Raw genomic sequence first — 56,461 nt, forward strand, 5'->3', positions numbered from 1 at the left:
TCCAGACCCTGCCCGTGATCGACGTCGCGCCGCTGGTGGCCGGCGACGCGCCGGGCCGCGAGGCCGTAGCCGCGCGCATCGGCGAGGCCTGCCGCGCGCACGGCTTCTTCTACGTGACGGGGCATGGCGTCGACCCCGCGCTGGTGGCGCGGCTCGAGACCCTGAGCCACCGCTTCTTCGACCTGCCCGAGGCGACCAAGATGCAGTGGCGCATGGCGCTCGGCGGGCGCGCCTGGCGCGGCTACTTCCCGCTCGGCGGCGAGCTGACCTCGGGCCGGCCCGACTGGAAGGAAGGGCTCTACCTCGGCACCGAGCTGCCGGCCACGCATCCGCTGGTGCAGGCCAGGACACCGGTGCACGGGCCGAATCTCTTTCCCGACGCGCCGGGCCTCGAGGACTTCCGCGACACCATCCTCGGCTACATGGCGGCCGTGACGCAGCTCGGCCACCGGCTGATGGAAGGCATCGCGCTGAGCCTGGGCCTTGCGGCCGACTATTTCGCGGCGCGCTACACGGGCGATCCGCTGATCCTGTTCCGGCTCTTCGACTATCCCTCGCAGCCGGTGCCCGAGGGCCTGGACGTGCAATGGGGCGTGGGCGAGCACACCGACTACGGCCTGCTGACGATCCTGCACCAGGACAGCGTGGGCGGCCTCGCGGTGCACACGCCCGCGGGCTGGATCGATGCGCCGCCGATCGCGGGCTCCTTCGTCTGCAACATCGGCGACATGCTCGACCGCATGACCGGCGGCCTCTACAAGTCGACGCCGCACCGCGTGAAGCGCAACACCTCTGGCCGCAACCGGCTGTCGTTCCCGCTGTTCTTCGATCCGAACTTCGAGGCGCGCGTGCAGCGCATCGAGGGCCTCGCGGGCGCTGCCGCCGTGGACGACAGCGCCGAGCGCTGGGACCGCGCCAACGTGCACGCCTTCAGCGGCCGCTACGGCGACTACCTGCTGGCGAAGGTGTCGAAGGTGTTCCCGCAGCTGCGCGACGAAGTGCTCTGAGGCGTGCTCGCCGGGAGGTCGAGGAACTCGTCCTCCCAGCGCCCGACGTCCGCGCCGGGGTCGGAGATCGGCACCAGCTTGTCGCTGCGGCAGTAGAAGGTCCAGCCCTCGAACAGCACGTCGTAGTAGATGCCGGGCAGGTAGCGCTCGCTCGGCGCTTCATAGGGCGCCGAGACCACCTCGACGATGCGGCCGACCGCGCGCTCGGTCATCGGCGACGCGAGGCAGCTGTCGAGCACGTGGCACAGGGTGCCGATCCTGATCACGGCCGCACCATCTCGCCGGGAAACCAGCGCGGCAGATGCGCGTTCGCGTCGTGCAGCGACTCGAGCACATGGAAGGCCTGCTCGACGATCGCGGCCGGCGGGTGCTTGAGGTCCGGCACGATCACCACCCGCAGGCCCGCGGCCAGCGCCGCCTTGGCGCCGTTCTCGCTGTCCTCGAAGGCGATGCACTGCGTCGGGTCCACGCCTAGGCGCGAAGCCGCGAGCAGGTAGAGCGCAGGGTCTGGCTTGGCGCGCGGCACCTCGTCGCCGCCCGCGAAGGCCTCGAAGTGATGCAGCACGCCCAGGCTGCCGAGGCAGGCCTGGATCTGCCCGCTGGTCGAGGACGAGGCCACGGCGCAGCGCGTGCCGCGCGCGCGCAGGGCGCCCAGGAACTCGGCCGCGCCGGGCTTGATGGGGAACAGCGGCGTGCCGTCGGAGCGTTCGAGCGCCAGCGCCTGGCGCACATGCTCGAGCGCATGGCGGAAAGCGGCCTGGCCGCCGAGCAGGCCCGAGAGGATGATCTCGGACTCGGCGGTGGCCAGGCCCACCACCTGCAGGTACTGGGCGTGGCTGAGCTCGACGTCGAGCGTGCGGGCGGCCGCCATCCAGGCGGCCATGATGGGCCGCTCGGAATCGATCAGCAGCCCGTCCATGTCGAAGATTGCGGCGGAGAACATCGACGCGATCCTACCCCCGAGCCCCGCCCCGAATGGCGAAGGGGCCGCAAGGGCCCCTTCTCGTGCAACGGATGCGACGGCGCGCGCTCAGTCGCGCACCAGCGCCCGGTTCAAGCCCAGCGCCGCGAGCGTTCCCGCCGCGCCCGACAGCAGGTACACGCTCACGTAGGCCAGCCCGAAGTGGGCCGACAGCCCCAGCGCGACCAGCGGCGCGAAGGCGGCGCCGATCAGCCAGGCCAGGTCGGTGGTCAGCGCGGCGCCGGTGTAGCGGTACTTGGCCTCGAAGTTGCCGGTGACGGCACCGGCCGCCTGGCCGTACGACAGGCCCAGCAGGATGAAGCCCAGCAGGATGAACACGTCCTGCCCGATCTTGCCGCCGTCGAGCAGCGTGGGCGCGAAGCCGCTGAACACGGCGATCAGCGCCGCCAGCCCGCCCAGCGTGAAGCGGCGGCCGATGCGGTCGGCGATCAGGCCCGAGGCCACGATGCCGCCGGCGCCGAGCACGGCGCCGATCATCTGGATCACCAGGAACTCGGTGATGGCCTGGTTCGAGTAGAGCGTGATCCACGACAGCGGGAACACGGTGATCAGGTGGAACAGCGCATAGCTGGCCAGCGCCGCGAAGGCGCCGATCAGCAGGTTCGAGCCCTGCGAGCGGACCAACTCGACCACGCTGGTGGGCTGCAGCTCGCGCTCCTCGAGCAGGCGCGCGTACTCGTCGGCGGCCACCAGGCGCAGGCGCGCGAACAGCGCCACCACGTTGATCGCGAAGGCCACGTAGAAGGTGTAGCGCCAGCCCCAGTCGAGGAAGTCCTCGAGCGTCAGGCTCGAGTAGAGGTACGCGAACAGCGCGCTGGCCACGAAGAAGCCGATCGGCGCGCCGAGCTGGCCCAGCATGGCGTACCAGCCGCGGCGGTTGGCCGGGGCGTTGAGCGCGAGCAGCGAGGGCAGGCCGTCCCACGAGCCGCCGAAGGCCAGGCCCTGGCCGAAGCGGAAGATCGACAGCAGCACGATCGAGGTGAAGCCCAGGCTCGCATAACCCGGCAGGAAGGCAATGCCGGCGGTCGAGGTGCCGAGCACGAACAGCGCCAGCGTGAGCTTGGTCTCGCGGCCGAAACGTCGCTGGATCTCCATCGAGATGACAGTTCCGAACGGCCGTGCGATGAAGGCGAAGGAAAAGACCACGAAGGCCCAGAGGGTTCCCTCGAGCCGCTGCTCGAACGGGAAGAAGACTGCCGGGAACACCAGCACCGAGGCGATGCCGTAGACGAAGAAGTCGAAATATTCCGAGGCGCGGCCGATGACCACGCCGACGGCGATCTCGCCCGGATCGATGCGCGAGTGGTCGTCGTCCGGGGCGGCGGTGTCGGACGTGTGCGGCACGGGCGATGCGCCTTGCGGGCTGATGCTGGACGTCGTCATTGGGTTATGTAATTCGGTTGTCACGAAGCGTGACAAAGGTAGGCCATGAAACAGGTGCCAAGCGTCTCACCGAACGAGGATTCCCGCCATAGGACAAAACGTCCAATAGCCTGCGGGAACCTTTGGTCGTAGATTGTGGGGTCTTTCGCGCGGCCCTGGCCACCCTTCCGCCCTTCCGTCTCTCGGCATGCCCATCCTCCACACCCTTCGCCGATGGCTCCTGCTGTTGCCCCTCGCCTTCCTGGCGGGCTGCAACACGGTGCTCCTGAATCCCTCCGGCGACATCGCCAACCAGCAAGGACGGCTGATCGTCGTCTCGACCGTGCTGATGCTGATCATCATCATCCCGGTGATCGCGCTGACGGTCTTCTTCGCCTGGCGCTACCGCGCCTCGAACAAGGAAGCCATCTACAAGCCGAACTGGGACCACTCGACCCAACTCGAGCTCGCGATCTGGGCCGCGCCGCTCCTGATCATCATCGCGCTGGGCGCGATCACCTGGATCAGCACCCACACGCTCGACCCCTACCGCCCGCTCAGCCGCATCGACGCCCAGCGCCCGATCACGGCCGACGTCAAGCCGCTGACCGTGGAAGTGGTGGCGCTCGACTGGAAGTGGCTGTTCATCTATCCCGAGCAGGGCTTCGCCACGGTGAACGAACTCGCGGCCCCGGTGGACCGCCCGATCACCTTCAAGATCACCGCCTCGTCGGTGATGAACTCCTTCTTCATTCCCGCGCTGGCCGGCCAGATCTACGCCATGCCCGGCATGGAGACCAAGCTGCACGCGGTCATCAACGCGCCCGGCGAGTTCGACGGCTTCTCGGCCAACTACAGCGGCGCCGGCTTCTCGGGCATGCGCTTCAAGTTCCACGGCCTGAGCAACGCCGACTTCGACCAGTGGGTGCAGAAGGTCAAGTCCAGCCCCGAGGGCGAACTCAGCCGCGAGCGCTACCAGAAGCTCGAAGTGCCGAGCGAGCGTGAGCCCGCCAGGCATTTCGCGAGCGTGTCGCCCGACCTCTACGGCGCCATCCTCAACCGCTGCGTCGACCGCAGCAAGATGTGCATGAGCCAGATGATGGCGATCGACGCCGACGGCGGCCTGGGCAAGCCCGGCGCCTACAACGTCGCGACCGCGCAGCCCTGGCAACCCGACGACATCAATTCGCCCAAGCGTGCGTACGGCAAGTACGTCACGGCGATGTGCACCACCGAAGAATGACGATGCTCCAGAACCTCGACCTGACGAAGCTCGTCTTCGGCCGCCTCACGTGGGAGGCGATCCCCTACCACGAACCGATCCTGCTGGTGACCTTCGCCGCCGTCGTGCTCGGCGGTGTCGCGCTGCTCGGCGCGATCACCTACTTCAAGCTGTGGAGCACGCTGTGGCACGACTGGATCACCAGCATCGACCACAAGAAGATCGGCATCATGTACATCGTGCTGGGCCTGGTGATGCTGCTGCGCGGCTTCGCCGACGCGCTGATGATGCGCGCCCAGCAGGCGGTGGCCTTCGGCGACAACGCGGGCTTCCTGCCGCCGCACCACTACGACCAGATCTTCACGGCCCACGGCGTGATCATGATCTTCTTCGTGGCGATGCCGCTGGTCACGGGCCTGATGAACTTCGTGGTGCCGCTGCAGATCGGCGCGCGCGACGTGGCCTTCCCGTTCCTGAACAACTTCAGCTTCTGGATGACCACCTTCGGCGCCGGCCTCGTGATGGCCTCGCTGTTCGTCGGCGAGTTCGCCAAGACCGGCTGGCTGGCCTATCCGCCGCTGTCGGGCATCCTCTTCAGCCCCGACGTGGGGGTCGACTACTACATCTGGTCGTTGCAGATAGCGGGGGTGGGCACATTGCTCTCGGGCGTGAACCTGCTGGCCACCATCGTGAAGATGCGCGCGCCCGGCATGACCATGATGAAGATGCCCGTCTTCACCTGGACCGCGCTGTGCACCAACGTGCTGATCGTGGCCGCCTTCCCGGTGCTGACCGCCGTGCTGGCCCTGCTGTCGCTCGACCGCTACGTCGGCACCAACTTCTTCACGAACGACCTCGGCGGCAACGCCATGATGTACGTGAACCTGATCTGGATCTGGGGCCACCCCGAGGTCTACATCCTGATCCTGCCGGCCTTCGGCATCTTCTCGGAGGTGGTCTCCACCTTCTCGGGCAAGCGCCTGTTCGGCTACGCCTCGATGGTCTACGCCACGGTCGTGATCACGATCCTGTCGTACCTGGTGTGGCTGCACCACTTCTTCACCATGGGCTCGGGCGCCAGCGTGAACTCCTTCTTCGGGATCACGACGATGATCATCTCGATCCCGACCGGGGCGAAGATCTTCAACTGGCTCTTCACCATGTACCGCGGCCGCATCCGCTTCGAGCTGCCGATGATGTGGACCGTGGGCTTCATGATCACCTTCGTGATCGGCGGCATGACCGGCGTGCTGCTGGCCGTTCCCCCGGCCGACTTCGTGCTGCACAACAGCCTGTTCCTGATCGCCCACTTCCACAACGTGATCATCGGCGGCGTGCTGTTCGGCATGCTGGCGGGCATCACCTACTGGTTCCCGAAGGCCTTCGGCTACAAGCTCGACCCGTTCTGGGGCAAGTGCTCGTTCTGGTTCTGGATCGTCGGCTTCTGGTTCGCCTTCATGCCGCTGTACATCCTGGGCCTGATGGGCGTGACGCGCCGCATGAGCCACTTCCAGGACATGTCGCTGCAGATCTGGTTCCAGGTCGCCGCCTTCGGCGCCGTGCTGATCGCGCTGGGCATCGCCTCGTTCCTGATCCAGATCGTGGTGAGCTACATCCGACGCGACTCGCTGCGCGACACCACGGGCGACCCGTGGGACGGCCGCACGCTCGAGTGGTCGACCTCGTCGCCGCCGCCGGCCTACAACTTCGCGTTCACGCCGCGCATCCATGACAACGACGCCTGGTCCGACATGAAGGCACGCGGCTACCAGCGCCCGCTGGAAGGCTTCAGCCCGATCCACATGCCCAAGAACACGGCCGCCGGCTTCGTCATCGCGGCGCTGAGCGCGGTGTTCGGCTTCGCCATGATCTGGCAGATGTGGCTGGTGGCCGGCGTGGGCTTCTTCGTGATGCTCGTGGCCATCATCGTCCACACCTTCAACTACAAGCGCGACTACCACATCCCCGCGGACGAAGTCGTCCGCACCGAAGACGCTCGCACGCGCCTCCTGGCCGCCCATGTCTAACAGTACCGCCCTCCCCTCCAGCGCCGCCGGCACCCACACGGTGGGCAACGCATCGAGCGTGCCGACCTTCGAGCTGTTCAACGTCCGCAACGAGGACCACCATCCGGAGAACGGCACCCTGCTCGGGTTCTGGCTCTACCTGATGAGCGACTGCCTCATCTTCGCCTGCCTGTTCGCGGTGTACGGCGTGCTGGGCCGCAGCTACGCGGCCGGCCCCTCGGGCGCCGACCTGTTCGACCTGCCGCTGGTGGCGATCAACACCTCGCTGCTGCTGCTGTCGTCGATCACCTACGGCTTCGCGATGCTCGAGATGCAGAAGAAGCGCATGGGCGGCACGCTGGCCTGGCTGGCCATCACCGGCCTGCTGGGCGCGGGCTTCATCGGCCTCGAACTCTACGAATTCGCGCACCTGATCCACGAGGGCGCGGGCCCGCAGCGCAGCGCCTTCCTGTCCTCGTTCTTCGCGCTGGTCGGCACCCACGGCCTGCACGTCACCTTCGGCATCGTCTGGCTGGTCGTGCTGCTGTTCCAGCTGCCCAAGCACGGCTTCACCGCGGCCAACCGCCGCCGCCTGATGTGCCTGTCGATGTTCTGGCACTTCCTGGACGTCGTCTGGATCGGCGTCTTCACCTTCGTGTACCTGATGGGATCCATGGCATGAGCGCAGCACCCCACGACACCCATGGCCACGGCCATGACGACCACGGCCACGGCGATCACCACGACGACGGCCCGGTGAGCCACAGCACCTTCAAGGGCTACATGACCGGCTTCGTGCTGGCGGTGATCCTCACGGCCATTCCGTTCTGGCTCGTGATGGGCAAGGTGCTCGACAGCAAGAGCACGACCGCGCTGATCATCCTCGGCTTCGCCGTGGTGCAGATCGTGGTGCACATGGTGTACTTCCTGCACATGGACACCAAGTCCGAGGGCGGCTGGAACATGCTGGCGCTGATCTTCACGCTGGTGCTCGTGGTCATCACGCTGGCCGGTTCGCTGTGGGTCATGTACCACATGAACACCAACATGATGCCGCCGTCGATGCACGACATGAAGAACATGCCTTGAGCGCGCCGGCCACCGACCGCACGCCCACCGGCCGCCAGCGCTCCGCGGCCGGGCTCGTGGTGCTGGCGGTCCTCGGGGCCGTGCTGTTCGCCGCCTTCTTCGCGCTCGGTACCTGGCAGGTCGAGCGCCGGGCCTGGAAGCTGGCCCTGATCGAGCGCGTCGAGCAGCGCGTGCATGCCGTGCCGGTCGCGCCCCCGGCGCGCGCCGACTGGCCGCGCGTCAATGCCGCCGACGACGAATACCGCCACGTGCGGCTCTCGGGCACCTTCCTCCACGAGAAAGAAACGCTGGTGCAGGCCAGCACCACCCTCGGCGCCGGCTTCTGGGTGCTGACGCCGCTGCAGACCGCGCGCGGCGTGGTGATGGTCAACCGCGGATTCGTGCCGCCCGAGGCACGCGAGCGCGCCGCGCGCACCGCACCCGAGCCGATGGGCGAGACCCAGGTGACGGGCCTGCTGCGCATCAGCGAGCCGCGCGGCGGCTTCCTGCGCAGCAACGACCCGGCCAGCGGACGCTGGTATTCGCGCGACGTGGCGGCGATCGCCGCGGCGCACGGCATCGCGGCCGACGCGGTGGCGCCCTACTTCATCGACGCCGAGGCCGAGCCCGGCATCCCGCGCGCGCTCGACGGCGCGCCCGCCTGGCCCGCGCCCGGCCTCACCGTCATCGCCTTCCACAACAGCCACCTGGTGTACGCGCTCACCTGGTACGGGCTGGCGCTGATGGTCGCCGCGGGCGCGGTCTTCGTCTGGCGCGACGAGCGCCGGCGCCGCGGCAGCGACAATGCGCGCCATGCCGACGGACAGCCGCACGCCGCCCCCGCTTCCCATCGCGATGCCGACCGCGGCTGACGCGGTCGCGGTCGCCGGCGCGCTGCAGGCCCCGCGCGCGGGCGTGGCCAGCCTGGACAACGCGACCGGCCACAAGAACATGCAGCAGCTGATCCAGCTGCGCTGGTTCGCCGTGGTGGGGCAGGTGGTGACGATCCTGGTGGTGCACTACGGCTACCGCATCCACCTGCCGCTCAACCAGATGCTGCAGGCGCTGACCTGCCTGGCGCTGTTCAACCTCGCGAGCCTGCTGCGCTGGCGCACCCACCGGCGCGTGACCAACGGCGAGCTGATGCTCGCGCTGCTGGTCGACGTGGCGATCCTGACCTCGCTGCTCTACCTGAGCGGCGGTGCCAGCAACCCCTTCGTCTTCCTCTACCTGCTGCAGGTGATCCTGGGCGCGGTGCTGCTCAAGCCCTGGTCGACCTGGACCGTGGTGGGCGTCACCACCCTGTGCTTCGCGGGGCTGGCGCTGTTCTCGCGCCCGCTCTCGCTGCCGCCCGACCACGACCGCGGCCTGTGGAGCCCCTACATCCAGGGCACGCTGGTGTGCTTCGCGCTCAACGCGGCGCTGCTGGTGGTGTTCATCACGCGCATCAGCGGCAACTTGCGCGAGCGCGACGCCAAGCTCGCGGGCCTGCGCCAGCGCGCCGCCGAGGAGGAGCACATCGTGCGCATGGGCCTGCTCGCCTCGGGCGCGGCGCACGAGCTCGGCACGCCGCTGGCCACGCTGGCCGTGATCCTCGGCGACTGGCGCCGGCTGCCGCACTTCAGCTCCGACCCCGAGCTGCTGCAGGAGGTCAGCGAGATGGAGATCCAGATCCAGCGCTGCAAGTCGATCGTCAGCGGGATCCTGCTGTCGGCCGGCGAGGCGCGCGGCGAGTCGTCGGAGGAGACCACGGTCAGCACCTTCCTCGACGACCTGGTCGAGGAGTGGCGCACCACGCGGCCGGTCGGCACCTTCGTCTACGACAACCGCTTCGGCCGCGACCTGCCGATGGTCTCCGACTCGGCGCTCAAGCAGATGATCTGCAACGTGCTCGACAATGCACTCGAAGCCTCGCCGCACTGGGTGCGGCTCGAGGTGGCGCACGAGGGCGACGACCTGCAGCTGGTCGTCACCGATGCCGGCCCGGGCTTCGCGCCCGCGATGCTGGCGCAGTTCGGCAAGCCCTACCAGTCGAGCAAGGGCCGTCCCGGCGGCGGCCTGGGCCTGTTCCTGGTGGTCAACGTGGCGCGCACCGTGGGCGGCCGCGTGGCCGCGCGCAACCGGCCCGAGGGCGGCGCCGCGGTCACGCTCGCGCTGCCGCTCGCGGCCATCGTGCTGGAAGAAGAGGACGACGAGGAAGAGAACATCGGGATGCATGGCCATGACGGAATCCCCCACTGACACCGGCGCCGAGGCCGAGGCCGAACGCCAGCTGCTGATCGTCGAGGACGACGCGGCCTTCGCGCGCACGCTGGGCCGCTCGTTCGAGCGTCGCGGCTACACCGTGCTGCACGCGAGCAACCTCGAGGACGTGGAAGACCTGCTGCGCCACCATGCGCCGGGCTACGCGGTGGTCGACCTCAAGCTCAACGGCGAGGCCTCGGGCCTGGCCTGCGTGCAGACGCTGCACCGGCACGACGCCAAGACGCTGATCGTGGTGCTGACCGGCTTCGCGAGCATCGCCACCGCGGTCGAGGCGATCAAGCTCGGCGCCTGCCACTACCTGGCCAAGCCCTCGAACACCGACGACATCGAGGCCGCCTTCGGCCGCGCGGTCGGCACCACCGAGGTCGAGCTGACCAACCGCTCGACCTCGATCAAGACCCTCGAATGGGAACGCATCCACGAGACCCTGGCCGAGACCGGCTTCAACATCTCCGAGACCGCGCGCCGGCTCGGCATGCACCGGCGAACGCTCGCGCGCAAGCTCGGCAAGCAGCAGGTCAAGTAGCGGCTCCGGCGGCGCGGCATCGAGGAACCCACGGCAAGCACCGACACTCTTTCTTGGGATGACCATGCACCCGACATCGACGCCCGCCCCTGTCGCCACCCGCCGCGCCGCGCCCGTGGTGCGCGACCAGACCACGCTCGAGGAGATCTTCAACGCGCTGAGCCACGGCCTCGGGCTGCTGCTGGCGATCGCCTCGCTGCCGATCCTGGTCTACAGCGCGGCGCAGAAGGGCACCGCGGCCGGCATCGTCGGCGCCAGCCTGTTCGCCGGCACCGCGATCGTGCTGTACCTGATCTCCACGCTCTACCACGCGCTGCCGATGGGCCGCGCCAAGGCCTGGTTCAACCGCTTCGACCATGCCGCGATCTATCTCTTCATCGCCGGCAGCTACATGCCCTTCGTGCTCGGCGTGCTGCGCGGCCCCTGGGGCTGGACGCTGTTCGGCGCGATCTGGGCCGCGGCGGCGCTGGGCGTGGGCGCCAAGCTGTTCGACCGGCTCAAGCATCCGCTGTGGTCCACCGGCCTCTACGTGGCAATGGGCTGGATGGCGCTGATGGCGGCCGTGCCGCTGGTGGAGCGCATGTCGGGCGCGGGCCTGGGCTGGCTGGTGGCCGGCGGCCTGTTCTACACCGCGGGCGCGGTGGTCTTCCTGTTCGATTCCAAGGTGCGCTTCGCCCACTTCGTCTGGCACCTGTTCGTGCTCGCGGGCAGCACCTGCCACTTCTTCGCCGTGCTCTGGCACGCGCACGGCTGAGCTGGCGCTTCGGCCTCAGTAGTGCGGCGGCAGCTCGTCGCGCAGGTTGCGCGGCGCGCCGCCCTGGCCCGCGGCCTGCACCTGCTCGCGCAGCTGCCCCAGCTGGGCCAGCAGGCCGTCGATCTGCTGCTGCTGGCGGTAGATCGTGAGGTTGAGCTGCTCGAGCAGGTCTTCGGCATAGCTGGCCTTGATCTCGAGCTCATTGAGCCGCTCGGCGACTTCGTGGGGCGAATGTTCCATGGCGCTATTGGACAGGAAGACCGGCCGCGGTTTCGTGACGATCGCGCGGCCGGCCCGCCTTTGCACCGCGCGGCTCAGCGCCGCACTTTTGCCTCGAGCAGGTCGGCCATGCCGATGCGGTGCGCGAACTCGATGCGCACGCGCTCCGACACCTCGAACACCTCGGCCGCGCCGTCGTTCACGAAGTCGATCACCGGCCGCATCGGCCGCTGGCCCGCGGGCAGGCCCACGATGCGCACGATCTCGTCGGCCACCGCCTGCGGATCGGCATGCTCGGGCGTCAGCGCCGAGAGCTTCGCGCCGATCTGGTCCATCAGCCCGTCGTAGCGGCCATAGGCCGCGGCCGTGGCCGCGTCGGCCGGCTTGCCCGCGCTCGGGAAGTGGTCGGTGCCGCGCGTGAACGCGCCCGGCACCACGATCGAGGTCTCGATGCCGAAGCGCGCGATCTCGTAGGCCAGGGTCACGGCGAGCGAATCCATCGCCGCCTTGGCCGCGCCGTAGGGGCCCATGAACGGCGGGAAACCGCCCTTGGTGGTGGTGCTGCTGATCCACAGCATCAGGCCCGATTCCTGCCGCCGCAGGTAGGGCAGCACCGCGCGGTTGACGCGCTGCGCGCCGAGCACGTTGGTGTCGAACACCTTCACGATCTCCTCGGGCGTGAAGGCCTCGGTCGGGCCGACCACCAGGTGGCCGGCGTTCTGCATCACCACGTCGAGCTGGCCCTGCTCGCGCACGATCGTCGCGGCGGCGGCGTCGGCCGAGTCCTGCGACAGCACGTCGAGTTCGAGCGGATGCAGCTCGAGCCCCCTGGCTGCCGCCAGCGCGCGCAGTTCGGCCGCGCGCGGCGCGTTGCGTCCCGCGATGTCGCGCATCGAGGCGTAGACGACGTGGCCCGCCTCGGCGAGCGACCGGGCGCTGAGCTTGCCGATGCCGGTGCCGGCGCCCGTGACGAGGATGATCTGCTTGTTCATGAGGCTTCTCCTTCGATGGATGGAAGGCTCAGGCCAGGCCGCCGTTGGCGCGCAGGATCTGGCCGTTGACCCAGCCCGCGTCGGGACCGGCGAGGAACGAGACCACCGAGGCGATGTCCCCGGGCTGGCCCAGGCGCTGCAGCGGCGGCATCCTGGCGAAGGCCTGGATCTGCTCCTCGGTCTTGCCGTCGAGGAACAGCGAGGTGGCGATCGGGCCCGGCGCAACCGCGTTCACCGTCACGTTGCGGCCGCGCAGTTCCTTCGCGAACACATGCGTGAAGGCTTCGACCGAGGCCTTGGTGGCGTTGTAGATCGCATAGCCGGGCATGTTCAGCGCCAGCGTGGTGCTCGAGAAATTGACGATGCGGCCGCCCTCGGCGAGGCGCTTGGCGGCCTCGCGCAGCGTGTTGAAGGTGCCGCGCACGTTGATGTCGAAGACCTGGTCGTAGAGTGCGTCGTCGTGCTCGGCCAGCGGCACGGTCTTGAGGATGCCGGCGTTGTTGACCAGCACGTCGACACGGCCGAGCTGCTGCTCGACGGTGTCGAACATGCGGCGCACCTCGTCGGCGCTGGCGACGTCGGCGCGCACGGCGATGGCCCGGCCGCCCGCGGCCTGCAACTGGGCGACCAGCGCCTCGGCCAGCGCCGGGCTCGAGGCGTAGTTGACGGCGACGGCGAAACCGTCGGCCGACAGGCGCTGCGCGATGGCGGCGCCGATGCCGCGCGATGCGCCGGTGACGATCGCGACCTTGGGGTTGGAGGACTGGTTCATGGCGTGTTTCCTTGCGGTGGGTGGTTGGTGAGACGAATCTTCGATCGTTCCGCCAAAAAGATAATCACTGCCAAATCGCCATTACTATTCCATTCACTTCAACAATAGACCGACGGCATCGCCATGGACCGCTTCCAGGAAATGCAGGCCTTCGTGCGCATCGCCGAGCGCCGGAGCTTCACCCAGGCCTCGGAAGACCTCCAGATTCCGCGCGCCACCGTCACCAACCTGATCAAGCGCGTCGAGCAGCGCATCGGCACCCGGCTGCTCGAGCGCACCACGCGCACCGTGCGGCTCACGCAGGATGGCGAGGCCTACTACCGCCGCTGCGTGCGCCTGCTGGCCGACGTGGAGGAGGCAGAGGGGCTGTTCCGCAACACGGCGCCCAAGGGGCTGCTGCGCGTCAACCTGCAGGGCACGCTGGCGCGGCATTTCGTGGTGCCGGCGCTGCCGGACTTCCTGGCGCGCCATCCCGAGCTGACGCTGCACATCGGCGAGGACGACCGCCTCATCGACCTGGTGCGCGAGGGCGTCGACTGCGTGCTGCGCGCCGGCACGCTGCAGGACTCCTCGATGGTCGGGCGCCGCATCGCGCTGCTGCCGCAGGTCACGGTGGCGAGCCCCGCTTACCTGGCGCGGCATGGCGAGCCGGCCGATCCCGCGGCGCTGGCCGCGCCCGGCTCGACGCACCGCGCGGTCGACTACCTCTCGAGCGCCACCGGCAAGCCGGTGCCGCTCGAATTCACGGTCGACGGCCGCGTGAACACGCTGCAGCTGCCGGCCACCGTGTCGGTCACCGGCACCGACCTCTACACCGGTTCGGCCGTCGCGGGCCTGGGGCTGGTGCAGGTGCCGCGCTACCGCGTGGCCGCGGAGCTGGCCGACGGGCGGCTCCATGTGGTGCTCGACGGCTTCGCGCCGCCGCCGATGCCGGTGTCGGTGCTCTATTCGCAGCACCGGCAGCTGTCGGCGCGCGTGCGCGTGTTCACGCAATGGCTGCGCGAGGTGTTCGAAGCCGCCGAACTGTGATCGGCATGTGAAGCGCGCGTGCGCGCCCCTTCGACTTTTGCACGCTCGGCACGGATTTGTGGCGCGCCACCGCGCGGGTTGACCGTTGTTTGCAGACCCGGCGCCGCGTGCCCCGCACACTGGCCCGACCGCTTCGCTCACCCAGGAAGTCGTCGATGCCACCACGCACCCTGCGGGTCCGTTCGCCCGCGATCGCTCTCGTTTCCGGTCGCCCCGCGCTGGAGCCCGTGCGCCTCGCGGGGCAGGAAGGCATCAACGGCCTGTTCGACTACGAGCTGCTGCTCGAGACAACAGAAGCGGCGGACCTCGACCTCGATGCCTTCATCGGCCGCGAACTCCACTGCGAGATCGCGCTCGACGATGGCCAGGACGGCATCCGCGAGATCAACGCGCTGATCGCCGAGGCCGCCTGCCTGGGCGAATCGCAACGCCACGCGCGCTACCGGCTCGTGCTGCGCCCCTGGCTGCACCTCGCCACGCTGCGCAGCGACTGCCGCATCTTCCAGGACCTCGACGTGGTGCGGATCCTCGACCTGCTGCTCGAGCCCTATGGCTTTCCGATCGAGAAGCGCCTGTCGCAGCGCTATCCGGTGCGCGACTACCAGACCCAGTTCAACGAGAGCGACTTCGCATTCTTCAGCCGCCTGTGCCAGGAGTGGGGCATCAACTACCACTTCGCGCACGAGCGCGGCGCGCACCGGCTGGTGCTGTGCGACCACATGGGCGCCCACGCGCGCTTCGCGAGCCCGGCCTGCGCCGAGGTCGAATACCACGCACCGGGCTCGAAGCTCGATGCCGAGTACCTGCACAGCTTCGTGCCCGAACATCGCCTGACGAGCGGCCGCTATGCCACCCGCGACCACGACTACCTGCGGCCGCACGCCGACCTCGGCGCCGGCCAGTGCGACCCGCGCCCCACGGGCCAGGCCGACGGCGAGGTCTACCAGTGGCACGACGCCCGCGCCGGCAGCCATGTCGCGCAGCCCGGAGCGGGCGCCGCGCCCGGCAACGATCCCTTCGATGAAGGCCGGCTGCTCGCGCGGCTGCGCATGCAGGCGCTGCGCACGCACGGTGCACGCGCGCGGGCCAGTGGCAACCTGCGCGGCATGGTGCCCGGATGCAGCTTCGGCCTGAGCAAGCATCCGCGCGCGGCCGCGAACACCGAGTACCTCGTGCTCCACACGCGCTTCCTGCTCGAGGACACGGGCCACGAGAGCCAGCGCGATGCGGCGAGCGCGCAACGCTGGCGCGCCGAGGTCGAACTCCTCGCGCACCCGATGAGCGAAACCTTTCGCCCCGTGCCCACGCAGCCCAAGCCGCGCGCCGGCGGTCCGCAGGTGGCCACGGTGGTCGGTCCCGCGGGCGAGAACCTCTGGACCGATGCGCTGGGCCGCATCAAGGTGCAGTTCCCCTGGGACCGGCTCGGCACCCATGACAGCCACAGCAGCTGCTGGCTGCGCGTCTGCTCGCCGTGGGCCGGCAACCAGCTCGGCGCGATCCACGTGCCGCGCATCGGACAGGAGGTGCTCGTCGACTTCATCGGCGACGACCCCGACCTGCCGGTCTGCACCGGGCGCGTTCACAACGCGCTGAACCTGCCGCCCTGGGCCCTGCCCGCGCAGGGCGCGCTGAGCGGCTTGCGCAGCCGCGAGTTGGCACCGCGTGGCGGCAATGCCGCGGCGGGTCGCGGCAACCATCTGCTGATGGACGACAGCGAAGGCGAGATTCAGGCGCAGCTGCGCAGCGACCACGGGCATTCGAGCCTGGGCCTGGGCTTTCTCACGCGCGTGGAAGACAACGCCGGGCGCAAGGAGGCGCGCGGCCAGGGCTTCGAGCTGCGCACCGACGCGCAGGGCGTGTTGCGCGCGCAGGACGGCCTGCTCCTGAGCACCGAGGCGCGGCCCGATGCCGCGAAGCATGCCAAGCACATGGACGAGACGACGCGGCGGCTGGCGCGGGCCGCCGGCCGGGTCGAGGCGCTCGCGCTGGCCGCGCGCCATGCCGGCGCGCAGGACGGCGAGGACGACCAGGCCATCGTCGCGGCCGCGCTGCGGCAGCAGAACGATGCGCTGCGCGGCACGCGCGGCGACTTCCCCGAACTCGACGCGCCGCATCTGGTGCTCGCGAGCCCCGCCGGCATCGCCCTGAGCGCCGACCAGGGGCTGCACGGCCACAGCGGGACGCACATCCAGTTCAGCAGCGGCGGCCATGCTTCGATCGGCACCGGCCGGCGCCTGCTGGCCAGCGTCGCCGAGGGCCTGCGCGTCTTCGCGAAGCGCCATGGCATCCGGGCCTTCGCCTCGGAAGGCGAAGTCCGTTTCGAGGCGCAGAGCGATGCCATCGAAACCACCGCATCGAAGGACATCGAGATCGTCAGCACCGAGGACACGGTCTACATCGTCGCCAAGAAGAAGGTCACGCTCGTGGGCGGCGCGAGCTTCAGCGAATGGAGCGAGGGAGGCCTCCGCCATGGCACGCCCGGCAGCTGGATCGAGCATGCGGCCCTGCATGCGACACCGGGGCCGGACACGCGGCCGACCGCCGAGGCCGCGAGCGTCTGCGAGGCCTGCATGGCACGCGCCCGCGTGCAGCGATCCGGCGTGGTGCCGCGCGAATGACGGCCATGGCATCGATCGAGGCAACGCTGCTGCGGCGGCTGGCGGGCGACCTGCGCCATCTGCTGCACGCGGCGCCCGCGGGCGCCACCGTTCATGCCCTCGTGGAGGCGGCGCTCTGCGTGCCCGAAGGCGCGCTCGCGCGCTGGATCGCGTGCCACGGCCTCGAGGCGCACGCACTGCTCGACGGCACGCCCGAGGCGCGCTTCGCGAACGACGGCCCCTGGCTCGTGGCATTGCCGGCGCGCATGCCCGACATGGCCATCGACGAGCTGGCGCGCATCGCCGCGCTGCCGCAGGCCCTGCTGCTGCTCGGCAGCCCGCTGCCGATGCCGCGGCTCGCCAACCACCTGCGCAGTTGGCTCGATGCCGCCATGGTCGATGCGGAAGGCGGGCGCACCGGTCTGCTGCTGCGCTGCTTCGATGCCTGTACCGGCATGGCGATGGTCGACCTCTGGCCCGCGGCGGAACGCCAGGCCTTCGTGGGTGCCTTCGACGGCTGGTGGGGCTGGAATGCCCGCTTCGCGCTCGAACACCGCGCGGGCGCCGCACGGCCGGTGGCGGCGCCTCGCACCGAGCCGCTGGTGCTGGACGAAGCGCTGCTCGAGCGCATCGACGCCCTCAACCGCGCCGAGCGCCTGCTGCACCTGGTGCTCGACGAGGACGTTGCGGCCGGCGAACTCGATGGCGTTCCGTGCTGGCTGCACCGTGCCATCGCCAGGCGGGCGCTGGCGCGTGCGCAAGCGCTGGGCCTCGCGGGCTGGCAGGACGAACGCATCGCGGTGGCACTGTGCCTGCGCGTACATCCCGCGATCCTCGAGCAGCCCTGGATGTGCGCGCTCGCGGCCGGCGCCCGCACGGGGAATGGCGGTCTCCTGCGCGCCGTTGCCGGCATCGCACCCGAGGTCCTCGACGCCGAGCGCCGGCGTCATGCGGCGCGCGTGCTGGAGGACATGGCGCGCGAGATCGCGGGCTGCGCGACCGGCCATGAGCTCACCGCCACCGTCTCGCCCCACTGAGCGCCCACGAAAGAAACCGCCCATGGACATCGCCAGCAGCCTCGCCAACGCCGGCAACGGCCAGCACGACCGCGGCGTCAGTTGCCATCCCTCCGAGGCCACGGCACGGGTCGCTGCCGTCATCCTCTACCCCAGCCTCGGCTGCCCGCTCGTGCTGGCACCGGGCCAGACCCGCGCGCGCCTCGTGATCGGCGTGAACGCCAGCGACAGCCGCCGCTTCGCCGTCGACGCCACGACCGGACTCGCGCAGGCCGCGCATCCCTACATCGACCGCCACTTGCGCCTGTGCCCCATCGAACGCAAGCCGGACGATACCGACACGACGCAGGGCACGCTGTTCGGCGATGGCCGGACCTACGCGAAGGCACGCGCCGCGCTCACGACGCGCGCCCTCGGCCCCTTTCGCGCGCAGAGCGTCGTGCACTGCAGCGACGGCACGGCCTTCAGCCTCTCGCCCGCGGGCATGCGGCTCTACCATGAGTTCGAGGGCGGCACGCTCTACGAGATCGAGTTCGACCCGCGCGCCGCGCCCTTCGCGCGCATCGACGCCTCGGGCTTCCAGAGCTTCGCCTGGATGGTGGCGCTGACGCCGGCCGAGAAGAAGGCCTGGCCCGATGGCAATGCGCCCTGCGCCGCGCACTACCAGGACCTGCTGGTCCAGCGCTTCCTGCAGGCGCAGCGCGGCACGCGCGGCGGAGCGATCGGCGACCTGCGCGAGTACGACGTCGATGCCATCGGCGCCACGCGCATCGGCGCGCCCGGTGCCGACCGGCCGCGGCTGCAGGCCTGGCACCCCGTGATCCGCGCGAGCACGCCGACGCTGCGGATCGCGCACCTGAGCGACGTGCACGTCAACCTACGCCAGCAGGCGCTGGCCCGTTCGCGCGCGATCCTGCTCGAGGGCGCGGAAGGCGCCGGCCCGCTCGCCGAACCCTTCGCCGCGCGCACCCTGTGCAATGCCTTCCTGCACCTGCGCGGCCTGTTCGAGGCCGTCGCCCCGAGCCGCGAGCCCGACAGCGCCCTGCTGCTGACCGGCGACCTGATCGACTTCAACCGCAACATCGATCCCGCGCGCGCCGGCGCCACGCTGGGCGAGCAATGGCGCGCCTTCAACATCCTCGGCAACGCGCACGACGCCGATCTCTACGCGCGCTGGCAGGACGACATGCAGGTCTACAGCCTCGTGCGGCATGCCTATGCGCGGCTCAGGCTGCCGGTCTTCATGACCACCGGCAACCACGAGGCCTACGAGATGCCCTACGGCATCAGCCCGCGCGTGGGCGGCTGGGGCATGGCGCTCGGCGCGATGGAAAACGCTGGCCGGCATGCCGGCCCTTCGGTCACGGAGCGCACCGACCCCGCCATCGCGCGGCACCGCGCCCGGCTCGAGGAGGCCAGCCGCTTCTCGCCGACCCGCGCCAACGAAGGCATCGCGGCCGACCACAACCTCACGATCTACGAAGCCGCGCTCGCCTATGGCCCGACCTACGGCCAGACCTACACCTCGCTCAACTACGACGCCGCCAACTTCGATCTCTTCGGCGCGCTGTTCAATCCGCTCGGCGACTTCGTCGTCGGGTTCGGTGGCCCGCAGGGCGCGCGAACGGCCGGCCAGCTGCTCGTGGGGCTGGCCTGGGGCGAGCACGAGAACTTCCAGAACCTCGCGGGCGGCACCGGCAGCGTGGGCGTGGACCGCCAGGGCGCCATGATCCTGCCGCGCGCCGCGAGCAGCTTCAGTCCCGGCCAGCAGGCGCTGCTGCGGCATGCGCAGCAGCTCAAGACCGCGAGCGGCGCATCGCTGCTCGTGGCGAGCCACTTCACCATCTTCAGCTACGACCAGGGCGTGCCCTTCTCGGCCGCCGATGCCGGCTTCACGCCGGCCGACACGCCCGATGGCCAGCTCCACAGCCCGGGCGGCCTCACCGCCTTCAACATGGGCACCTGCGAGCGCAGGCTGCGCTGGTACTTCGACCACCTGGTCCTCGGCGATGGCCCGCGGGTCGACTGGCACTTCAGCGGCCACAGCCACCGCGCCGGCGTCTATCAGGCCGCGCGCAGCGCGCGGTCCAGGGGACGCGTCGAGGTCACGAGCGCCCGAGACCCTGGGCTGGAGGGACCGCAGGCGGGCGATGGCCGCGCCACGCGCTTCGTCGTGTCGAGCTGCGGCGGCCCCATCGGCTACCAGAACCTCGACGGCGAACTCGCGGGCTGGACCTTGCGCCCGCCCGCGGGCAGCGTGCTCGACCCGGTACGCCATCGGCTCTCGCAGGTGCGAAGCGCGACGGGGACGGGGCGACCCCGGCTCGCGGTGGCGCTGGACTACCTCCACCTGATGCATCCGAAGGATCCGCCGCTGCGATTCGTCTGGGCGCAGCGCACGGGGCTGCTGACATCGCGGCGGTCGCCGGAGGTCGAGGTGGTGTTGAGCGAGCGGATGGCGGTGCTGGATTGCATCGCGGGGGTCAGGGTGTGGGTGTGCGAGATGGTCGAGAGCCAAGGAAACGCACTCAAGAAGACGCGGCCACGATGGCATCGCCTCGAACCCGCGCTCGTCCATCGTCGGCAAAGAACGCTCGTCTTCAACCCACGCGACCTCGATGCATTGGCCAGCGGAATGGTCTCACTCCACAGCGCCAACGAGACTACAGAAGAACGCGAGACATCGCGTCTCGGGGACCGCCACCAGGTGATCGAACGGGCCCCGCAGGCCTTTTGCGAAGTCGTCCTGAAATCACCGGCGATCACCAAGGGCACGCCCGACTGGAGCACGGACATGAATGTCGACGACCCCTGGCTTTTCCCCCTCGATATCGGTACCGCCCGCCTGGGCACCACCTTCATCGACTTCATGCGCCGCCGCGCGGGAGAGCAAGGCGAAGTGCCCGACTGGGATTGGCTCCATCGCACCTGGGGCAAGTACCCGACGCCGGCCGGCAACCTCTATCCGGACCCCAAGAAAGTCATCCGACTGGATTGACGAGGACCCCATGCAACGCCGCCACCTGTTCACCTCGATCGCAAGCCTGTCGATCGCGCCTTCCATCCCACTGTTGACCAGCTGCCGCCTCATGAAGAAAGACATCAAGGAATTCGGCAAGACCTTCGAGTACCTGAAGGACGATGCCGCGCGTGCCAAGGAGACAGGCAATGCGCCGATGGTCATCGAAGGGGCATCGTTCGACGGCACGCAGTTTCACGGACAGGTGTGGCGCCATCTGAAGTTCGTCGATTGCGATTTCACGGGCGGCTACCAGATCCGCCTCGAAGCGATGGCCAATGTCGAATTTCGCAACTGCCACTTCGCCGGCGTCATCGAATTCGGCGTCATGACCGACGTGCGCTTCCACGGTTGTTATTCCCAGGGAAACTCGAACTGGGGCGGCCAGCGAGGCAGCAGGAACGTGGTGTTCGAAAAATGCCGCTTCATCGGCTCGAGCAGCGACAGGAACCGCCAGGGCGCGATCGGCACCTACGGCGACGCGACCTTTCTGGGCTGCGTGATCAAGTGGTTCGACATCAGTGCCGATACGGGCCTGGTCGCCAGGGACTGCGACTTCGACGGCGTGTCCTATCACCCTGAGAACGCCACCGTCCTCATCGAGAACTGCCGGCTTAGGGGGCTCTTCAACATGGTGCCCGCGGGCCTCGCCTCACTGACGGTACGCGACACGGTCGTCGATCACCTGGACTTCAATCGCGCGGAGGTGAAGGGCGACATCCTGATAGAGCGCGTGCGCGGTGAATCGCTGCTGGCGCGCATCGGTGGCGGGCTGCGCATCACCGTCCGCGACAGCCAGTTCAAGTCCAGCCCGCAAGGGCCTTCCCCGTTCAAGCTGGTGTCGGCCGATACGCTGCACGCAACGATCGACAACGTCCAGTTCCTTGGCGGCGGCAAGCCCGTCGAACTCAGCTTCGGCCTCGTCGGCTCCAAGGCCGAAGGCGTCACCCCTCAAGTCAACCAGACCTTCACCCTCCGCAACAGCCACATCGACCACCTCGACGCCACCTACCTGCGCAGCGCCCATGTGCGCTTCGAAGGCAACGAGTTCGGCCGCCTCGAGCTGCAGCACAGCCGCATCGGCACGCTGGAGCTGCTCGGCAACACCATCGTGCGCACGGTCGACTTCACGAACGTGGAAGCCGACGACGCCAAGGTGCAACCGCTGGGCGCCGGCCAGGCCCGGCTCGAGGGCTCGAACATCCGGCTCGACTGACGCGCGGGCGCCCCTCAGGACGCCGGGCAGTTCAGCGCCGCCTCGGCGCCCTGCGCCTGTTCCTCGCCGCGCAGGAACGCGAACACCACCACCGCCGTCAGCACCGTCACGGCCGCGAGCCCCAGCAGCAGCGTGGCGAAGGCGTCGCCATACACCTGCAGCACGGCGGCGCGGTCCAGGCCCGGCAGCAGCGTGAGCGCCTGCTGCAGGCCGCCGGTCGTGACCTGCTGCGCGGCTTGCGACGCGGCCGACGATCCCGAAGCCAGGGAGCCGACGCCCGGCAGATGCGCCAGCCGCGCCCCCACCAGCGCCGTCAGCGCCGCCCCCACCAGCGCGAGCGCGATGCCCTCGCCCGCCACGCGCACGGTGTTGAAGATGCCCGAGGCCATGCCCGCGCGCTCGCGCGGCACGACGCCGACCGCGAGCCCGTCCATCAGGCCCCAGGGCAGGCCGATGCCGCCGCCGATCAGCAGCAGGGGCAGCAGCAGTTCGCGCGGTGCCGCGCCCGGTGCACAGCGGCCGAGCGCATAGAGGCCCACGGCGCAGACCAGCAGGCCCACGGCCGAGATGGCGCCGGCCGGGAAGCGGTGCGCGAGCCACGCGGCCAGGGTCGGCACGACGAGGATCGGCCCCGACAGCGCGAGCATCAGCCGGCCGGTCTCGGCCACATCGCGCCCCTCGAGGCCGACGAAGCGGATCGGCAGCAGCACCAGCAGCACGACGAAGGCGTAGGCCGGCGCGCTCGCGAGCAGCTGCACGCCGACGAAGCGCGGATAGCGGAACAGCGTCAGGTCGAGCATCGGATGCGCGACGCGGCGCTCGATCGCGACAAAGACGACACCCAGCAGCACGGCGCCGGCCAGCGCGCCCATCACCCAGGGGCTGCCCCAGCCGCTGTCGGGCGCCTGCAGCACGCCCAGGGTCAGCAGGCTCAGCGCGCCCGTGAAGCTCAGGGTGCCGGGCACGTCGAGGCCCACGGCCTGCGGGTTGCGCGACTCGCGCATGCACGCCGCGGCGATCGCCAGCGCCGCGAGGCTCACGAGCGCGGGGCTCCACATCACGGCCTGCCAGCCGAAGCGTTCGCCGAGCCAGCCCGCGAGCAGCGCGCCCGAGGCGAGGCCGGCGCCGAACGAGGTGCCGATCAGGCTGAAGGCGCGCGTGCGCGCCGCACCGTCGAAGACCTGCGCCAGCGCGGCGGTGCCGGCGGCGAAGGCGGCGGCCGCACCGAGCCCCTGCGCGGCGCGCGCGAGGTCGAACCACACGATGCCCGGCGCGCACACCGCGAACAGGCTGCCCAGCAGGATCAGCAGCAGCCCGAGCACGAACACGCGCTTGCGCCCGCAGGCGTCGGCCAGCGCGCCGGCCGCCATCAGCGTGCCGCCGAAGCTCAGCATGAAGGCATTGGTGACCCAGTTGAGCTGCACCGGACTGCCGCCCAGCGCGGCATGGATCGCGGGCAGCGCGACGGCCGGGCCGGTGAAGCTCAGCGGCATGCCGATCGCGGCCAGGCAGACGGCGGCGAGCAGCCAGTACGGGCGTGGCGCCGGGGAAGACGAAGACGGAAAAGAAGAAGACATGGACACCCTTCACGCAGGACCGAAGACAGGCCGGGCGGCGCCGGTCCGGAGGCCCGGCCGACGCCCTCATCGGCGTGAAGAGAAGATAAAAATGATTGAATGCAAAGAGAATGGAGGCACAACTCCACTCACTCCCAACCTGAGGTTGCCAATCGATGGACAGTTTCAGCGGCCTCGAATCCTTCGTGCGGGCGGCCGACCTGCTGAGCTTCGCCAAGGCGGGACGGCTGCTCGGCATCTCCGCCTCGGCGGTCGGCAAGAACGTGGCGCGGCTCGAGCAGCAGCTGGGCCTGCGGCTGTTCAACCGCACCACGCGCCAGGTGCGGCTCACGCAGGAAGGCGCGATGTTCCACGAGCGCTGCCGCCGCATCCTCGACGAGCTCGACGATGCGCGCGCCATGATGCAGGACGCCGTGGCCCAGCCGCGCGGCCGGCTGCGCGTGAGCCTGCCGACCATCGGCTACCGCTTCCTGCTGCCGATGCTGCCGGACTTCCAGGCCCGCTATCCGCAGATCGAGCTCGACCTCGACTTCAACGACCGGCTGGTCGACGTGATCGCCGAGGGCGTGGACGTGGCGATCCGCAGCGGCGAGCTGGTCGATTCGCGGCTGGTGGCGCGCGGGCTCGGGCCGTTCCGCTTCCTGCTGGTGGCCGCGCCGGCCTACCTCGCGCGCCATGGCGTGCCGCAGCAGCCGGCCGACCTCGCCGGCCATGCCTGCCTGCGCTACAAGTTCGTGACCGGCACGCGCATCGAGGACTGGACCCTGCCGGGCCTGCCCGAGCGGCTGCCCTGCACGATGCTGTGCAACAACATGGAGGCCATGCTCGGCGCCGCCATCGCCGGGCTCGGCATCGCCTTCATGCCCGACTTCCTCGCGCGCGATGCGCTGGCGCGCGGCGAGCTGCAGCGCGTGCTCGTGCCCCACGTCACGCACCGCGGCCAGTTCTCGGCGCTGTGGCCGTCGAGCCGGCAGCTGTCGCCGAAGGTGCGGGCCTTCGTGGACTTCGCGGTCGAGCGGATGTTTCCGCCGCCGACCGACGAAGACGTCGGGCGCGACTGACTCAGGCGGCCACGGCGGCCACTGCCGCTTCGGCCACCGCGGCCGGTTCGGCTGGCGCCGCCGGCGGCTCCTGCGCCAGGTCGAACAGCGCGCCGATCCGCGCATTGCCGCCGATCGCCGCCAGCTCGCGGCTGCTCAGCGTGGTGCCCGCGCCGCCCTCGAGCTGCGCGATCCGCACCGAGGCCTTGTCGCCGGCCGGCACCATGAAGGGCGAGTGCGTGGTGTAGACGATCTGCTGCGCGAAGTCCTGCTCGAAGTGCGCGAGCAGGTCGGCCTGCGAGCGCGGATGCAGGTGCAGGCCGGGCTCGTCGAGCAGCAGCACGATGCCGCCATCACCCTGCTCGCCGGCCTCGCCGCGCAAGCCCGCGAAGAAGGCCACGTGGAACGCGAAGAACCACTGGAAGCCACGGCTGCGCTCGTCGAGACCGACCTCGACCTCATAGGCTCCGCCCGGGTCGGACACCAGCGTGTCGAACTCCTCGCCGTCGAGGTTGAAGCGCACCTTGAGCGGCCGGTCCTTCCACAGCCGGCGGATCTCGGCGGTCATCGCCGCGCCCGCGCGGTTCACGAGCTGGTTGCGCGTGGCCTGGTCGCCGCGTTCGTGCAGCGCATGCAGCTCGCGCGGGTCGAGGCCGGCGGCGCGGCACAGGGTGCCGAAGCTGCGCTGCGCGCTCGAGAGGTGGTCGCGCGCCTCGCTCGAGAGGTAGTCGGCGATGTTCTGGCGGCCCTGCAGCGCGGGGTACTCGTCGACGAACACGAAGCGCGGCAGCCGCGCGAGGATCCAGTCCTTGGCGCGCGCGAGCGCGGGCCCGTCGCTGACGATCGACAGCGACAGCTCCTCGAGCTCGGTCACCATCTGCGCGGGCTTGTCGGCCAGCTCGGCACCGGCCGCGGCCAATGCCTGGCGCAGCGCGGCCAGGGCGAGCTGCGCGCCCTCGGACCACTTGAGCAGGTCGGGGTTGAGGATCATCGCGCCATCGAAGGCATCGGCCGCCTGCTCGAGCGGCGCGCGCAGTTCGTCGGCCAGCTTCTCGGCCGCGGCCTTCACGGCCGGCACGATCTTGCGGATCTTGCCCTTGGCATCGCCGACATCGATCGACAGGTCGCCCAGGCCCTCGAGGCCGGCCCAGCGCGCCGGGCCATAGCCGCGGCCCGCGGTCACGTGGCTCACACCGGACGCGCGCGGCAGCAGGCGCACCAGCTCGGCCTGCTCCTGCGGCTCGAGGCGCCAGCGCGTGTGGACCACGGGCGTGTCGGCCGTGCATTCGCTCAGGCGGCGATGGCGCGGAAAGTTCTTGATCGGGCTCAGCGCGCTCACCGGCCCCTCGGCCGGGTTCAGGCTGTGCAGCGCGCGCAGCAGGTTGGATTTGCCGGTGTCGTTGCGGCCGAGGATCGTGGTGATCCGGGAGAGTTCGATGGGACCGCTGTCGTTGATCGAGCGAAAGTGGGTGATCTGGAAGGACGCCAGGCGCATGCGGGAAAGTCGATTCACAAAAAAGCAGGGCCGGGGAATGTAGTGCACTCCCGGCCCCTTTCCGATCGGCGCGCGAAAAAAATCGGCGCACGATGCCTTGCTTGCGACTCAGCTCATTCGGCCGCGCGCCGCAGCGTGTCGACCACGGGCCGGCGCAGCACCTCGCGCAGCCCCCACCAGCCCGCGCCCAGCGCGAGCACCGCACCGGCGAGCGCGCCGGCCACCGGCACGATCGGCGAGGCGGTCCAGGTGAACTCGAACACGAAGCGCGCCAGGCCCCAGCCGATCACCGAGGCCACGATGCTCGCGAGGAAGCCCGCGAGCAAGCCCACGCCCGCGAGTTCGGCGCGCTGCACCTGGCGCAGCAGGCTGGCGCGCGCGCCCACCGCGCGCATCACGGCGAATTCGCGCGCGCGCTCCTCGCGCGTGGCGGTGACGGCCGCGAACAGCACCACCAGCCCGGCCGCGAGCGTGAAGCCGAACAGGAATTCGACCGCGCGGATCACCTGGTCGAGCACCGTCTGCACCTGGTTGATGGTGGCGCTCATGTCGACGTTGGTCACGTTCGGGAAGGCGCGCACCAGCGCGTTGTCGAAGCCCTTGGTCTCGGGCGCGCGGAAGGCGCCCATGTAGGTGGTGGGCACGTCGGCCAGCGTGGGCACCGTGTACATCACGAAGAAGTTGGCATGCAGCGAGCCCCAGTCGACCTTGCGCAGCGAGGTGATGCGCGCGTCGTTCTGCATGCCGCCGATGTCGAAGCGCAGGCTGTCGCCGAGCTTCAGGCCCAGGGTCTCGGCCAGGCCCTCCTCCACGCTCACCTCGCCCTGCGCGCCGGGCGTCCAGCGGCCGGCCACGATGCTGTTGTGCGCGGGCGCCTCGGCGCTGTTGCTGAGGTTGAACTCGCGGTCCACCAGCCGCTTGGCGCGGTCCTCGGTGTAGTCGTCGGGCGTCACGGGCTTGTCGTTGATCGCGATCAGGCGGCCGCGGATCATCGGGTACCAGTCGAACTTGTCGACGCCGCCATTGCGCAGCGCCTTCTGGAAGGCCTCGCTCTGGTCGGGCATCACGTTGATGACGAAGCGGTTGGGCGCATCGGGCGGCGTGGCCTTGCGCCAGCTCGCCACCAGGTCGGTGCGCAGCAGCACCAGCAGCACCAGCGCCAGCAGGCCGACCGCGAGCGCGCTGACCTGCACCACCGCATAGGCCGGCCGCGCCGAGATCTGGCGCGTGGCCAGCACCAGCCAGCGCGGCGCCGTGGTTTCGTTGACGCTGCGCCGCAGCAGCTTGACCGCGAGCCAGCTCAAGAGCGCGAACACCGCCACCGCGCCCGCGAAGCCGCCGACCGCGATCAGGCCCAGCTTGATGTCGCTGCTGGCCGCCATCAGCAGCGCCGCGAAGCCCGCCACGCCGATGCCCAGCACCGCCAGCGAAGCCGGCTTGAGCCCGCCCACGTCGCGCCGGATCACGCGCAGCGGCGGCACGCGCGCGAGCTGCAGCACCGGCGGCAGCCCGAAGGCGAACAGCAGCGTGAGACCCATGCCCAGCCCGAAGGCCGCGGGCCACAGCGTGGCCGAGGGCAACGCGGTCTCGACCAGGCCCGCCAGCAGCAGCACGAACACGTAGTGCACGCCGAAGCCGATCGCCACGCCGAGCGCGCTGGCCACCAGCCCGACCACCGCGAACTCGAAGGCATAGGCCCAGGCGATGGTGCGCTGGCTCTGGCCCAGCACGCGCAGCATCGCGCAGTCGTCGAGGTGGTTGGCCGCGAAGCCGCGCGCGGCCAGCGCCACCGCCACCGCCGACAGCAGCGCCGCCAGCAGCGCCACCAGGCTCAGGAATTTCTCGGCGCGGTCCAGCGTCTGGCGCATCTCGGGCCGGCCGCTCTCGAAGGAGTCGAGCCGCACGCCGCGCAGCTCGCCTTTCTTGATCTGCGCCTCGGACCAGTCGACGAAGCGCTTCACCGCCGCATCGGGCCCCGCCACCGCGAGCCGGTAGCCCACGCGGCTGGCCGGCTGCACGAGGCCGGTGCGCGGCACGTCGACCTGGTTGAGCATCACGCGCGGCGAGAAGCTCATGAAGCCCGCGCCGCGATCGGGCTCGAGCGTGATGACGCGGCCCACGCGCAGGCCGGTGTCGCCCAAGAGCAGCGTATCGCCGACCTTGAGCGCGAGCGAGTCGAGCAGCGAGGCATCGACCCAGACCTCGCCCGGCGCCGGCACGTCGCGCGTGACCGCGCCCGGCGCGCCGAGAGCGGTGGCGGTCTGCACATTGCCGCGCAGCGGATAGCCCTCGGCCACCGCCTTCAGCGCCACCAGCTTGCTCGCGCCGCCCTGCGCGTCGTCGGCCCGCGCCATGGTCGGAAATCCGTAGGTGCCCGCGGACTGCAGCCCCAGCGAGCGCGCCTGCGCCACGAAGGCCTCGGGCGTCGGGTTGTCGCTGACGATCACCGCGTCGCCGCCCAGCAGCTGGCGCGCATCGCGCTTCAGGCCGCCCTGCAACCGGTCGGCGAAGAAGCCGACGGCAGTGAGCGCGGCCACGGCCAGCAGCACGGCGACGATCAACAGGCGCAGCTCGCCGGCGCGCAGGTCGCGCCAGAGCGTGCGCCAACCCAGGCGGAGGGAGGCGTTCATGGCCGCGACGATAGCCGAGCGACCCGGCGGGCCGCGCATCCGAGGGTTATTGCGGCCCTCTCCTACCCGCCGCGGCCTTGATCGCGGACAGTTGCTGAAGCATGATGCAACAAACATCCAGCCTCCACGGACCGGCAATGGCGCCAGGTCCGGGCCGGCCGGAACAAGAAGAATCCATCGCCGGACCCCCTTCCCCCAAGGAGTCTCGATGACACGATGTCAGCGTCTGCCCACTCTCGCCCTGTGCCTCGCGCTCGGCGTTCTGCTGGCCGCCTGCGATCCCAAGCCGAGCGCGAGTGCCGCCTCCGGCGGCGCCGGCTCCGGTGCCAGTCCCACGGGCGTCACGCCTGCCGCGTCGGGCGATGCGGTCGATGCCTCCTCCGCCCACAAGGGCCCGTCCGAAGGCGGCGCGGCCATCGGCGGCATGAGCGGCCAGGGTGGCGGCTCGTCCGGGGGTGCCCCGCCCCCGACGGGCGGCGACGGCGCCGCGCCGAAATAAGAAGTTCCATTCCGTTCCCAGCCCCACAGAAGAAGACCACGATGAAACGACAACCCACTTCAGCGCCGCCGGAGGTTCCGTCATGGATATGAACCGCCGGCAATTCTTCCGCGTGAGCAGCGCGGGGCTGGTCGGCTCCAGCATCGTGGCGCTCGGCTTCTCGCCGACCGCCGCGCTGGCCGAGGCCCGCAACTTCAAGCTCGCGCGCACCACCGAGACCCGCAACACCTGCCCCTACTGCTCGGTGGGCTGCGGACTCATCATGTACAGCCTGGGCGACAAGGCGAAGAACGTGGTGTCCGACATCCTCCACATCGAGGGCGATGCCGACCACCCCGTGAACCGCGGCACGCTGTGCCCCAAGGGCGCGGGCCTGCTGGACTTCGTGCACAGCCCGATGCGGCTGAAGTACCCCGAGGTGCGCGAGCCCGGCGGCACCGAGTGGAAGCGCATCGGCTGGGGCGAGGCGCTGGACCGCATCGCCAAGCTGCTCAAGGCCGACCGCGACGCCAACTTCCAGACCACCAACGCCGACGGCAAGACCGTCAACCGATGGACCAGCTCCGGCATGCTCTGTGCCTCGGCCTCGTCCAACGAAACCGGCTACATCACGCACAAGGCATTCCGCTCGACCGGAATGCTGGTGTTCGACAACCAGGCACGCGTCTGACACGGACCGACGGTGGCCAGTCTGGCCCCGACGTTCGGCAGAGGCGCGATGACCAACCATTGGCAGGACATCCAGAACGCGGACGTCGTGCTGATCATGGGCGGCAATGCCGCGGAGGCGCATCCGTGCGGCTTCAAGTGGGTCATCGAAGCCAAGAAACAGAACAAGGCCCGCCTGGTGGTGGTCGACCCGCGCTTCACGCGCTCGGCCGCGATGGCCGACTACTACGCGCCGGTGCGCGCGGGGTCCGACATCGCCTTCCTCGCCGGGGTCATCAACTACCTGCTGAGCAACGACAAGATCCAGACCGAGTACGTCCGCAACTACACCAACGCGCCCTTCATCGTCGGCCCCGACTACAAGTTCGAGGACGGCCTGTTCAGCGGCTACAACGCCGAGAAGCGCAACTACGACCCGAAGTCGTGGGGCTATGCGCTCGACGAGGCCGGCATGGCCAAGGTCGACATGAGCATGCAGGACCCGAACTGCGTGCTGCAGGTGATGAAGCGGCATTACTCGCGCTACACGCCCGAGCTGGTGAGCCGCATCACGGGCACGCCGCAGGACAAGTTCCTCAAGGTCTGCGAGTACATCGCGAGCACCAGCGTGCCCACGCGCACCATGACCATCATGTACGCGCTGGGCTGGACGCAGCACAGCCAGGGCTCGCAGATGATCCGCACCGGCGCCATCGTGCAGCTGCTGCTGGGCAACATCGGCGTGCCGGGCGGCGGCATGAACGCGCTGCGCGGCCACAGCAACATCCAGGGCCTGACCGACCTGGGGCTGCTGTCGAACTCGCTGCCGGGCTACATGTCGCTCGCGCGTGACAGCGAGCAGAACCTGCCCGACTACTACAAGACCCGCGCGCTCAAGGCGCTGCGGCCCAACCAGATGAGCTTCTGGCAGAACTACCCCAAGTTCTTCGTCAGCATGCAGAAATCGTGGTGGGGCGACGCGGCCACGGCCGACAACGAGTGGGCCTTCCACTACCTGCCGAAGATCGACAAGCTCTACGACGTGCTGCAGGCCTTCGAGCTCATGAACCAGGGCAAGCTCAACGGCTACATCTGCCAGGGCTTCAACCCGGTGGGCTCGTTCCCCGACAAGAAGAAGATCGTCGACGGGCTCTCCAAGCTCAAGTTCCTGGTCACCATCGATCCGCTTCAGACCGAGACCAGCGAGTTCTGGCGCAACTTCGGCGAGTTCAACGACGTCAAGACCACAGACATCCAGACCACGGTGTTCCGCCTGCCTTCCACCTGCTTCGCGGAGGAGGACGGCTCGCTCACCAACTCCAGCCGCTGGCTGCAGTGGCACTGGAAGGGCGCGGAGCCGCCGGGCGAGGCCAAGGGCGACATCGAGATCGTGGCCGGCATCTTCAACCGCATGCGCCAGGCCTACATCAAGGACGGCGGCGCCTTCCCCGATCCGATCGTCAAGCTGACCTGGCCCTACAAGATTCCGCACTCGCCGTCCGCGCAGGAACTGGCGATGGAATACAACGGCCGCGCGCTGACCGACCTGCTCGATCCGAAGGACCCGACCAAGCCGCCGACGGCCAAGGCCGGCGAGCAGCTCGCGGGCTTCGGCCTGCTGCGCGACGACGGCAGCACCGCCAGCGGCTGCTGGATCTACGCGGGCGCCTGGACCCAGGCCGGCAACCAGATGGCGCGGCGCGACAACGCCGATCCCTTCGGCATCGGCATGGTGCAGAACTGGGCCTGGGCCTGGCCCGCGAACCGGCGCATCCTCTACAACGGTGCCTCCACCGACCCGGCCACCGGCAAGCCCTGGATCGCCAAGCGGCCGCTGGTCGCCTGGAACGGCAAGCAGTGGACCGGTGCCGACGTGCCCGACATCCGCCCCGACGCCAACCCGATGGAGGCCGACGCGGTGCGGCCCTTCATCATGACGGCCGAGGGCGTGGCGCGGCTGTTCGCGCCCACCGGCATGGCCGAGGGCCCGCTGCCCGAGCACTACGAGCCCTTCGAGTCGCCGCTGGTCAACAACCTGCTGCACCCGAACAACGAGAAGGCACGCGCCAACCCGGCCGCGCGCATCTTCAAGGGCGACCTCGAGCGACTCGGCGTGCCGAAGGACTTCCCGTACGTGGCCACCAGCTACCGGCTCACCGAGCACTTCCACTACTGGACCAAGAACGTGCGCACCTCGGCCATCATCCAGCCGCAGCAGTTCGTCGAGATCGGCGAGGAGCTCGCGAAGGAGAAGGGCATCGGCCATGGCGACATGGTCAAGGTGTCGAGCAAGCGCGGCTTCATCAAGGCCGTGGCCGTCGTCACCAAGCGCATCGTCGGGCTGCAGGTCGACGGCCGCACGGTCCATACCGTGGGGCTGCCGAACCACTGGGGCTTCGTCGGCATCGCGAAGCCCGGGTATCTGGTGAACACGCTGACCCCCTTCGTGGGCGATGCGAACACGCAGACGCCCGAGTACAAGTCCTTCACAGTGAACATCGAGAAGGCCTGACCGATGTCCTCTCTTCAAACCCTAGACATCCTCGCCCGCTCGGCCACCACCACGCCCTCGCCCGAGGTCCGCAACCGCCCGCAGGTGCAGCAGGTCGCGAAGCTGATCGACGTGTCGACCTGCATCGGCTGCAAGGCCTGCCAGGTCGCGTGCATGCAGTGGAACGACCTGCGCGACGAGGTCGGCACCACGCACGGCACCTACGACAACCCGGTCGACCTCACGCCCTCGTCATGGACGGTGATGAAGTTCTCCGAGGTCGAGCCCGAGGCCGGCAAGCTCGAATGGCTGATCCGCAAGGACGGCTGCATGCACTGCGACGACCCCGGCTGCCTGAAGTCGTGCCCCTCGCCGGGCGCGATCGTCAAGTACGCCAACGGCATCGTCGACTTCATCAGCGAGCATTGCGTGGGCTGCGGCAACTGCGTCACCGGCTGCCCCTTCGACGTGCCGCGCATCAGCAAGGCCGACAACAAGGCCTACAAGTGCTCGCTGTGCTCCGACCGCGTGGGCGTGGGCCTCGAACCCGCCTGCGTGAAGGCCTGCCCCACGGGCGCGCTGCACTTCGGCACCAAGGAGGACATGCACGAGTACGCGTCGGAGCGCATCGTCGACCTCAAGGAACGCGGCTTCTCGAACGCCGGCGTCTACGACCCGGCCGGCGTCGGCGGCACGCACGTCATGTACGTGCTGCAGCATGCCGACCGGCCCGGCCTCTATGCCAACCTGCCGAAGGATCCGCAGATCAGCCCGCTGGTCTCGCTGTGGAAGGGCGTGGCCAAGCCGCTCGCCATGGTGGCGATGATCGGCGCCGTGGTCGGCAGCTTCTTCCACTACATGAAGACCGGCCCGATCGAGCCCAAGGAAGACCATCCGGACGCCGACCTCGACGGCAAGCCCGACGAGGTGGTGGTGATCGAGGAACCGCCGGCATCGGCCCGAGTAGAGACCCGAGGAGAGACGCGATGACCCGCTACTACCTTCGCCGCTACCGCGATGCCACGCGCATGAACCATTGGTTCGTGGCGATCATGTTCTTCGCGGCCGCGCTCTCGGGGCTGGCCTTCTTCCACCCGGCGCTGTTCTTCCTCACCAACCTGTTCGGCGGCGGGCCGTGGACGCGCATCCTGCATCCCTTCCTCGGCGTGCTGATGGTGCTGGGCTTCGCGTTCCTGTTCTTCACGATGTGGCGCGAGAACATCCTCGACCGCGGCGACCGCGAGTGGATCGCCAACGCGCCGAAGATGCTCAAGGGCGACAAGTCGAGCATGCCGCCGGTGGGCAAGTACAACGCGGGCCAGAAGCTGGTGTTCTGGGCCTTCGGCATCAGCCTGCTCCTGCTGCTGGTCACGGGCTTCATGTTCTGGAGCCCATGGTTCGTCCACTTCTTCCCGATCCTCGTGCGGCGCATCGCGGTGGTGGTGCACGCGGCCTCGGCCGTGGTGCTGATCCTCTCGGTGATCACGCACATCTATGCCGCGATCTGGGTCAAGGGCACCCTGCGCGCGATGACGCGCGGCACCGTCACCGAAGGCTGGGCCAAGCTCAACCATCCGCTGTGGCATCGCAAGATGACGCGCGGAGAATGAGCATCCACCCTGCATTGCGATCCGGGCGATTCGCTGTAGAGTCGTCCGGATGAGCAGCAGCCCACCGATCCGCACCACGCGCGTCCTCGAGCCCGAGCAGATCGCCATGCAGGCGGGGCGGCAGATGCCCTTCCTGCGGCTGCCGGTGCGCGCCGCGGCCTTCTCCGACCGGCAGCTGCGGCTGCGCCAGCTCGCGGCCTCGCACCCGATGCGCGAGTACCTGACCTTCATCGCCGACCTGGCGCAGGCCCAGCACCAGGTGCTGCAGGACCACGCGCCGGTCGCGCTGCCCGAGGCCGAGGCGCTCGAGGCCGCGTCGCGCGCGCTCAAGCCGCCGCTGCCCGCCTTCGGCTGGCCGCGCGATCCGGTCTGGCGCGCCGAGCTGCGCCGCCTGCTCGGCCTGTTCCGTGCGCGGCTGTCCGAAGGCCCGGCGCGCGACACGCTCGATCGCGTGGTCGCGGCCGACGACGACTGGCTCGAGCAGCAGGCCGACCGGCTGTCGCGCCGCATCATGTTCGGCCTCGACCTCGCGGCCGCGCCGCTGATCGCGGCCGGCCTGCAGGTCTACTGGACACAGCTCGTGCTGCAGGTGGCGCAACGGCATGGCGAGAACATCTTCGGCCGCACCGATCCCGGCAACCTCTGCCCCTGCTGCGGCAGCGCGCCCACCGCGAGCATCACGCGCATCGGCGCCGACGAGGCGGGCTTCCGCTACCTGCACTGCGCGCTGTGCGGCACCGAGTGGCACTACGTGCGCATCAAGTGCACGCACTGCGAGAGCACCAAGGGCATCCACTTCGAATCGCTGACGCCCGAGCCCGGCGTTGCAATGCCCGCCACCGGCGCGCGCGAGGGCGCGGTCAAGGCCGAGTGCTGCGACACCTGCGGCCACTACCTCAAGCAGATCGCGATGGAAAAAGACCCCGAGGTCGAACCTGTGGCCGACGACCTCGCGAGCGTCACGCTCGACCTGCTGGTGTCGGAGAACGGTCACCAGCGCAGCGGCCACAACCTGATGCTGCTGTTCGGCGACCCTGAAATCCCCGACGACGGCGGAGGCGGCTGATGGCGGCGCCCGAAGAGTCCGTGGTCCACGGCTCGACGGCAAGGCCCCAGGATCTGCCTTCTGTCGATCGACTGCTGCGCGCACCCGCCGCGCAGGCCCTCGTGGCCGAGCATGGCCACACGCTGGTGGCCGGCGAGGCCCGCGCGCTGCTCGATGCCCTGCGTGCCCGCGCCCTGGCCGGCCAGTTGCCCGCCGCCGAGGTGCAGGCCGGCGCGCTCGACACCACGCTCGCTCGGCGCATCGCGCAACGCCTCGCGCCGCGCATGCGCAGCGTGCTCAACCTCACCGGCACCGTCATCCACACCAACCTCGGCCGCGCGCTGCTGGCCGATGCGGCGCTGCAGCGGCTGCTCGAGGTCATGACCTCGCCCAACAACCTCGAGTACGACCTCGCCACCGGCAGCCGCGGCGACCGCGACTCGCTGGTGGAAGACCTGCTGCGCACCATCACCGGCGCCGAGGCCGCGACCGTGGTCAACAACAACGCGGCCGCGGTGCTGCTGACCATCGCGGCGCTGGCGCGCGAGCGCGAGGTGATCGTCTCGCGCGGCGAACTGGTCGAGATCGGCGGCGCCTTCCGCATGCCCGACGTGATGGCCAGCGCGGGCGCGCAGATGGTCGAGGTCGGCACCACCAACCGCACCCATCCGCAGGACTACGAGCGCGCCATCAACGCGCGCACCGCCCTCGTGATGAAGGTGCATACCAGCAACTACGCGGTGCAGGGCTTCACCGCCGCGGTCGACGAGGCCACGCTGGCCGGCATCGCGCATGCGCGCGGCGTGCCACTGGCCACCGACCTCGGCAGCGGCTCGCTGGTCGACCTCGCGCACTACGGCCTGCCGCGCGAGCCGCTGCCGCAGGAGATGCTCGCGGCCGGCTGCGACGTGGTCACCTTCTCGGGCGACAAGCTGCTCGGCGGCCCGCAGGCCGGGCTCATCGTCGGCAGCAAGGAGGCCGTGGGCCGCATCCGCAAGTTCCCGATGAAGCGCGCGCTGCGCATGAGCAAGCTGCCGCTGGCCGCGCTCGAGGCCACGCTGTCGCTCTACCTGCGGCCCGAGCGCCTCGCGCAGGACCTGCCGACGCTGCGGCTGCTCACGCGCCCGGCCGATGCGATCCGCGAGATGGCGCAGGCGCTGCTGCCCGCCGTGCGCGAGGCCGTGGGGCCGCGCTTCACGGTCGAGGTGGTGCCGCTGCTCGGACAGATCGGCTCGGGCTCGCTGCCGGTCGAACGCCTGCCCTCGGCCGGCCTCGCGCTGGCGCCGGCCGGCACCGCGAAGAAAGGCATCGGCACCGCGCTCGATGCGCTCGCCACCGCGCTGCGCGGCCTGCCCCTGCCGGTGATCGGCCGCATCGCCGAGGACCGGCTGCTGCTCGACCTGCGCTGCCTGGAAGACAGCGCCCCCTTCTCGGCCCAGCTCGCCCTGTTGCGCGAGCGGCTCCAGTGATTCACCTCAACCCCGACCTCAGGAGAATGCGATGAACCCGCTCGACGCGCTCGCCGATATCGACAAGGAAGTCCTCCAGCCGCTGGCCCCCCGCACCGATGCCGAGGCACGGTTCCCGCGCGAGGCGATCGAGGCGCTCGGCAAGGCCGGCCTGCTCGGCCTGGTCTCGGCCACCGCGGTGGGCGGACGGGGCCTGGGCCTCAAGGAAGCCGCGCAGGTGGTCGCGCAGCTCGCGCAGACCTGCCCCTCCACCGCGATGGTGGTCTGCATGCACTACTGCGCCACCGCGGTGCTCGAGCAGCAGGGCCCCGAGGCCGTGCGCAAGGCGATCGCCGAAGGCCGCCACCTGAGCACGCTGGCCTTCTCCGAGGCCGACTCGCGCAGCCATTTCTGGGCCCCCACCGGCACCGCGCGCGCCGACGGCGACGGCGTGCTGCTCGATGCGCGCAAGAGCTGGGTCACCTCGGCCTTCGAGGCCGACAGCTATGTGTGGTCGAGCAAGCCGCTCGCGGCCGAGGGCGCGAGCACGCTGTGGCTGGTCGGCGCCAGGGCCGAGGGGCTGAGCCAGCCCGGACGCTTCGACGGCCTGGGCCTGCGCGGCAACGCCTCCACGCCGATCGCGGCGAAGGGCGTGCGCGTCGCCGCGAGCGATCGCCTCGGCGAGGACGGCAAGGGCTTCGACACCATGATGGGCGTGGTGCTGCCCTGGTTCTCGGTGCTCAGCGCCGCCTGCTCCGTGGGCCTGATGAACGGCGCCTTGGCGCGCGCCATCGGCCACGTGAGCCAGACGAAGCACGTGCACCTCGACAGCTCGCTGGCCGACCTGCCCACCATCCGCGCCTACCTCGCGCGCGCCCGCATCCAGGCCGACATGGCGCAGGCCCTGCTCGACGACACCATCGCCGCCATCGGCGCGGGCCGTGCCGACACCATGCTGCGCGTGCTCGAGGTCAAGGCCGCCGCGGCCGAGTCCGCGCTGACGGTGACCGACACCGCGATGCGCGTGTGCGGTGGCGCGGCCTTCCGCAAGGAGGCGGGCATCGAACGGCTGTTCCGCGATGCGCGCGCCTCGAGCGTGATGGCGCCGACCTCCGACGTGCTCTACGACTTCATCGGCAAGGCCATCACCGGCCTGCCGCTGTTCTGAGGAGCTGCCCGTGTCCGAACCGACGCTGATCATGGGCGCTGTCGCCTACGCGCCCAAGGTCGTCACGATCTGGGAAGGCTTCAAGGCCTTCTTCGCGCAGCACGGCCTGGCCTTCGACTACGTGCTGTATTCGAACTACGAGCGCCAGGTCGAGGCGCAGTTCGACGGCAGCATCCACCTGGCCTGGAACTCGCCGCTGGCCTGGGTGCGCGCCGATCGCATCGCACGTGCGCGCGGCCAGCAGGTGCGCGCCGTGGCCATGCGCGACACCGACTGCGACCTGCGCTCGGCCATCGTGGTGCGCGCCGACAGCCCGGTGCAGTCGCTCGACCAGCTGCGCGGCAAGACCATCGGCTTCGGCGCGGCCGATTCGCCGCAGGCCACGCTGATCCCGCTCGACCACCTGCGCGGCGCGGGCCTGGTGCAATCGCGCGACTTCCAGGCCCGCCTGTTCGACGTGCTCGGCGGCAAGCATGGCGACCACATCGGCGGCGAACGCGACGCGGCCGTGGCGCTGCGCGCCGGCGAGATCGACGCCTGCTGCCTGATCGACGGCAACCTGCTGGCCTTCGGCCTCGATGGCACCCTGCCCGCGGGCAGCACGCGCGTGCTGGCGCGCACCGGCGCCTACGACCACTGCAACTTCACCACCAGTCCAGACGCGCCGGCCGCGCTCGTCGAGCGCTTCGTGTCGCTGCTGATGGCGATGCGCTGGGACGACCCGCAGGTGCGCCCGCTGCTCGAGCTCGAGGGCCTGCGCGAATGGCGCGCCGGCCGCACCAGCGGCTATGCGCTGCTCGAGCGCGCGGTCGACGACGAGCGCTTTTACGACGGCGATGGCCGCATCACCGCCACCGGCTATCGATATTGAGTCGCTGGGCCTCGACCAGGGCGCCCTGCTGCTCATCCGCCGCGCGCTGGCCGAGCGGCCCGTGGGCGGCGAGCTGCACGTGCGCGGCACGGCGCCGGCCTGGGAGCTGCACCTGGAGGCCTGGTGCCGCGGCCAGGGCCATCCGCTGCGCTTCGAGCAGGACGACCAGGGCATGACGCTCGCCCTCATCACGCGCGGCCCGCATGCCGAGGGCCGCTGGCGCGGCGCGCAGCCCACCGGCCATGCACGCGGCGACACCGAGGCCGAGGCTCTGCCGAGCTGGGGACTGGCCGCGCGCGGCGCGACGGTCGAGGCCGGCAGCCCCGATTTTTTCTTCTCGCTGCACCAGCGCCACGAGCTCTGGGCCGCCACCGCGGGCGAGCTCTATGCGCAGGCCGCGGCGGCCCAGTGGGACCCGGCCACCGCCATCGACTGGGCGGCGCCGTTCGAACTGCCGCCGGCCATCGAGGCCGCGGTGGTGCAGGTGATGACCTACCTGATCGAGAACGAGAACGCCGCGCTGCTGGTGCCCGCGCGCCACCTGGGCCAGATCCATCCGCACTTCCGCGAGGTGTTGCAGCTGCTGGCGCTGCAATGCGCCGACGAGGCGCGGCACATCGAGGTCTTCACGCGGCGCGCCACGCTACGCGGCCACGAGCCCGCGCTGTCGACGGCCGGCGGCCAGGCCTCGTTGCGCACGCTGTTCGAGGCGCCCGACTTCTCGATCGCCACCTTCCTGCTGGCCGTGCTCGGCGAGGGCAGCTTCGTCAACCTGCTCAACTTCCTGCAGGCGCATGCACCCGATCCGGTGACGCGGCAGATCGCGCGGCTCGCCGCGCGCGACGAGGCGCGCCACGTGGCCTTCGGCATGGCGCACCTCGAGTACCGGCTGTCGGTGCAGCCCGAGTTCCAGGCCCGGCTGCGCAATGCGATCGAGTTGCGCTACGACGCGCTGGCGGCCACCGCGGGCCTCAACGAAGAGGTGTTCGACGCGCTGGTGCTACTGGCCGCGGGCGCGCTGTCGCCGGCCGCCATCGCACGCGGCCACGCGGCCGTGCAGCAGCTGCAGCGCGACATGGCGGCGGGCCGGCGCGCGCGCCTCGCGCGGCTGGGCTTCGCGCGCGAAGAGGCCGAGCGGCTGTCCGAACTGCACACGCGCAATTTCATGTGATGCTCGCGCCATGATCATCGGAACCGCAGGCCACATCGACCACGGCAAGACCTCGCTGGTGCGCGCGCTGACCGGCGTCGACACCGACCGGCTGCCCGAGGAGAAACGCCGCGGCATCTCGATCGAGCTCGGCTATGCCTACCTGCACGCGCCCGAGGGCGTGTCGCTGGGCTTCGTCGACGTGCCGGGCCACGAGCGCCTGCTGCACACCATGCTGGCCGGTGCCACCGGCATCGAGCATGCGCTGCTGGTGGTGGCGGCCGACGACGGTGTGATGCCGCAGACGCGCGAGCACCTCGCGGTGGTGGCGCTGCTCGGCGTGCGCGGCGCCACGGTGGCGATCACCAAGATCGACCGCATCGACCCCGCGCAGCGCGCGGCGCGGCTGGCCGAGGTGGGTGCCGAGGTCGAGGCCCTGCTGGCGCCGACGCCGCTGGCGGGCGCACCGCTGTTCGCGGTCTCGGCCGTCACGGGCGAGGGCATCGAGGCGCTGCGCGCGCGGCTCGTGGCCGTGGCGCGCGACGAACGCGCGCGCGAGCACGGCCTGGCCTTCCGCCTCGCGGTCGACCGCGCCTTCACGCTCGCGGGCGTCGGCACGGTGGTGACCGGCACTGCCTTCAGCGGCGAGGTGCGCGTGGGCGACGAGCTGCGCATCGCGCCCGGCGACCGCGCGGTGCGGGTGCGCGGCATCCATGCGCAGAACCGGCAGGCCGAGCACGCGCAGGCGGGCCAGCGCTGCGCGCTCGCGCTCGCGGGCGTGGCCAGGGACGAGGTGCATCGCGGCGAGTGGATCTGCACGCCCTCGATCGCGCTGGCCACCGACCGCATCGACATCGAACTGAGCCTGTGGCCCGGCGAGGCCAAGGCGCTGCGCTCGGGCACCACGGTGCATGCGCACCTGGGCGCGAGCGACACCATAGCCTCGCTCGCGCTGCTCGACCGCGAGCTGCTGCAGCCCGGCGAGACCGCGCTCGCGCAACTGGTGCTGCGCGAGAAGATCGCCGCCTGGCACGGCGACCGCGGTGTGCTGCGCGATGCCTCGGCCACGCGCACCATGGCCGGCGCGCGCGTGCTCGACCCCTTCGCGCCGGTGCGCTACCGGCGCACGCCCGAACGGCTGGACACGCTCGCGGCCTGGCGCCTCGACGCGCGCGACGACCGCATCGCGGCCCTGCTGCGCCACGCGCCGCTGGGCCTCGACACCGCGCAGGTGGCGCGCGCCCTCTCGCTGGCCGACGAGGCCGCGCTGCCGCTGCCCGGCGATGCGCAGCGCGTCGCCGGCACCGCCATCGCGCGCGAACAGCTCGACGCGCTCGAGGCCCGGATCGTGGCGCGGCTCGACGACTTCCACCGCGACGCGCCCGACGAGGTCGGCCCCGATGCGCGCCGCCTCAAGCGCCTGGCCGGCCCGCGCACCGGCGACACGCTGTGGCGGCATGCGGTCGAGTCGCTGGTGGCGCGCGGCGCGCTGGTGCGCAGCGGCACCTGGCTGCACCGCCCCGACCATGCGGCGCGGCTCGGCGAGGCCGAGCAGAAGCTCGCGCAGAAGCTGCTGCCGAAGCTGGCCGATGGCGGCTTCGATCCGCCCTGGGTGCGCGACCTCGCCAAGGACTGCGGCGCGAGCGAGGCCGTGGTGCGCCAGACACTCGCGAGCCTCGCGCGGCGCGGCGAGGCCTTCCAGGTGGTCAAGGACTTGTACTATCCGCAGGCGACGGTCGAATGCCTGGCGGCGATCGCGCGCGATTGCCTGCAGGGGCCCGAGGGCCTGCAGGCCGCGAGTTTCCGGGACGCGACCGGGCTGGGCCGCAAGCGCGCGATCCAGCTGCTGGAGTTCTTCGACCGGGTCGGCTTCACGCGGCGCGTGAAGGACACGCATCTGCTGCGGCCCGACACGGTGCTGTTCGAGGCACGGCCGTGAAGGGCCGTGCGCATGGGAGGGGATCGTCCCTGGTGGGGCGGCCGGGCTTCAAACCCGGTGGGTGGCGCCAGTCGTCGCCGGGAAGGTTCGACTCCTTCCCCTTTCCGCCTTTCTTGTCTTGCTCCTTCCCCCTCTGGGGGAAGGCCGGGATGGGGGCTGACGGCGCTGGCGAGACGACGGTGCTTCGTCGACGGGCGCGTGCCCCCACCCCGGCCCTCCCCCAGAGGGGGAGGGAGAAAGACCCGGGTTCAGGGAAGAACGCGCAACGACGGACCATTCGCTTCCACTCGGCCGATGACGGCGGCGCGGTCGAAGCCCTCGTTGCCGAACACCTTCAGCACGGCATCGACGGCCTCCGGCGCGCAGCTCACGAGCAGGCCGCCCGAGGTCTGCGGATCGCTGAGCAGCGCCTGCGCGGTCGGCGGCAGGCCGGCGGCGAGTTCGACCTCGGCGCCGTAGCCGGCCCAGTTGCGGCCCGAGGCACCGGTGACGAAGCCCTCGGCGGCCATGGCCTCGACGCGGTCGAGCAGCGGCACCTTCGACCATTCGACGACGGCCGAGAGCTTCGCGCCGCGCGCGAGCTCGAGCGCATGGCCCGCGAGGCCGAAGCCGGTGACGTCGGTCAGCGCATGCACGCCCTCGAGCGCCGAGAGCGCGATGCCGGGCGTGTTGAGCTTCGTCGTGTTCTCGATCAGCTGGCGGTAGCCGGTCTCGGACAGCTGCTCCTTCTTGAGCGCGGCCGACAGCACGCCGACGCCCAGCGGCTTGCCCAGCACCAGCACGTCGCCCGCCTTCGCGTCGGCATTGCGCCGCACGCGGTCGGGATGCACGAGGCCCATGGCGACCAGGCCGTAGATCGGCTCGACCGAATCGATGGTGTGGCCGCCCGCGATCGGGATGCCAGCGGCGCGGCAGACGTCCTGCCCGCCGCGCACGATCTCGGCGATGACCTCCACCGGCAGCTGGTTGATCGGCATCGCGAGGATGGCCAGCGCCATGATCGGCCGCCCGCCCATGGCGTAGACGTCGCTGATGGCATTGGTGGCGGCGATGCGGCCGAACTCGTAGGGGTCGTCCACGATCGGCATGAAGAAGTCGGTGGTGGCGATCAGCGCCTGCTCGTCGTTGAGCCTGTAGACGGCCGCGTCGTCGGCGGTCTCGATGCCCACCATGAGTTCGGGCGGGATCAGGCCGCCGCCATGGTTCTTCAGGATCTGCGAGAGCACGCCCGGCGCGATCTTGCAGCCGCAGCCGCCGCCGTGCGAAAAACTCGTGAGGCGCAGCGGCGCGAGCGGATTCATGAGAGTCGGGTTCATGGGCCGATTATCGAATCGGGCCCGCTTTCTACAATCCCGACCTTTCCAAAACCGCAAGCCGCCAAGGCGCATCCATGAAAAAGACACTCACACGACTGGCCCTTGCCCTGGCCTTCTCCGCCGCCAGCCTCGGCGCCTTCGCCCAGGGCGTGCTGCGCGTCTCGGCCATTCCCGACGAGGCGCCGACCGAACTGCAGCGCAAATTCACGCCGCTGGGCGACTACCTCAAGAAGGAAACCGGCATGGACGTGCAGTTCACGCCCGTGACCGACTACGCTGCCGTGGTCGAGGGCCTCGCCACCCACAAGATCGACCTCGCCTGGCTCGGCGGCTTCACCTTCGTGCAGGCGCGCATCCGCACCAACGGCGGCGCGGTGCCGATCGTGCAGCGCGCCGAGGACGAGGTCTTCACGAGCAAGTTCATCGTGCCGCTGGACAGCAGCGCGAAGACGCTCGCGGACCTCAAGGGCAAGACCTTCGCGTTCGGCGCGCCCTCCTCCACCTCGGGCAGCCTGATGCCGCGCTACTTCCTGCTGCAGGCCGGCATCAACCCCGAGAAGGACTTCAAGACGGTCGCGTTCTCGGGCGCGCACGATGCCACCGTGGCCTTCGTGGCCGCCTCGCGCGCCGAGGCCGGCGTGCTCAACGCCTCGGTGTGGGACAAGCTGGTGGAGGCCAAGAACCCCAACGCCGCCAAGGTGCGCGTGCTGGCCACCACGCCGACCTACTACGACTACAACTGGACCGTGCGCCCGGGCCTCGACCCGGCGCTCACGAAGAAGCTCACCGACGCCTTCCTCAAGCTCGATCCGGCCAACCCGGCGCACAAGGAGATCATGGCGCTGCAGCGCGCGAGCAAGTTCATCCCGACCAAGTCGTCGAACTACGATGGCATCGAGACGGCGGGCAAGTCGGCCGGCCTGATCAAGTAAGCACAAGCTAGAGAAAGCGCGCATGGGTTTCTCGCTCGACGGCGTGGGCGTGGTGCATCCCAACGGCCAGCGCGCGCTGGCCGGGGTGAAGCTCGCGGCGCTCGACGGCGAACGCCTCGCGGTCATCGGGCCCTCGGGCGCGGGCAAGACCACGCTGCTGCGCGTGCTCGGGGCCGCGCTGCGACCCGGCGAAGGCGAGGTGCGAACGCTCGACGCGCGGCCCTGGCAGTTGCCGGCCGGTGCGCTCAAGAAATTGCGCGCGCGCATCGCCACCGTGCACCAGGCGCCGCCGATCGCGCCGCGGCTGCGCGTGGTCACGGCCGTGCTCGCGGGCCGGCTGGGCCAGTGGTCGAGCTGGCGCGCGCTGGCCTCGCTGTTCCATCCTTCCGACATGGCCGGCGCGCACGAGGTGCTGGCGCGCCTGTCGCTCGAGGACCGCCTGTTCGAGCGCTGCGACCGGCTCTCGGGCGGGCAGCTGCAGCGCGTGGGCATCGCGCGCGCGCTCTACCAGCGGCCGGCGCTGCTGCTGGCCGACGAGCCCGTCTCCGCGCTCGACCCCACGCTGGCCGATGCCGCCGTGGGCCAGCTGGTCGCGCAGAGCGAAAGCACGGGCGCCACGCTGGTCGCCTCGCTGCATGCGGTGGACCTGGCGCTGCGCTGGTTTCCGCGCGTGGTCGGCATGCGCAACGGGCAGCTGATGTTCGACCTGCCGACCGCCGAGCTCACGCCCGCGCTGCTCGACGCGCTCTATGCCAGCGAAGGCGGCGTGGCAGTGCAGCGCGCGCCGCAACCCGTGGCGGCCGAGGCGGCCTTCCAGCGGCCGGGCTGCGCTTGAGCGCGAGCGCCGTCCACCGCGATCCGCAGGCGCGGCGCCGGCTCGGCTTCGGACTCGCCGCGCTGGTCGTCGCCTGGCCGATGCTGACGCTGGCCGAGTTCAAGCCGTGGGCGCTGTTCGGCAGCGGCAACCTCGCGGTCATCGGCGGCTTCCTCGCGGGCTTTCTTCCGCCCGACGGCTCGCCCGCCTTTCTCGCGCTGCTCGCCAAGGCCACGCTCGAGACACTGGCCATGGCCACGGCCGGCACCGCGCTCGCGCTGCTGATCGGCGCGCCGCTGGCCTTCGTGACGACGCGCGCGCTGTCGATCTCGCGCATCGGCCCCGGGCCGGGCCGCGTGCGCGCGGGCATCGTGCGGCAGGCGGCGCGCTGGCTGCTGATGGTGCTGCGCGCGATCCCCGAGATCGTCTGGGCGCTGCTGTTCGTGCGCGCGCTGGGCCTCGGTCCCGCGGCCGGCGTGCTGGCGCTGGCCATCACTTACGGCGGCATGCTCGGCAAGGTCTACGCCGAGATCCTCGAATCGACCGACACCCGCCCCGCGCGCGCGCTGCTCGAGGCCGGCAGCGGCCGGCTCGCGGCCCTGTGCTATGGCCTCTTGCCGCACACGGCGCAGGAGCTGGCCTCGTACACCGTGTACCGCTGGGAGTGCGCGGTGCGCGCCTCGGTGGTGATGGGCTTCGTCGGCGCCGGAGGGCTGGGCCAGCTGATGGACCAGTCGATGAAGATGCTCAACGGCGGCGAGGCCAGCAGCATCCTGCTGGTGTTCCTGCTGCTGGTGCTGCTGGCGGACGCGATGAGCAACGCACTGCGCAGGCTGCTGGCATGAACCTGCCGCCACGTCCTCCGCCCTGCGTGCGCTGCCGGATCGCGCTGCTGCTGATCGCGGCGGCGGTGGTCGCGAGCTTCGTCTACCTCGGCATCGATTACCGCGCGCTGGGCTCGGCCGAATCGCTCGCTCTCATGGGCAAGTTCATCGCCGAGTTCTTCCCGCCCGACCTCTCGGGCGGCTTCCTCGCCAAGGTCGGCCATGGCGCGCTGCAGACGCTCGCGGTGTCGGCGCTCGGCACCGTGCTCGCGGCGCTGGCGGGTGCCCTGCTCGCGCTGCCCGCATCGGGCCGCGCCGGCTGGCTGCCGCGCCACACCGCGCGCTTCGTCCTCAACCTGCTGCGCAGCGTGCCCGAGCTGGTCTGGGCCGCGCTGATGGTGCTGGCCGCGGGCATCGGGCCCTTCGCGGGCGCGCTCGCGCTGGCGCTGCACACCACGGGCGTGCTGGGCCGCCTGTTCGCCGAGGCGCTCGAGAACGCGCCGCGCGAGCCCGAGCACGCGCTGACGCTCGCGGGCGCCGGCCCGGTCGCGGCCTTCAGCTACGCCAGCCTGCCGATCGTGCTGCCGCAGTGGGTGGCCTACACGCTCTACCGCTGGGAGATGAACATCCGCATGGCCGCGGTGCTGGGCTTCGTGGGCGGCGGCGGGCTCGGCCAGCTGCTGTACTTCCACCTCTCGATCTTCCAGCAGCAGCAGGCGATGACGGTGCTGCTCGCGATGTTCGCGCTGGTCACGCTGGTGGACTTCGCGAGCGCTCGCTTGCGCCGGGGCCTCGGGCCCGCCTACGCCTGAATCCGTCGGAGGCGACAATCGGAGGCATGAGGTTCCCGCCATGAGTCACCGCCAGCCCGTGCGGGTCGTCGATCGCCACGCCTTCGACACGATCATCGACGCCCGTTCGCCGGCCGAGTTCGCGCTCGACCGCATTCCCGGCGCCATCAACTGCCCCGTGCTCGACGACGAGGAGCGCCACATCGTCGGCACCGTCTACGTGCAGACCGGCGCCTTCGAGGCGCGGCGCATCGGCGGCGCGATGGTCGCGGCCAACATCGCGCGGCATCTGCGCGACACGCTGGCCGACCGGCCCGAGAAGTGGAAGCCGCTGGTCTACTGCTGGCGCGGCGGCATGCGCAGCGGCTCGATGGTGACCTGGCTGCGGCTGGTGGGCTGGGACGCCCAGCAGCTCGCGGGCGGCTACAAGAGCTTCCGGCGCCACGTGATCTCGCAGCTCGATGCGCTGACGCCGCTGCTCGACCTGCGCGTGGTCTGCGGCGCCACCGGCAGCGCCAAGACCCGCGTGCTGCATGCGCTGGCCGCGCGCGGCGAGCAGGTGCTCGACCTCGAGGACTTCGCGCACCACAAGGGCTCGCTGCTGGGTTCGCTGCCGGGCGTGGCGCAACCCTCGCAGAAGCATTTCGAGACCCGCATCGCGACGGTGCTCGAAGGCATCGACCTGCGGCGCCCGCTGTACGTCGAGGGCGAGAGCATCCGCATCGGCCGGCTCTCGCTGCCGCTGTCGCTGGTGGCGAAGATGCGCACCGCGCCCTGCATCGAGGTGGTGGCCACGCCCGAGGCGCGGCTGGCCTACCTGCTGCGCGACTACGCCTACCTCGGCGACGACCGCGCGGCGCTGGCCGGCCAGCTCGGCCTGCTCAAGGAACTGCAGGGCAAGGAAACGGTGGCGCGCTGGCAGCAGTGGGCGCACGAGGCGCAGCTGCCGCTGCTCTTCGCCGAGCTGATGGCGCTGCACTACGACCCCCACTACGAGAAGTCGCAGGAGCGCCACTTCAAGACCTGGGGCAGCCGGCGCCGCGTGGCCGCGGCCGACCTCGGCGATCAGGGCATCGAGGCGCTGGCCGACGCGGTGCGCGCGCTCGAGGGCGACGCCAGCCCGTCGGCATAGAGCACGCCGCGCGGCGCGCGGCACAGCCCCCACAGCCGCAGCCCGCTGAGCTCGGCCATGCGCACGCCCATCGCGGTGGGCGCCGAGATGGTGGCCATGGCCGCGATGCCCAGCCGCGCGCACTTGCGCACCAGCTCGTGGCTGCCGCGGCTCGACAGCACCACGAAGCCCGGCTCGCCGAGCCGCCCGGTGCGCGCGAGCCGGCCCAGCAGCTTGTCGAGCGCGTTGTGGCGGCCCACGTCCTCGAGCACCTCGACCAGTTCGCCCTCGAGCGTGGCCCAGCCCGCGGCATGGATCGCGCCGGCGCTGGCATTGAGCAGCTGGCGCTCGGGCAGCGCCGCGAAGGCGCGCAGCACGGTGGGCAGGTCGATGCGCGCGAGCCAGTCGTGCGCCGGCAGGCGTTCGGACGCGAGGTCGAGCGCCGCGAAGCTCTCGACGCCGCAGACGCCGCAGCCGGTGCGGCCCGCGAGGCTGCGCCGGCGGCCCTTGAGGCGCTCGAAGGCGCGCGTGGAGATCTCGAGCCGCACCTCCACGCCGGGCATGCCCTCGGGCAGGCCGGCATCGTGCGCATCGACCGCCTCGACCTCGATGCCGCGGCAGTCGTCGGCGCGGTCGAGGATGCCCTCGCTGAGCGCGAAGCCCAGCGCGAAGTCCTCGAGCTCCTGCGGCGTGGCCATCATCACGGCATGCGAGAGGCCGTTGAACACCAGCGCCACCGGCACCTCGGCCGCGAGCGTGTCCTCGCGCGCGATGCCGGCGGGTGGCGCACCGGCCTCGCCGTAGACGCGCACGCCGAGGCGCGAGATCGAGGGCAGCGGTGCGAGTTCGGTGTCGGTGGACATGGCGCTGGGGCGAAGGAGTGAGCGCCTATTGTGGGCCTGCCCGCCGCGGCGGGCCAGGCGTTCAGGCGGCGGGCGCGTCGCTGACGAGGGATTCGGCCAGCGCGCGGCCGGCGTCGCTCAGGCGCGCCAGCCAGCGCTCGCCGTCGCGCTCGACCACGACCCAGCCCGGCCCCGGGACGCCGCCGATGGCCGCGTCGCCCATCAGCGCGAGCTGGCGCATCAGCACGCTCGCGCCCTGGCCCAGCCGCTTGCCCAGGCGCGGCAGCGAGACGCTCTCCAGGCCCTCGGCCTCGAACCCGGCCAGCGCGAGCAGGATCACGGCGGGCAGCGGCAAGGCGTCGTTCGCTTCGTCGGACATGGCGCGCACGCAGCTCAGGCCGCGACTTCCTCGCCCGTGACCGAGGCCGGACCTTCCGCGGCCTGCGCAACGTGCGCCACCAGCATCACGGGAATCGACTTCGAGGTCGGCGTGCCCGCGTTCTCGGCCACCGAGGACAGCGGCACCAGCGGATTGGTCTCGGGGTAGTAGGCCGCGAGGTTGCCGCGCGGAATGTCGTAGGCCACCAGCTTGAAGCGGTCGGCGCGCCGTTCCTGGCCGTCGTCCCACACCGTGAGGATGTCGACCCAGTCGCCGTCCCTGAAGCCCAGCGCGCGGATGTCCTCGGCATGGATGAACACCACGCGGCGCTGGCCGAACACGCCGCGATAGCGGTCGTCCATGCCGTAGATGGTGGTGTTGTACTGGTCGTGCGAACGCGTGGTCAGCAGGGTGAAGACCTTCGCGTCGCCCTTGCGGCCGTGGCGCGCGCGTGCGCGGTGCACCGGCGTGTCGGTCGGCACGGCGTGGGTGAAGAAAACGGCCTTGTGCTGCGGCGTGTTCCACACCCGCTCGCTCGCGGTGTTGCGCAGGCGAAAGCCGCCGGGCACTGCCACGCGCGTGTTGAAGTCCGCGAAGTCGTCGAACACGGCCTCGATCTTGTCGCGGATGCGCGCGTAGTCCTCGATCATCCAGAGCCACGGCGTGCGGCTGCGCGCACCGAGCGTGGCGGCCGCGAGGCGCGCGACGATGGCGGGCTCCGACAGCAGCTGCGCCGAGGCCGGCGGGTTGATGCCCATCGAGATGTGCACCATGCTCATCGAGTCCTCCACCGTCACGCCCTGCGCGCCGGCGGCCTGCATGTCGATCTCGGTGCGGCCCAGGCAGGGCAGGATCAGCGCCTCGCGCCCGTGCACCACGTGGCTGCGGTTGAGCTTGGTCGCGACGTGCACCGTCAGGTCGCACTGGCGCAGGCCCTTCCAGGTCTGGTAAGTGTCGGGGGTGGCGGCCGCGAAGTTGCCGCCGAGCGCGAAGAACACGCGGCCGCGGCCGTCGAGCATGGCCTGGATCGCCTCCACGGTGTCGAAGCCGTTCTCGCGCGGCGGCTCGAAGCCGAACACCTGCTGCAGCCGGTCGAGCAGCGCGGCCGGCGGCTTCTCCCAGATGCCCATGGTGCGGTCGCCCTGTACGTTGCTGTGGCCGCGCACCGGGCAGGCGCCCGCGCCCTCGCGGCCCATGTGGCCGCACAGCATCAGCAGGTTGACGATCATCTGGATCGTGGCCACCGAATGCTGGTGCTGCGTGATGCCCATGCCCCAGCAGGCGATGACGCGCTTGGCGCCCAGGTAGACCTCGGCCGCGGCGCGGATGTCGGCCTCGGACAGGCCCGACTCCTGTTCGAGCAGCTCCCACGACTCGGCGCGCAGGTCGGCGGCCAGCGCCTCGAAGCCGGTGGTGTGGATGGCGATGAACTCGCGGTCGAGCAGCGAGGCGCCGCTGGCGGCGATGCTCCGGTCGTCGCGCTCGATGACGTGCTTCATCATGCCCTTGAGGGCCGCGAAGTCGCCGCCCACGCGCAGCTGGTAGTAGTGGGTGCTGATCGGCGTCGAGCCCAGCGTGGCCATCTCGATCTTGCTCTGCGGATCCTGGAAGCGCTCGAGGCCGCGTTCGCGCAGCGGGTTGAAGCTCACGATGCGCGCGCCGCGCTTCGAGGCCGCGCGCAGTTCGCCGAGCATGCGCGGATGGTTGGTGCCGGGGTTCTGGCCGAAGATGAAGATCGCGTCGGCCTTGTCGAAGTCGTCGAGCGTGACCGTGCCCTTGCCCACGCCGATCTGCGGCCGCATGCCGCTGCCGCTGGGCTCGTGGCACATGTTCGAGCAATCGGGGAAGTTGTTGGTGCCGTACTCGCGCACGAACAGCTGGTAGAGGAAGGCGGCCTCGTTGCTGGCGCGGCCCGAGGTGTAGAAGATGGCCTGGTTGGGATCGGGCAGCGCGTTCAGATGGCGCGCGATCAGCTCGAAGGCCGCGTCCCACTCGATCGGACGGTATCTGTCGCTCGCGCGGTCGTAGACCATCGGGTGCGTGAGCCGGCCCTGGTCCTCGAGCCAGAAGTCGCTCTGCTGCATCAGCTCGGCCACCGTGTGCTTCGCGAACAGCTCGGGCCCGGCGCGGCGCGCGGTGGCCTCGGCCGCCACGGCCTTCACGCCGTTCTCGCAGAACTCGAAGGTCGAGGCATGGTTGCGGTCGGGCCAGGCGCAGCCCGGGCAGTCGAAGCCGTCGGGCTGGTTGGCCGACAGCAGGGTCTTCGCACCCTTGAGGGGAATGTCCTGCCGCAGCAGCGTGTTCTTCACGCTGCGCAACGCGCCCCAACCGCCCGCGGGGCCCTTGTAGAACTCGATCTTCTGTTCGCCGATATCGCCAATGCTCATGCGGGAGAGTGTTCGCCGCGCGCGCCGGGAGCGTCAAATTGAATCGGGACATGCTCCGATTCAAAACGGAAATGACGATCCGTCGCGCCCCGGGGCCGGCCCGGCTCAGTGGTAGTCGTCTTCCCGTTGATGCCTGACGGCGGCCACGACGATCGACTCGTTCGTTTCAATCTCGAACAGCGCGACATAGCCGCTCCCGCCGAACGGAATCACAAGCTCGCGGATCCATGGGCTGTCGCCTGCCTTGCGGCAGGTGAACGGCGAGAAACCCAGCGTGGCGATGCCGCTTTCGATGGCGTCGAGCGCTCGCGACGCCAGTGCCAGGTCCCCGCCCCGCGCGAGTTCCCGCTCGATGATGAAGTCATACAGCCGCTCCAGGTCCTCGACCGCCTGGAGGGTGAAGCGGACCTTGTAGTTCACCGGTGCGCCGAACGCTGCCGCTTCCTGGCCACCTCGAGCTTTGTCTTGAGACGATCGACCACCTCACCCGCATCGACATACGCGCCGCTACGACGTGCGCTGGCCAACGACGCGAGGCCGCGGACCACGAATTCGGCCTGATCCTTGCGCTGCTGAACGCGCGCGCGTATCGCGGACTCGACGAATTGCGACAAGGACTCGCCCTCGCCCAGCACCTGCTCGACTTCGGTACGGAATTCGGGCTCCACGCGCAACGACGGGATGGTGGCGGTTTTCATCGCTCAATTGTATCGCCGATGCGATGCAAGACGATCAGCCGTGCGAGCGCCGGGCCGGCTCAGCCCGCGGCGCGCGGCGCCAGCACCTCCTCGACGAAGCCGATGAAGGCGCGCACCTTGGCGGCCGGCAGGTGGCGCGAGGGATAGAGCACGTGCAGCGAGAAGCGCTCGTCGGGCCAGTCGGGAAAGAGGTCGACCAGTTGCCCGGCGTCGAGCAGTTCCTGGATGCCCAGCGCCTTGATCTGCGCGATGCCCGCGCCCGCGACGCAGGCGCCGAGGATGGTGCCGGGGTCGGTCAGCAGCAGCCGGCCCGCGGTCGGCACCTCGATCGACTTGCGGCCGCGGCGGAATTCCCAGGCGAAGGGCTGGCCGGTCAGCGGATCGCGCACCTGGATGCAGACATGTTGCGCGAGCTCGGCCGGCTTCGCGGGCCGGCCGTGGCGCGCGAGGTAGCCGGGTGCGGCCACGGTCGCGACGCGGGTCTCGATCAGCTTGCGCGCCACCAGCGAGGAGGCCGGCGGCGTGCCGAAGCGCAGGGCGATGTCGAAGCCCTCGCCCACGAGGTCGCCGAGCTGGTCGCGCGCGATGAGCTCGAGCGAGAGATCGGGATGCCGCTCGACGAAGCGGTGGATGTGCGGCGCCAGCAGCAGCCGCGAGGTGAAGGCGTCGACGTTGACGCGCAGCCGGCCCTGCACCGCGCCCGCGGAACCGCTGGCGCGCGTCACCGCATCCTCGATGCCGAGCACCAGCGGATTGATGCTGGCGTAGAGCTCGCGGCCCTCGTCGGTCAGGCCCAGCGAGCGCGTGGTGCGGTCGAGCAGCCGCACGCCGATGCGCGCCTCGAGCCGCGCGATGGCCCGGCTCACGCCCGAGGGCGTGACGCCCAGCGCATCGGCCGCCTTGGCGAAGCTGCCGCTGTCGACGACGGCGGCGAGCACGCTGACGTTGGAAAGCAGTCGTCCGTCGAGAGCCATGGATTCATCCGTGATTTGGAGTCACGAATGATATGAGCTGCCCGGCATTTACTCAAAGGCCTGCGATTCCTAGCATCCACCCCGTTGCATTCGTTCAAGGAGAAATCACATGCATGCCATCACTGGAGTCACGGGCAAGGTCGGCGGCGCCGCCGCGCGCGCCCTGCTCGCTTCGGGCCAGAAGGTCCGCGCCGTCGTGCGCGATGCCGACAAGGCCCGGCCCTGGGCCGCGCTCGGTTGCGAGGTCGCCGTCGCCGAGATGGAAGACGCCGACGCGCTGGCGCGCGCCTTCGCCGGCTGCACCGCCGTGTTCGTGCTGCCGCCGCCATGCTTCGATCCGCTGCCGGGCTTTCCCGAGGCACGCGCGTCCATCGCGGCCGTGCGCCAGGCGCTCGAGGCGGCGCGGCCCGCGCGCGTGGTCTGCCTCTCGACCGTGGGCGCGCAGGCCACGCAGCCGAACCTGCTGAGCCAGCGCTCGCTGATGGAGGAAGGCCTGTCGCCCCTGCCGCTGCCGCTCGCGCTGCTGCGGCCGGCCTGGTTCCTCGACAACCTGGCCTGGGACGTGGCACCGGCGCGCGAACGCGGCGTGCTGCCCGGATTCCTGCAGCCGCTCGATCGGCCGGTGCCGATGGTCTCGACGCTCGACGTGGGCCGCGTGGCCGCCGAGCTGCTGCAGGAGGACTGGCAGGGCCGGCGCGTGGTCGAGCTCGAGGGGCCGGCACGCGTGACGCAGCACGAGATCGCCGCCACCTTCGCGCGCGTGCTCGGCCGGCCGGTGCAGGCCGAGGCCGTGCCGCGCCAGACCTGGGGTGCGCTGTTCCGCGAACAGGGCATGCGCGACCCGGTGCCGCGCATACAGATGCTCGACGGCTTTAACGAGGGCTGGATCGCGTTCGAAGGCGACGATGCCTCGGTGCGCAAGGGGCGCGTGACGCTCGAGGACGTGGTGCGCCAGCTCGTGGCCGGCTGAGCCAGCTCAGGCGCCCGGCGCGTCCTGCATCAGCAGCCCGCGCAGCTTGCTGCGCAGCGGCGTGTCCTCGACGGCCGGCACACCGGCCGCCTCGCGCAGCGAGATCTCGCGGCTCTCGGCGGTGTGCAGGTCGATCTCGCGCACCACCTGGCCGTCCTTGTAGACGAAGGCCACGTCGGCCAGCGCGAGCACGTCCTCGATGTCGTGCGTGATCATCAGCACCGGAATGCCCCAGGCGCGGCGCACCTCGGCGAGCTCCTCGCGCAGCTCGGCGCGCAGCATCGGGTTGAGCGCGGCGAAGGGCTCGTCGAGCAGCAGCACCTGCGGCCGGCAGGCCAGCGCGCGCGCGAGCGCCACGCGCTGCTGCTGGCCGCCCGAGAGCTTCTGCGGCCGGCTGTCGGCCAGCGCGGCGAGGCCGAAGCGATCAAGCAGCGACTGCACGTTGTCGGCCTCCTCGCTCGGCAGGCGCCGACGGCGCCAGGAGGTCAGGCCGAAGGCCACGTTCTCGCGCACCGTGAGGTGCGGAAACAGCGCGTAGTTCTGGAACAGGTAGCCCACGCGCCGCTCGGAGGCCGGCACGTCGATGCCGCCGGCGGCGTCGTAGAGCGTGCGGCCGTCGAGCCGCACATGGCCGCCCGCGGGGCGCAGCAGGCCGGCGATGGCCTGCAGGGTCAGCGACTTGCCGGCACCCGAGGGACCGTAGAGCGCGGCGAAGGGAACGTCGGTCGAGAAGCGCGCGGCCAGGTCGAAGCGGCGGCTGCCGTCGGTGACCGTGAGCTTCAGATCGACATCAATCATGGTTTGCCGAAACCATAGCGCGTGAGCACCTCCTGCGCCGCGTCGGTCGAGAGGAAATCGATGAAGTCCTTGGCGGCGGCCTTCTGCTTGCTCTCGGCCACCACGGCGATCGGGTAGGTCACGGGGCTGTTGCCGCTGGGCGAGAGCACGATCTTGACCTTGTCGCCCATCACGGCCGCGTCGGTGCGGTAGACGAAGCCGGCCTCGACCTCGCCGCGGCCCACGTAGTCGAGCACCTGGCGCACGCTGTCGGCCTGCACGAACTTGGGCTCGAGCGTGGTCCAGAGGTTGGCGGCGTCGAGCACCTGCTTGGTGTAGCGGCCGACCGGCACGGTGGCGGTCTTGCCCACGGCGATCTTCTTCACGGCCGGGCCGGCGAGGTCCTGCAGGCTCTTGACGCCCACGCCGTCCTTCGACGGCTCGATCAGCACCAGGCTGTTGCTGACGAAGTTCTTGCGCGTGTCGGTGTCGATGTGCTTCTGCTCGACGCCGCGGTTCATGGTCTCCTGGTCCGCGCTCGCGAACACGTCGACCGGCGCGCCCTGGCCGATCTGCTGCAGCAGCACGCCCGAGGCGGCGAAGTTGAAGCGCACCGTGGTGCCGGCCTTGGCGGCCTCGAACTTGGGACCGATCTCCTTGAAGGCATCGGTCAGGCTGGCCGCGGCCGACACGGTGATCTGCTGCGCGGCGGCGCCCAGCGGGATCGCGAGGGCGAGGACGGAAGCGAGGGCGAGGGACGACAAGGCGCGGATGGAACGCATGCGAAGCTCCTGGATGAATCAGCGAAGGGAAAAGAAACGGTTGGACAGCACCAGCACCGTGATCGACAGCAGCGAGGTCACGATCACCAGCAGCAGCGCGAGCTCGTCGTGGCCGGCCTGCACGGCGTCGTAGATCGCCATCGACAGGGTCTGGGTCTGTTGCGGGATCGAGCCGGCCACCATCAGCGAGGCGCCGAACTCGCCCATGGCGCGCGCGAACGCCAGCAGCGTGCCGGCCAGGATGCCGGGCCAGGCCAGCGGCAGGGTGACGCGCAGGAACACCGAGAAGCGCGACTGCCGCAGGGTGCTGGCCGCGGCCTCGAGCGAGCGGTCGACGCCCGCGAAGGCGGCGCTGGCCGACTTGAGCACCAGCGGCAGCGCGACCACGGCCGAAGCCACCACGGCGCCATGCCAGCTGAAGATGATGGTGTAGTCGAAGTGCTCGCGCATCCAGGCGCCGAGCGGGCTGCGCCGCCCCGCCACCACCAGGATGCCGTAGCCGATGACGGTGGGCGGCAGCACCAGCGGCAGCATGAACACCGCCTCGAGCACGCTGTGGCCCCAGAAGCGCTTGCGCGCGAACAGCCAGCCCAGCGCCAGCCCGACGACCAGCGCCAGCAGCGTCGCCACGGTGGCGACCTGGATCGACAGCACCAGCGGATGCCAGTCGGTCTGCGTGATGAGCGATTGCGTCGTGTTCATGAAGATACGGCGTAATTGTTGCATGACGCGCCGGCACGGCTCGGCGATGGAACACGGGTTCCAGGTTTTATTAGGGTAAATCCAGTGTGCGCCGGGAGCGCGACGGATGCATATCCCGGGCCTCCTCCATATACTGGCAGATACAGCGTCGAGGACTCTTCACCCCCAGGGCCGCGGCGCGAGATCCACCCCATGTCCCACGAGGACCAGGACCGACCGCCGACCATGCGCTCCTCCGCCCACGACACCGTTGTCCGCTCGATCTCCGGCCGGCCCGAGCTGCGCCAGGTGACGCAGGTCCAGGAATGGCGCGTCGAGCGCACGCTCGAGGGCGACGGCGGCGTGGTGCTGTCGATCGTGGCACCGGGCGGCGAGAGCCAGTCCTTCCTGGTCGGCCAGGCCGACGCGCACGACATCGGCGAGGTGCTGCGCCGCAAGGCCGCCTGGGTCGAGCGGCTCGAACACGGGGATCCGCAGCGCCGGCCATGAGGTGGCGCCA

52 protein-coding genes and 1 tRNA gene (2 of these 53 running past the window's edge) are annotated in these 56,461 nt (G+C 70.5%); 34 read left to right on the top strand and 19 right to left on the bottom strand.

Annotated features, from left to right (window positions below; genetic code table 11):
- Positions 1–1,007 carry the 3' portion of an isopenicillin N synthase family dioxygenase gene (locus KV106_RS30565; RefSeq protein ID WP_261214820.1) on the top strand. 19 nt of this gene lie to the left of the window's left edge, so the window shows 1,007 of its 1,026 coding nt (coding positions 20–1,026); its start codon lies beyond the left edge, outside the window; its stop codon occupies positions 1,005–1,007.
- On the opposite strand, the gene KV106_RS30570 is transcribed toward KV106_RS30565, so the two are convergent.
- From KV106_RS30570 to KV106_RS30580, 3 genes are all read right to left on the bottom strand, one after another.
- Complete coding sequence (locus KV106_RS30570) at positions 950–1,273, bottom strand: hypothetical protein (protein WP_261214822.1); 324 nt, start codon at positions 1,271–1,273, stop codon at positions 950–952. The two genes, KV106_RS30565 and KV106_RS30570, sit on opposite strands and share 58 nt — an antisense overlap.
- Complete coding sequence (locus KV106_RS30575) at positions 1,270–1,950, bottom strand: HAD family hydrolase (RefSeq protein WP_093340835.1); 681 nt, start codon at positions 1,948–1,950, stop codon at positions 1,270–1,272. Before KV106_RS30575 ends, KV106_RS30570 begins: the two co-directional genes overlap by 4 nt.
- A gap of 87 nt (positions 1,951–2,037) precedes the next feature.
- Positions 2,038–3,372 carry an MFS transporter gene (locus KV106_RS30580; protein ID WP_057592982.1) on the bottom strand — a complete coding sequence of 445 codons (1,335 nt, stop codon included), beginning with the start codon at positions 3,370–3,372 and terminating at the stop codon, positions 2,038–2,040.
- 187 nt (positions 3,373–3,559) lie between these two features.
- Between KV106_RS30580 and cyoA the strand changes: the two genes are divergently transcribed.
- Genes cyoA through trhA form a run of 8 tightly spaced genes read left to right on the top strand, consistent with a single transcriptional unit; the run spans position 3,560 to position 11,192 of the window.
- The gene (gene cyoA, locus KV106_RS30585; RefSeq protein WP_057592981.1) at positions 3,560–4,594 is read left to right on the top strand and encodes a ubiquinol oxidase subunit II; all 1,035 of its coding nucleotides are present in this window, start codon (positions 3,560–3,562) and stop codon (positions 4,592–4,594) included.
- A 2-nt stretch (positions 4,595–4,596) separates the two neighbouring features.
- Positions 4,597–6,600: a cytochrome o ubiquinol oxidase subunit I gene (cyoB, locus tag KV106_RS30590; protein ID WP_057592979.1), complete on the top strand. Its 2,004-nt coding sequence runs from the start codon at positions 4,597–4,599 to the stop codon at positions 6,598–6,600.
- On the top strand, positions 6,593–7,261 hold the full coding sequence (gene cyoC, locus KV106_RS30595) for a cytochrome o ubiquinol oxidase subunit III (RefSeq protein ID WP_261214827.1): 669 nt from the start codon (positions 6,593–6,595) through the stop codon (positions 7,259–7,261). The genes cyoB and cyoC overlap by 8 nt, the downstream gene beginning before the upstream one ends.
- Complete coding sequence (cyoD, locus tag KV106_RS30600; RefSeq protein ID WP_057592976.1) at positions 7,258–7,668, top strand: cytochrome o ubiquinol oxidase subunit IV; 411 nt, start codon at positions 7,258–7,260, stop codon at positions 7,666–7,668. Before cyoC ends, cyoD begins: the two co-directional genes overlap by 4 nt.
- On the top strand, positions 7,665–8,519 hold the full coding sequence (locus KV106_RS30605; RefSeq protein WP_261214830.1) for an SURF1 family protein: 855 nt from the start codon (positions 7,665–7,667) through the stop codon (positions 8,517–8,519). The genes cyoD and KV106_RS30605 overlap by 4 nt, the downstream gene beginning before the upstream one ends.
- Complete coding sequence (locus KV106_RS30610; RefSeq protein WP_057593001.1) at positions 8,503–9,888, top strand: ATP-binding protein; 1,386 nt, start codon at positions 8,503–8,505, stop codon at positions 9,886–9,888. The genes KV106_RS30605 and KV106_RS30610 overlap by 17 nt, the downstream gene beginning before the upstream one ends.
- Entirely contained in the window at positions 9,869–10,438 is a 570-nt protein-coding gene (locus KV106_RS30615) for a response regulator transcription factor (protein ID WP_093340846.1), read from the top strand. Before KV106_RS30610 ends, KV106_RS30615 begins: the two co-directional genes overlap by 20 nt.
- A gap of 58 nt (positions 10,439–10,496) precedes the next feature.
- Positions 10,497–11,192 carry a PAQR family membrane homeostasis protein TrhA gene (gene trhA / locus KV106_RS30620; RefSeq protein ID WP_409976573.1) on the top strand — a complete coding sequence of 232 codons (696 nt, stop codon included), beginning with the start codon at positions 10,497–10,499 and terminating at the stop codon, positions 11,190–11,192.
- Between the two features lie 15 nt (positions 11,193–11,207).
- On the opposite strand, the gene KV106_RS30625 is transcribed toward trhA, so the two are convergent.
- From KV106_RS30625 to KV106_RS30635, 3 genes are all read right to left on the bottom strand, one after another.
- Positions 11,208–11,432, bottom strand: a complete 225-nt coding sequence (locus KV106_RS30625) for a SlyX family protein (RefSeq protein WP_057592973.1) — start codon at positions 11,430–11,432, stop codon at positions 11,208–11,210.
- Between the two features lie 74 nt (positions 11,433–11,506).
- On the bottom strand, positions 11,507–12,403 hold the full coding sequence (locus KV106_RS30630) for an SDR family NAD(P)-dependent oxidoreductase (protein WP_261214835.1): 897 nt from the start codon (positions 12,401–12,403) through the stop codon (positions 11,507–11,509).
- A gap of 28 nt (positions 12,404–12,431) precedes the next feature.
- Positions 12,432–13,175, bottom strand: coding sequence for an SDR family oxidoreductase (locus KV106_RS30635; protein ID WP_057592969.1), 744 nt, complete (start codon positions 13,173–13,175; stop codon positions 12,432–12,434).
- A gap of 123 nt (positions 13,176–13,298) precedes the next feature.
- Between KV106_RS30635 and KV106_RS30640 the strand changes: the two genes are divergently transcribed.
- From KV106_RS30640 to KV106_RS30660, 5 genes are all read left to right on the top strand, one after another.
- Complete coding sequence (locus KV106_RS30640; protein ID WP_261214838.1) at positions 13,299–14,204, top strand: LysR family transcriptional regulator; 906 nt, start codon at positions 13,299–13,301, stop codon at positions 14,202–14,204.
- Positions 14,205–14,359: 155 nt separating this feature from the next.
- Positions 14,360–16,822 carry a type VI secretion system Vgr family protein gene (locus KV106_RS30645; protein ID WP_261214839.1) on the top strand — a complete coding sequence of 821 codons (2,463 nt, stop codon included), beginning with the start codon at positions 14,360–14,362 and terminating at the stop codon, positions 16,820–16,822.
- Between the two features lie 5 nt (positions 16,823–16,827).
- Positions 16,828–17,838 carry a DUF4123 domain-containing protein gene (locus KV106_RS30650; protein ID WP_261214841.1) on the top strand — a complete coding sequence of 337 codons (1,011 nt, stop codon included), beginning with the start codon at positions 16,828–16,830 and terminating at the stop codon, positions 17,836–17,838.
- Between the two features lie 22 nt (positions 17,839–17,860).
- Positions 17,861–20,815, top strand: coding sequence for a metallophosphoesterase (locus KV106_RS30655; protein WP_261214844.1), 2,955 nt, complete (start codon positions 17,861–17,863; stop codon positions 20,813–20,815).
- Between the two features lie 10 nt (positions 20,816–20,825).
- Positions 20,826–22,052, top strand: coding sequence for a right-handed parallel beta-helix repeat-containing protein (locus KV106_RS30660; protein ID WP_261214845.1), 1,227 nt, complete (start codon positions 20,826–20,828; stop codon positions 22,050–22,052).
- A 14-nt stretch (positions 22,053–22,066) separates the two neighbouring features.
- Here the strand turns inward: KV106_RS30660 and KV106_RS30665 are convergent, their stop codons facing one another.
- Positions 22,067–23,629, bottom strand: a complete 1,563-nt coding sequence (locus KV106_RS30665; RefSeq protein ID WP_409976574.1) for an MFS transporter — start codon at positions 23,627–23,629, stop codon at positions 22,067–22,069.
- A 155-nt stretch (positions 23,630–23,784) separates the two neighbouring features.
- On the opposite strand from KV106_RS30665, the gene KV106_RS30670 reads away from it, so the two are divergent.
- Positions 23,785–24,690: a LysR family transcriptional regulator gene (locus KV106_RS30670; protein ID WP_057592959.1), complete on the top strand. Its 906-nt coding sequence runs from the start codon at positions 23,785–23,787 to the stop codon at positions 24,688–24,690.
- Position 24,691: 1 nt separating this feature from the next.
- On the opposite strand, the gene KV106_RS30675 is transcribed toward KV106_RS30670, so the two are convergent.
- Both KV106_RS30675 and KV106_RS30680 read right to left on the bottom strand, forming a co-directional pair.
- Positions 24,692–26,164: an ATP-binding protein gene (locus KV106_RS30675; protein ID WP_261214847.1), complete on the bottom strand. Its 1,473-nt coding sequence runs from the start codon at positions 26,162–26,164 to the stop codon at positions 24,692–24,694.
- Positions 26,165–26,277: 113 nt separating this feature from the next.
- The gene (locus KV106_RS30680; protein WP_261214849.1) at positions 26,278–28,794 is read right to left on the bottom strand and encodes an ABC transporter permease; all 2,517 of its coding nucleotides are present in this window, start codon (positions 28,792–28,794) and stop codon (positions 26,278–26,280) included.
- Between the two features lie 208 nt (positions 28,795–29,002).
- Here KV106_RS30680 and KV106_RS30685 point away from each other — a divergent pair, with 208 nt between their 5' ends.
- The 11 genes from KV106_RS30685 to KV106_RS30735 all read left to right on the top strand — a co-directional run bounded on the left by KV106_RS30685 (position 29,003) and on the right by KV106_RS30735 (position 41,770).
- Positions 29,003–29,293, top strand: a complete 291-nt coding sequence (locus KV106_RS30685; protein ID WP_082321945.1) for a hypothetical protein — start codon at positions 29,003–29,005, stop codon at positions 29,291–29,293.
- Positions 29,294–29,375: 82 nt separating this feature from the next.
- A complete protein-coding gene (gene fdnG / locus KV106_RS30690) occupies positions 29,376–32,453 on the top strand; it encodes a formate dehydrogenase-N subunit alpha (RefSeq protein ID WP_261214859.1) in 3,078 nt (1,025 codons plus the stop codon).
- Positions 32,454–32,456: 3 nt separating this feature from the next.
- The gene (fdxH, locus tag KV106_RS30695) at positions 32,457–33,422 is read left to right on the top strand and encodes a formate dehydrogenase subunit beta (RefSeq protein WP_057592954.1); all 966 of its coding nucleotides are present in this window, start codon (positions 32,457–32,459) and stop codon (positions 33,420–33,422) included.
- Positions 33,419–34,042: a formate dehydrogenase subunit gamma gene (locus KV106_RS30700; RefSeq protein ID WP_261214860.1), complete on the top strand. Its 624-nt coding sequence runs from the start codon at positions 33,419–33,421 to the stop codon at positions 34,040–34,042. The genes fdxH and KV106_RS30700 overlap by 4 nt, the downstream gene beginning before the upstream one ends.
- A 49-nt stretch (positions 34,043–34,091) precedes the next feature.
- Positions 34,092–35,108, top strand: a complete 1,017-nt coding sequence (gene fdhE, locus KV106_RS30705) for a formate dehydrogenase accessory protein FdhE (protein ID WP_261214862.1) — start codon at positions 34,092–34,094, stop codon at positions 35,106–35,108.
- The gene (selA, locus tag KV106_RS30710) at positions 35,108–36,556 is read left to right on the top strand and encodes an L-seryl-tRNA(Sec) selenium transferase (RefSeq protein WP_261214868.1); all 1,449 of its coding nucleotides are present in this window, start codon (positions 35,108–35,110) and stop codon (positions 36,554–36,556) included. The genes fdhE and selA overlap by 1 nt, the downstream gene beginning before the upstream one ends.
- A 31-nt stretch (positions 36,557–36,587) precedes the next feature.
- Positions 36,588–37,703: an acyl-CoA dehydrogenase family protein gene (locus KV106_RS30715; protein ID WP_261214869.1), complete on the top strand. Its 1,116-nt coding sequence runs from the start codon at positions 36,588–36,590 to the stop codon at positions 37,701–37,703.
- Positions 37,704–37,713: 10 nt separating this feature from the next.
- Positions 37,714–38,574 (top strand): phosphate/phosphite/phosphonate ABC transporter substrate-binding protein, encoded by an 861-nt coding sequence (locus KV106_RS30720; protein ID WP_261214871.1) that lies wholly within the window; start codon positions 37,714–37,716, stop codon positions 38,572–38,574.
- A complete protein-coding gene (locus tag KV106_RS30725; protein ID WP_261214873.1) occupies positions 38,540–39,745 on the top strand; it encodes a ferritin-like domain-containing protein in 1,206 nt (401 codons plus the stop codon). The genes KV106_RS30720 and KV106_RS30725 overlap by 35 nt, the downstream gene beginning before the upstream one ends.
- 10 nt (positions 39,746–39,755) lie before the next feature.
- The gene (gene selB, locus KV106_RS30730) at positions 39,756–41,663 is read left to right on the top strand and encodes a selenocysteine-specific translation elongation factor (RefSeq protein ID WP_261214875.1); all 1,908 of its coding nucleotides are present in this window, start codon (positions 39,756–39,758) and stop codon (positions 41,661–41,663) included.
- Between the two features lie 14 nt (positions 41,664–41,677).
- Positions 41,678–41,770: transfer RNA gene (locus tag KV106_RS30735), tRNA-Sec, on the top strand.
- Positions 41,771–41,911: 141 nt separating this feature from the next.
- On the opposite strand, the gene selD is transcribed toward KV106_RS30735, so the two are convergent.
- Positions 41,912–42,979 carry a selenide, water dikinase SelD gene (selD, locus tag KV106_RS30740; protein WP_261214876.1) on the bottom strand — a complete coding sequence of 356 codons (1,068 nt, stop codon included), beginning with the start codon at positions 42,977–42,979 and terminating at the stop codon, positions 41,912–41,914.
- 74 nt (positions 42,980–43,053) lie between these two features.
- Here selD and KV106_RS30745 point away from each other — a divergent pair, with 74 nt between their 5' ends.
- From KV106_RS30745 to mnmH, 5 genes are read left to right on the top strand one after another with little or no spacing between them, the layout of a single operon-like run.
- Positions 43,054–43,911, top strand: a complete 858-nt coding sequence (locus tag KV106_RS30745; protein WP_261214878.1) for a putative selenate ABC transporter substrate-binding protein — start codon at positions 43,054–43,056, stop codon at positions 43,909–43,911.
- A 22-nt stretch (positions 43,912–43,933) separates the two neighbouring features.
- The gene (locus KV106_RS30750) at positions 43,934–44,746 is read left to right on the top strand and encodes a phosphonate ABC transporter ATP-binding protein (protein WP_261214879.1); all 813 of its coding nucleotides are present in this window, start codon (positions 43,934–43,936) and stop codon (positions 44,744–44,746) included.
- Entirely contained in the window at positions 44,737–45,570 is an 834-nt protein-coding gene (locus tag KV106_RS30755) for a PhnE/PtxC family ABC transporter permease (RefSeq protein WP_409976575.1), read from the top strand. Before KV106_RS30750 ends, KV106_RS30755 begins: the two co-directional genes overlap by 10 nt.
- Complete coding sequence (phnE, locus tag KV106_RS30760; protein WP_261214882.1) at positions 45,567–46,361, top strand: phosphonate ABC transporter, permease protein PhnE; 795 nt, start codon at positions 45,567–45,569, stop codon at positions 46,359–46,361. The genes KV106_RS30755 and phnE overlap by 4 nt, the downstream gene beginning before the upstream one ends.
- Positions 46,362–46,401: 40 nt before the next feature.
- Positions 46,402–47,472, top strand: a complete 1,071-nt coding sequence (mnmH, locus tag KV106_RS30765) for a tRNA 2-selenouridine(34) synthase MnmH (protein WP_261214884.1) — start codon at positions 46,402–46,404, stop codon at positions 47,470–47,472.
- Here the strand turns inward: mnmH and fdhD are convergent.
- The 6 genes from fdhD to KV106_RS30795 all read right to left on the bottom strand — a co-directional run bounded on the left by fdhD (position 47,406) and on the right by KV106_RS30795 (position 52,731).
- A complete protein-coding gene (gene fdhD, locus KV106_RS30770) occupies positions 47,406–48,314 on the bottom strand; it encodes a formate dehydrogenase accessory sulfurtransferase FdhD (RefSeq protein WP_261214886.1) in 909 nt (302 codons plus the stop codon). The two genes, mnmH and fdhD, sit on opposite strands and share 67 nt — an antisense overlap.
- 61 nt (positions 48,315–48,375) lie before the next feature.
- On the bottom strand, positions 48,376–48,672 hold the full coding sequence (locus KV106_RS30775; RefSeq protein WP_261214888.1) for a hypothetical protein: 297 nt from the start codon (positions 48,670–48,672) through the stop codon (positions 48,376–48,378).
- 14 nt (positions 48,673–48,686) lie between these two features.
- On the bottom strand, positions 48,687–51,044 hold the full coding sequence (locus KV106_RS30780) for an FdhF/YdeP family oxidoreductase (protein ID WP_261214919.1): 2,358 nt from the start codon (positions 51,042–51,044) through the stop codon (positions 48,687–48,689).
- A 120-nt stretch (positions 51,045–51,164) separates the two neighbouring features.
- Positions 51,165–51,479, bottom strand: coding sequence for a type II toxin-antitoxin system RelE/ParE family toxin (locus KV106_RS30785; protein WP_261214890.1), 315 nt, complete (start codon positions 51,477–51,479; stop codon positions 51,165–51,167).
- Positions 51,476–51,757 carry a YlcI/YnfO family protein gene (locus KV106_RS30790; protein ID WP_261214892.1) on the bottom strand — a complete coding sequence of 94 codons (282 nt, stop codon included), beginning with the start codon at positions 51,755–51,757 and terminating at the stop codon, positions 51,476–51,478. Before KV106_RS30790 ends, KV106_RS30785 begins: the two co-directional genes overlap by 4 nt.
- A 59-nt stretch (positions 51,758–51,816) precedes the next feature.
- The gene (locus tag KV106_RS30795; RefSeq protein ID WP_261214893.1) at positions 51,817–52,731 is read right to left on the bottom strand and encodes a LysR family transcriptional regulator; all 915 of its coding nucleotides are present in this window, start codon (positions 52,729–52,731) and stop codon (positions 51,817–51,819) included.
- 109 nt (positions 52,732–52,840) lie between these two features.
- Between KV106_RS30795 and KV106_RS30800 the strand changes: the two genes are divergently transcribed.
- Complete coding sequence (locus KV106_RS30800; RefSeq protein WP_261214895.1) at positions 52,841–53,701, top strand: NmrA family NAD(P)-binding protein; 861 nt, start codon at positions 52,841–52,843, stop codon at positions 53,699–53,701.
- A 6-nt stretch (positions 53,702–53,707) separates the two neighbouring features.
- Here the strand turns inward: KV106_RS30800 and KV106_RS30805 are convergent, their stop codons facing one another.
- From KV106_RS30805 to modB, 3 genes are read right to left on the bottom strand one after another with little or no spacing between them, the layout of a single operon-like run.
- Positions 53,708–54,499, bottom strand: coding sequence for an ABC transporter ATP-binding protein (locus KV106_RS30805; protein ID WP_057592937.1), 792 nt, complete (start codon positions 54,497–54,499; stop codon positions 53,708–53,710).
- Positions 54,496–55,260 (bottom strand): molybdate ABC transporter substrate-binding protein, encoded by a 765-nt coding sequence (modA, locus tag KV106_RS30810; protein WP_057592936.1) that lies wholly within the window; start codon positions 55,258–55,260, stop codon positions 54,496–54,498. The genes KV106_RS30805 and modA overlap by 4 nt, the downstream gene beginning before the upstream one ends.
- Before the next feature lie 18 nt (positions 55,261–55,278).
- Positions 55,279–55,962 carry a molybdate ABC transporter permease subunit gene (gene modB / locus KV106_RS30815; protein ID WP_057592935.1) on the bottom strand — a complete coding sequence of 228 codons (684 nt, stop codon included), beginning with the start codon at positions 55,960–55,962 and terminating at the stop codon, positions 55,279–55,281.
- 192 nt (positions 55,963–56,154) lie between these two features.
- Between modB and KV106_RS30820 the strand changes: the two genes are divergently transcribed.
- Both KV106_RS30820 and KV106_RS30825 read left to right on the top strand, forming a co-directional pair.
- Positions 56,155–56,451: a hypothetical protein gene (locus KV106_RS30820; protein ID WP_261214899.1), complete on the top strand. Its 297-nt coding sequence runs from the start codon at positions 56,155–56,157 to the stop codon at positions 56,449–56,451.
- Positions 56,448–56,461, top strand: the 5' end (the start) of a protein-coding gene (locus tag KV106_RS30825) for a nitroreductase family protein (RefSeq protein WP_261214901.1). 631 nt of this gene lie beyond the right edge of the window; only the first 14 of its 645 coding nucleotides appear in the window; it begins with the start codon at positions 56,448–56,450; its stop codon lies beyond the right edge, outside the window. Before KV106_RS30820 ends, KV106_RS30825 begins: the two co-directional genes overlap by 4 nt.

This window comes from Variovorax endophyticus, from assembly GCF_025376855.1.
Lineage (GTDB): Bacteria > Pseudomonadota > Gammaproteobacteria > Burkholderiales > Burkholderiaceae_C > Variovorax.

Bases quoted from the DNA above. Each gene is read 5' to 3' on its own strand.
- KV106_RS30575 (WP_093340835.1), bottom strand. From the start codon at position 1,950: ATGTTCTCCGCCGCAATCTTCGACATGGACGGGCTGCTGATCGATTCC.
- KV106_RS30580 (WP_057592982.1), bottom strand. From the start codon at position 3,372: ATGACGACGTCCAGCATCAGCCCGCAAGGCGCATCGCCCGTGCCGCAC.
- cyoA (WP_057592981.1), top strand. From the start codon at position 3,560: ATGCCCATCCTCCACACCCTTCGCCGATGGCTCCTGCTGTTGCCCCTC.
- cyoB (WP_057592979.1), top strand. From the start codon at position 4,597: ATGCTCCAGAACCTCGACCTGACGAAGCTCGTCTTCGGCCGCCTCACG.
- cyoC (WP_261214827.1), top strand. From the start codon at position 6,593: ATGTCTAACAGTACCGCCCTCCCCTCCAGCGCCGCCGGCACCCACACG.
- cyoD (WP_057592976.1), top strand. From the start codon at position 7,258: ATGAGCGCAGCACCCCACGACACCCATGGCCACGGCCATGACGACCAC.
- KV106_RS30610 (WP_057593001.1), top strand. From the start codon at position 8,503: ATGCCGACCGCGGCTGACGCGGTCGCGGTCGCCGGCGCGCTGCAGGCC.
- KV106_RS30615 (WP_093340846.1), top strand. From the start codon at position 9,869: ATGACGGAATCCCCCACTGACACCGGCGCCGAGGCCGAGGCCGAACGC.
- trhA (WP_409976573.1), top strand. From the start codon at position 10,497: ATGACCATGCACCCGACATCGACGCCCGCCCCTGTCGCCACCCGCCGC.
- KV106_RS30625 (WP_057592973.1), bottom strand. From the start codon at position 11,432: ATGGAACATTCGCCCCACGAAGTCGCCGAGCGGCTCAATGAGCTCGAG.
- KV106_RS30630 (WP_261214835.1), bottom strand. From the start codon at position 12,403: ATGAACAAGCAGATCATCCTCGTCACGGGCGCCGGCACCGGCATCGGC.
- KV106_RS30635 (WP_057592969.1), bottom strand. From the start codon at position 13,175: ATGAACCAGTCCTCCAACCCCAAGGTCGCGATCGTCACCGGCGCATCG.
- KV106_RS30640 (WP_261214838.1), top strand. From the start codon at position 13,299: ATGGACCGCTTCCAGGAAATGCAGGCCTTCGTGCGCATCGCCGAGCGC.
- KV106_RS30645 (WP_261214839.1), top strand. From the start codon at position 14,360: ATGCCACCACGCACCCTGCGGGTCCGTTCGCCCGCGATCGCTCTCGTT.
- KV106_RS30650 (WP_261214841.1), top strand. From the start codon at position 16,828: ATGGCATCGATCGAGGCAACGCTGCTGCGGCGGCTGGCGGGCGACCTG.
- KV106_RS30655 (WP_261214844.1), top strand. From the start codon at position 17,861: ATGGACATCGCCAGCAGCCTCGCCAACGCCGGCAACGGCCAGCACGAC.
- KV106_RS30660 (WP_261214845.1), top strand. From the start codon at position 20,826: ATGCAACGCCGCCACCTGTTCACCTCGATCGCAAGCCTGTCGATCGCG.
- KV106_RS30665 (WP_409976574.1), bottom strand. From the start codon at position 23,629: ATGTCTTCTTCTTTTCCGTCTTCGTCTTCCCCGGCGCCACGCCCGTAC.
- KV106_RS30670 (WP_057592959.1), top strand. From the start codon at position 23,785: ATGGACAGTTTCAGCGGCCTCGAATCCTTCGTGCGGGCGGCCGACCTG.
- KV106_RS30675 (WP_261214847.1), bottom strand. From the start codon at position 26,164: ATGCGCCTGGCGTCCTTCCAGATCACCCACTTTCGCTCGATCAACGAC.
- KV106_RS30680 (WP_261214849.1), bottom strand. From the start codon at position 28,794: ATGAACGCCTCCCTCCGCCTGGGTTGGCGCACGCTCTGGCGCGACCTG.
- KV106_RS30685 (WP_082321945.1), top strand. From the start codon at position 29,003: ATGACACGATGTCAGCGTCTGCCCACTCTCGCCCTGTGCCTCGCGCTC.
- fdxH (WP_057592954.1), top strand. From the start codon at position 32,457: ATGTCCTCTCTTCAAACCCTAGACATCCTCGCCCGCTCGGCCACCACC.
- KV106_RS30700 (WP_261214860.1), top strand. From the start codon at position 33,419: ATGACCCGCTACTACCTTCGCCGCTACCGCGATGCCACGCGCATGAAC.
- fdhE (WP_261214862.1), top strand. From the start codon at position 34,092: ATGAGCAGCAGCCCACCGATCCGCACCACGCGCGTCCTCGAGCCCGAG.
- selA (WP_261214868.1), top strand. From the start codon at position 35,108: ATGGCGGCGCCCGAAGAGTCCGTGGTCCACGGCTCGACGGCAAGGCCC.
- KV106_RS30715 (WP_261214869.1), top strand. From the start codon at position 36,588: ATGAACCCGCTCGACGCGCTCGCCGATATCGACAAGGAAGTCCTCCAG.
- KV106_RS30725 (WP_261214873.1), top strand. From the start codon at position 38,540: ATGGCCGCATCACCGCCACCGGCTATCGATATTGAGTCGCTGGGCCTC.
- selB (WP_261214875.1), top strand. From the start codon at position 39,756: ATGATCATCGGAACCGCAGGCCACATCGACCACGGCAAGACCTCGCTG.
- selD (WP_261214876.1), bottom strand. From the start codon at position 42,979: ATGAACCCGACTCTCATGAATCCGCTCGCGCCGCTGCGCCTCACGAGT.
- KV106_RS30745 (WP_261214878.1), top strand. From the start codon at position 43,054: ATGAAAAAGACACTCACACGACTGGCCCTTGCCCTGGCCTTCTCCGCC.
- KV106_RS30750 (WP_261214879.1), top strand. From the start codon at position 43,934: ATGGGTTTCTCGCTCGACGGCGTGGGCGTGGTGCATCCCAACGGCCAG.
- phnE (WP_261214882.1), top strand. From the start codon at position 45,567: ATGAACCTGCCGCCACGTCCTCCGCCCTGCGTGCGCTGCCGGATCGCG.
- mnmH (WP_261214884.1), top strand. From the start codon at position 46,402: ATGAGTCACCGCCAGCCCGTGCGGGTCGTCGATCGCCACGCCTTCGAC.
- fdhD (WP_261214886.1), bottom strand. From the start codon at position 48,314: ATGTCCACCGACACCGAACTCGCACCGCTGCCCTCGATCTCGCGCCTC.
- KV106_RS30775 (WP_261214888.1), bottom strand. From the start codon at position 48,672: ATGTCCGACGAAGCGAACGACGCCTTGCCGCTGCCCGCCGTGATCCTG.
- KV106_RS30790 (WP_261214892.1), bottom strand. From the start codon at position 51,757: ATGAAAACCGCCACCATCCCGTCGTTGCGCGTGGAGCCCGAATTCCGT.
- KV106_RS30795 (WP_261214893.1), bottom strand. From the start codon at position 52,731: ATGGCTCTCGACGGACGACTGCTTTCCAACGTCAGCGTGCTCGCCGCC.
- KV106_RS30800 (WP_261214895.1), top strand. From the start codon at position 52,841: ATGCATGCCATCACTGGAGTCACGGGCAAGGTCGGCGGCGCCGCCGCG.
- KV106_RS30805 (WP_057592937.1), bottom strand. From the start codon at position 54,499: ATGATTGATGTCGATCTGAAGCTCACGGTCACCGACGGCAGCCGCCGC.
- modA (WP_057592936.1), bottom strand. From the start codon at position 55,260: ATGCGTTCCATCCGCGCCTTGTCGTCCCTCGCCCTCGCTTCCGTCCTC.
- modB (WP_057592935.1), bottom strand. From the start codon at position 55,962: ATGAACACGACGCAATCGCTCATCACGCAGACCGACTGGCATCCGCTG.
- KV106_RS30820 (WP_261214899.1), top strand. From the start codon at position 56,155: ATGTCCCACGAGGACCAGGACCGACCGCCGACCATGCGCTCCTCCGCC.